The following is a 54868-nucleotide window of genomic DNA, read 5'->3' as shown; positions in this document are numbered from 1 at the left end:
TGCCGCCCTCAAGGCAGCGATGGATTATTACGCCCATCGGCTCAGTGGCCTCCCCCAAACTCAGGAGCTGCTCGACACCAAGGAGGCCTCAGTTGCGGATTCGGAAGCTGCCATCAAATAGAGCAAGGCCATCCGGGTGGGCACGCCATTCCTGACCTGCTCTTCCACAAGGCTGACGCGCGGGTCATCCAGAAGCGAGCCACTCAATTCGACGCCGCGATTGACCGGGCCGGGGTGCAGTACGGGAACGTTCTCTCCGCAGAGCTGCATGCGCTCATGGCTCAGCCCGAAGTCCCGGTGATAGCGCTCCAAGCTGGTGAGCAACTGCTGACCCATCCGTTCCTTCTGAAGCCGCAGGGTCATCACGGCATCGGCGCCCGGCAGCGCATGCTCCAGGCGCCGCACCACGCTGACCTTGCCCCGTTGCGGCACCGGATCCTTCAGCAGACCCGGGGGCGGAGCATCCACGAAGGCCGAAAACTCCTCGGGAACAAGGCTGGGAGGACCGCACAACACCACATCCGCGCCACAGGCCGTCAAAGCCCAGAGATTGGAACGGGCCACCCGCGAGTGAAGGATGTCTCCAACAATCACAATCCGGCGACCTTGCAGCGCTTCCGGCATGGGGTACTGGGGCGAGAAATGCCGGGCAAGAGTGAGCAGATCCAGCAGTCCCTGACTGGGATGACTGTGAAGTCCATCGCCGCCATTGAGCACCACGGTGCGCTCACCCATCTGCTGCAGATCCAGCGCCAGTTGCTGCGGAACACCGGTGGAACGGTGGCGCACCACCAGAACGTCGGCGCCCATGGCCACGTAGGTGCGCGCTGTGTCGAGAACGCTTTCACCTTTGCTGAGTGAGCTGCTGGAGGGTGAAAAGCTCATCACATCTGCCGACAGACGCTTGGCCGCCAACTCAAAACTGCTGCGAGTTCGGGTGCTGGGCTCGAAGAACAGCGTTGCCACCAGACGGCCCTGCAAGGCGGGCAGTTTGCGGGCACCAGTGACGGGCAGCGAACGAAACCGCTGGGCCAGCTCAAGCACCGCAGCAAAGTCTTCCCGCGAAAACGAGGCGAGATCCAGCACGTGTCGATGCGGCCAGCCACTCATGACGACGACTCCAGCGATGGCGCCCAGCACTGTGCCTTGGGTGGCATGCGATCACCCCGAGCTCGTCTGCTGACACTGCGACTGCTCCGCAGGTACCAGCGCCATAGGGTTGCAGCGCCCTGGGAAATGCCGATCCGGGTGGTTGTCACAAGATCCTGGCTGGCAAATGTGTCTGACCTTGGGGCCATCCACACGTCATGTTCGCCCGTCACCGGACGGCTGTCATCACAGCGATCAAGCCCGAAACGTCGTGCCAGCAGGCCGGGCCCTGCAGCAATCCGCTCCGGTTCATCGGGAAGTGCCACGGCACGCAGCAACACGCCGTTGGCCCAATCGGCCCGATCGGTGACCACGTTCACGCAGTGGTGGATGCCATAGCTCACATACACATAAAACCGCCCTGGCTCACCGAACAGGGTTTCGTTTTGCGGTGAACGGCGGCGGTAGCCATGACAGGCGGGATCGTCCTGGGAATAAGCCTCCGTTTCCACGATCACGCCCCAAAGCAAGCTGCCATCCTCTTGGCGTTTCACTAGCCTGCAGCCCACCAGATCGGGGCCCACGATCTGAGCCGGACGGGCAAAAAAATTGAGCGGAAGCGAAACGAAATCGATGACAGGCTGCCGGCTGGCGGCCACTCTTGTTTCAGCTTGAACGTTGCAGGCTGTGGACAGCAACCTCCAGGCACGGCGTGATGGGGTGTTTCTGGTGCTGGCGGGTTTGTTCCTCGGAACCCTCGGCATGCTCAACATCCTGGGCCTGACGCGCTTCCTGCAACTGGGCAGCATCGGCGGCTGGCCGATCGTGGTGGCCGTTGGCGCACTGCCTTACCCGATCACGTTCCTCTGCACTGATCTGATCAGCGAACTCTGGGGAGAACAGAAAGCCAATCAAGTGGTGTGGGTCGGGCTGCTGCTCAACGGCTGGGTGCTGCTGATCCTCTGGCTGGGGGGCGTTCTGCCGGGCATGAGCGGCAGCGATGACACCACCTTTCGCACCATTCAGCAGCTCAGTTTCGGTTCGGTTGGCGCCTCGATGGTGGCTTACCTGACGGCGCAGTTCGTGGACGTGCGGCTGTTCCATTTCTGGAAACAGCTCACCAAAGGCAAGGCGCTCTGGCTGCGCAACAACGGCTCCACCCTGGTGAGCCAGTTGGTGGACACCAGTGCAGTGGTGCTGATCAGCCATTACGGCGCCCATGTGCTGCCTGTGCAGCCGGAACGGTCCGTGCTGCCCCAGCTGATCAGTTTTATTGGCAGCGGGTACCTGTTCAAAGTGCTGGCGGCGTTGACCGACACGCTTCCCTTCATCTGGCTCACGGGATGGCTGCGGGAGTGGCTGGACATTCCTGAACAAGAAGGCGAACTCACAACAGAAGCCCCGTCATCGATGCATGAAGGGCGCATCCACTCCAAACTGAGATGAGTTCAGGCCAGGTGATGGACGCAGCCACCTCCAGCTTCAACCTCGGCACTGTGCTTCTCGCCAGCATCGTGCTGTTCCCCTTGGCCTGCCTGTTCTTCGGAACGCGCGGCGGCTACTACAACACCGATCAGTACGACGGCAACGGCACCGCCCACTGATCGGCGGGAGTTGAGCGATCATCGGGTCACTGGTTCAGCCTGAATGACCGCTGCAACTCCCGGTCCTGTCGACAGCACGGACGCCATTCGCCTCGCCCTGCGCAGTTGGCCTGAAGTGGAGAGCTACCTCCAAGGCTGCAAGGGGGTGATCATCCCCCTGGGATCCACCGAGCAGCACGGTCCCACGGGCGCCATCGGCACAGACGCCCTCACCGCAGAAGCGGTGGCCCTTGAGGTGGGTCGTCGCACCGGCGTTTTGGTCACCCCAGCTCAAGCCTTTGGCATGGCGGAACACCACCTTGGTTTCGCGGGAACGATGAGCCTGCAGCCAGCAACGCTTCTGGCCGTTCTGCACGACCTGGTGTTGTCCCTGGGCCGCCATGGCTTCGAACGGGTGTTCGTGATCAATGGCCATGGCGGCAACATTGCAACGGCCAAAGCCGCCTTTGCCCAGGCCCACGGCACCGCCGCCACCCGCAATCTCCCCGTTGCCCCGCAGCTGCGTTGTCGGCTGGCCAACTGGTTCATGGCCGGCCCCGTGATGCGCCAGGCGCGCGATCTGTATGGCGACAAAGAAGGCCATCACGCCACGCCCAGCGAAATCGCTGTCACCCTCGCCATGGAGCCGAGCCTGCAGAGCAAACAGCGACCGCTGCCCGACCCCGCACCAGCAGGCCCCATCCATGGACCGGACGACTTCCGGCGCCGTCACCCCGATGGACGCATGGGGTCCCACCCCTCCTTGGCCACCGCCCAGCACGGTGAGGCCTTGCTCGAGACAGCCGCCACCGCGTTGAGCGAGGATCTGCGCACGTTCCTCGGCGAGTCATGAGCCAGATTTCCAGCGACGACGTCCGCAAAGTGGCCCAGCTCGCCCGCCTTGATCTGCCCGAGGACAAGATTGCGACCTACACCGGTCAGCTCGAGTCGATCCTCGAGTACGTGGGTCAGCTCCAGCAGGTGGACACCAAAGGCGTTCCGGAAACCACGCGAGCCGTGGAGGTGACCAACGTCACCCGGGCCGATGGCGTGCAGCCGACCCCCGTTCGCGAAGACATTCTCAACCAGGCACCCCAGAGAGAGGGTGACTTCTTCCGGGTTCCGAAAATCCTGGCCGACTGAACCCGGATCAGCGGGACACCAAACGTTTGGGCTCGGTTTTGATCGCGATGCGATCAACAAAACCGAGCCAGTGGCGACGCAGCCCTCGACCTGGCATGAAGCGGGCTGCGCGCCTCATCTTTCCGCTGCGGCGCTTGTGGCTGCGCACTCCCACAAGGATGTCGTAGAGGAAGTTGTAACCATCCCGGCGGGTCTCAAAAATGCCCAACCGTTGGGGAGATCCCTTGGCGTCGAGCAGAGGCTTGGTGGCCTCATAGGCCGGTTTGTATTCGAACCAGGGAATGGATGGCCAGAGGTGATGAACCAAGTGATAGTTCTGCCCCATGATCAGCCAGTTCATCAGCCTGCCTGGGTAGATCCGGGCGTTCGTCCAGCGGTTGCGGGAGGTGAACGGCCGATGCGGGAGATAGTCGAAGAACAAACCCAGCGTCACGCCCACCATCAGGGCAGGGGCAAACCAGCAGTTGAAGATGAACGGCAGGAAGTCAAAGCGTGCCGCCGCCAGCACGATCACCACAAAAATGCTGCGCTCCAGACCCCACTGCATCAACTCCCAGCGGCGCCAGAGGCGACGTTGAAAGAAAAACCACTCGTGATAGAAAAATCTCGGAGCGATCAGCCAGAGCGGCCCGAACGTGCTGACGATGTGGTCCGGGTCGTTCTTCGGGTCATTCACATGGGCGTGATGCTCAAGATGCACCCGCGTGAACACGGGAAAGCTGAACCCGAGCAACAGCGCCGAGCCATGGCCCATGGCCTGGTTGATCCATCGATTGGGATGGGCTGCGTTGTGGCAGGCGTCATGAATCACCGTCCCTTCCAGATGCAGCGCCAGAAAGCCAGTGCACAGCAGCACCGGCAGGGGCAAGGCCGCCACAAACCAGCCCCAGATGGTCAGAGCCGCCAGGGCATAACCGCCTAGGAAGAGGCCAACGGTGGGGTTCCAGAAGGCCGGCGGGTCAACGAATTCGCGCGGAACCGAGCGATAGCCCACTCCGACCGGACGAGGCTGCTGTTGTTGAGCAGTGCTCTGATGCATCCGGAGGTCAGGCAACAAGTCTGTAACGATCCCGAACCACGGTAGGGAAAGGAATGCCCACCGGGGGACTTGAACCCCCACGACCAAAGCCACTGGTACCTAAAACCAGCGCGTCTACCAATTCCGCCAGGTGGGCAACGCCCCGACTTTAGAGATCGCACCAGAATGGGAGCAGACCGCCACACCTCGGATGCTTGCGACCCTAAGCGGCGATCTCTGCCTCCTGCTCGGCCTGGCACTCCTGTTGCTTCCCCTTCTGGCCGTTGAACTCAGTCGTCCCCGCGATGGTGCTTGGGGCGCGGTGGTCTTGCTGCTGGGTCTCGTTCTGGTCACCAGCACTGACCGTCTGCGGGGAGCACCAATGCTGGCGGTTCTCTGCGCCGGCCTGTTGATCGCACGCTTGGGATCCGAGGTCGGACAGGCCCGCTGGAACAGCCTCAGCGAAACCGAGCAGCAGCGGTTCACCTCGCTCGATCATTGGCGCACCAGCCTTCAACAACTGTTGATCACCACGGGCCGAGTGGGCGAAGGCATCAGCGGCATTGCCAAACAACTCAAACCGGCCGGGAAATCAGGAGTTACGGGCAAAAAATGGGTGCGTCCCGAGTCCCCCGAAACCACTGACGCAAGCGACACCGAATCAGCCGAAGCCGCCAAGGTCACATCTCCAGAGGGCGAAGACTGATAATCCCGAGGCCAGAGCAGGGACCCCGTGAGCAAGGAGACGCGCGACGCCGCCGCTGAGGAACGCCCCTCCTACAAACACACCCTCAATCTGCTGCAGACGGGATTCGGCATGCGCGCCAATGCCGTCCAACGCGAACCTGAACTGCAGGGCTTCTGGAAAGACCACGGCATCGACGGCGAGCTGGGCCTGAACAACAGCGGCCCAACCTTCACCCTCCATGACGGCCCGCCCTACGCCAACGGTGCGCTGCACATGGGGCATGCCCTCAACAAGGTGTTGAAGGATGTCATCAACAAATATCAGGTGTTGAACGGGCGGCGAGTGCGCTACGTACCGGGCTGGGACTGCCACGGTCTGCCGATCGAGCTCAAGGTGCTGCAGTCGATGGATCAGGAGCAGCGCAAGGCGCTGACACCGATCAAGCTGCGCAAAAAGGCTGCCGCCTACGCCCGCAAACAGGTGGATGGCCAGATGAAAGGCTTCCAGCGCTGGGGCATCTGGGCGGACTGGGAGCAGCCGTATCTGACTCTGCAAAAGGAGTACGAATCGGCTCAGATTCGGGTGTTTGGCGAGATGGTGCTCAAGGGGCACATCTACCGGGGTCTGAAACCGGTGCACTGGAGCCCAAGTTCACGCACCGCTTTGGCCGAAGCGGAACTGGAGTACCCCGACGGCCACACCAGTCCCAGCGTCTACGCCGCCTTCCCAGCCGTGGAGCTTCCAGCGGCGCTGCGGGATGCACTCAAGGCCGAGGGCCTGGACCTGCCCACGGAGACGGACGCCCTTGGGAAGGCCCTGCAGGTGGCGATCTGGACCACCACCCCCTGGACGCTACCGGCCAATCTGGCGGTGTCGGTGAATGAAAGGCTCGATTACGCCCTGGCCGACGACGGCGAAGGCCGACTGCTGCTGGTGGCTGCCGATCTGATCGAGACGCTGAGCGGCACCCTTGCGCGCCCACTGAGCCGGCGCGCCACCGTCAAAGGCGCTCTGCTCGCCGGGCTGACCTACCGCCACCCGCTGCTGGATCGCACCAGTCCGGTGGTGATCGGGGGCGATTACATCACCACCGAATCAGGCACAGGCCTCGTGCACACCGCACCTGGTCACGGCGTCGACGACTTCCACACCGGCCAGAAGAACGGCCTGCCGGTGCTCTGCCCTGTGGACGAAGCCGGCAACCTCACGGACGAGGCCGGGCCGTTCGCGGGCCTGAATGTGCTCAAGGATGCCAACCCCAAGATCATTGAGGCGCTGGAGTGCGCCGGGGCCCTGCTCAAGCAGGAGGCCTATGGCCACCGCTACCCCTACGACTGGCGCACCAAGAAACCCACCATCTTCCGAGCCACGGAACAGTGGTTTGCCTCCGTGGAAGGGTTCCGTCAACAGGCCCTGGATGCGATCGCCGCCGTGGAGTGGACCCCTGCTTCCGGTCGCAACCGGATCGAATCGATGGTCAAGGAGCGGGGCGACTGGTGCATCTCCCGTCAGCGCACCTGGGGGGTGCCGATTCCCGTCTTTTATCACCGCAGCAACGGCGAGGTGCTGCTGAACGCCGACACCCTGGAGCACATCCAGGCGTTGATCGCCGAGCACGGTGCCGACGTCTGGTGGGAGAAAGACGAAGCGGATCTGCTGCCGCCCGCCTACGCCGACCAGGCCGATCAGTGGCGCAAGGGCACCGACACCATGGACGTGTGGTTCGACTCCGGCTCAAGCTGGGCTGCCGTCGCCAGCCAGCGGGACAACCTGAGCTATCCCGCCGACCTGTACTTGGAAGGGTCCGACCAGCACCGCGGCTGGTTCCAGAGTTCACTGCTCACCTCTGTTGCCGTGAATGGCCACGCTCCCTACAAGCGGGTGCTCACCCATGGCTTCGCCTTGGATGAGAAGGGCCGCAAGATGAGCAAATCCCTCGGCAACGTGGTCGACCCGATGGTGATCATCGAGGGGGGCAAGAACCAGAAACAGGAACCGCCCTACGGCGCCGATGTGCTGCGGCTCTGGGTGAGCTCGGTGGATTACTCCGCCGATGTGCCGATCGGAGCGGGGATTCTGCGCCAGCTGGCCGATGTGTATCGCAAGGTGCGCAACACCAGCCGCTATCTGCTGGGCAACCTGCACGACTTCAATCCGGCAACCGACGCGATCCCGATTGCGGAACTGCCGTTGCTGGACCGCTGGATGCTGCAGCGCACGGCCGAGGTGATGGACGACATCACAGAAGCCTTCGAAAGCTTCGAGTTCTTCCGCTTCTTCCAGCTGCTGCAGAACTTCTGTGTCACCGATCTGTCGAACTTCTACCTCGACATCGCCAAGGACAGGCTCTACGTGAGTGCCCCCGCCGACCAGCGCCGGCGCAGCTGCCAGACCGTGATGGCCCTGATCATCGAACGCCTGGCCGGACTGATCGCCCCTGTGTTGTGCCACATGGCCGAAGACATCTGGCAGAACCTGCCTTACCCCGTGGAGGAGACATCGGTCTTCCACCGCGGCTGGCCGAAGGTCCCAACCGAGTGGCGTGATGCTGCTCTCAGCGCTCCGGTACAAGAGCTGCGGGAGCTCCGCGCCGCCGTCAACAAAGTGCTTGAAGATTGCCGCGGCCGTCAGGAACTTGGCGCATCGCTTGAGGCAGCCGTACGGATTGACGCCCGCCGTCCGGAACTCCAGGCCGCTCTCTCCTGGCTGAGTGAGACGGGGGATCCCGAGGTGGACGGTCTGCGGGACTGGCTGCTGGTCTCACAACTGCAGATTGGCGGCGAGCCCTGGGCCGAAGTGCTGGCCAGCCAGGACGACGAGCTCGCATCGATCGAGGTGAGCCGAGCGCGGGGAACCAAATGCGAGCGCTGCTGGCACTACGAGGGGGATGTGGGTCAGCACCCGGAAAATCCCCACATCTGTGGGCGCTGTGTTGGGGTTCTGGAACGCCGGACTCACCAGTTGGCCTGAACCAGGAGATCGTTCGGCGGCATCGGTCCAGCCAGGACAACCTCCTGACCTGGCGACAAGGGCCCCTGAAGCAGCTCAGCCTGATCGAGGCTGGTTCCCTCAGGGAGAACAGAGGCGTCGGGGTCAAAGGCGGTTGGATGGGTGGTGCTGCTGCTGAACCCACGGAAGATCAGCAACTCAAACGGCTCATCCACGACCTGACCCCTTAGGCGGACAACCCGCTGGGGCTGAACACGCGTTCGCTCCTCCAGGGCCTGAACCAGCGCCTGGTTAGTCATCAGAAATCCCCCGCCACGCGGCCGTAACGGGGCAAACGCACCAACAGCCACTGCAGCAGACCAGCCAGGTAAGCCACCAGGGCGACGTACCCCACAAAGGCAGCAACGGCCTCGGTCCACAAACCACCGAACAGAAAATTGAACACCGTGGCCGCAAGACCATGGATGCCCTGAGGAGCTTCCAGCCAGGTGAGGCATGCCGAGGACTCCAGCTGTTGCATACAGCCCAAACCCGTCACGCTCATGCCCAGGCTGATGAGAGCAAACCCACTGAATGCCCAACGCCACACCTTCACGGCAAGGGGCAGCGGACGCCAGAGCGGCTGGTCGTCCAGCTCCTCATTGATGTCGACCCAGAACCACAGGCTGATCACCATCAACACCGGTGCGACAACCGCCATGGCGTAGCCCAAGGGCCGCTGATCCGTCAGCAGCAACAGGCTGATCGCCATCAGGCTGGCCACTTTCCAATAGATGCCGAGCAGTCGCAGCACCAACGGCTCGCGACGCCAGGACGACCAGATCAACAGGATCAGAGGCACACCAACGGCGAAGGTGGCGGCCAGGCGATAGGTCAGCCACACCAGAGCGCGGTACGTGAGCTCGTTCACTGGGGACTGTCACAGTGCCGCCATTATCAACGTCCCGAGCTGTGCTCCAGGGTTGATAGGGTCCGCTTCATGGCACCGTTCGCACCGTTCAGCTGGTTTCGCTCCGGGGGCGCTGAAGCCAGTTGCCGGACAGGGTTGTCTGGCAAAGCGTCCCTGGATGAAGCCGTAAGGGATGTGGTCGAGCAACTGGGCCGATCCAAGGGCGAAGCCGATCTCGCCCTCGTCTTCACCTCCACGAGTTACGCCACCGACCTGCCGCGGCTGCTGCCGATGCTTCGCGCCCAGATCAGCGCGAAGCATTGGATCGGATGCACCGGTGGCGGCGTGGTGGGCACCCGCGGCGACGGAAGCGCCGCGGAACTGGAGCAGACACCTGCTTTGAGCATGACGCTGCTCTCCCTGCCGGGGGCATCGATCGCCACTCAACACCTGAGCACCGAAGAGCTGCCTGATCTGGATGGAGCCGCCCAGCAATGGCAAGACTGGGTTGGCATCACCCCCGAGGCAGCCCGCAGCCAGATCCTGCTGATCGACCCCACCAGCAGTGGAATCAATGACCTGATCAGCGGGCTGGACTACGCCTATCCGAGTGCCGAAAAGATTGGCGGCATCGCCGCACCCCACAACAGCCCGCACGGATCGTTGCTGCTGGATGACCAGGTCGTCACCGGCGCATTGGTGTGTTCCATCGGGGGAAGCTGGAGGCTCGAAACCGTGGTGGCCCAGGGATGCCGCCCCATCGGCCCGGTCTTCTCAATCGAGCAGGTGCAGCGCAACGTGTTGCTGGAACTCAGTGATGGCAGCACCAAGGCCAGCCCCATCAATTGCCTGCAACGGGTTCTGGCGGACCTCAGCGAACGGGAGCGCGAACTGGTGCGTCACTCGTTGTTCCTCGGTGTGGAACGCAGCAGCCTGCGGCTGAACGCCAACGGAGCAGCCTCGGAAGCGAGTGCCTTCCTGATCCGCAACCTGATCGGAGTCGATCCCAACAATGGCGCCGTGGCCGTTGCAGAGCGGGTGCGCGCCGGCCAAAACGTGCAATTTCACCTGCGCGAAGCAACGGCCTCCCAGGACGAAGCCGTTGCCCTGCTAAAGGCAGCGACAACTGATTCTGACGACACGGTCCACTTCGGACTGCTCATGGCCTGCCTGGGACGGGGCCAGGGGCTGTTTGGTCGAGCCGATGGCGACATCAGCCTGGCGCGTCAACTAATGCCAGACCTGCCTGTGGCGGGAGCGTTCTGCAACGGTGAGATCGGACCCGTCGGCGGGACAACACATCTGCATGGCTACACCGCCTGCTGGGGCTTGCTGCGCCAGGACCCCGACAGCTCCTCCGGCAGTGGCTCTGACAATCTCGATTGAACCGGATCGCACCGCTTCAGAACCTTGCGTCAGCACGTCAATCCCCTCAGCAGCTTCTTCCAGTTGCCGCTGGAATTACCACCACCCGAGCAGCTGTTTCGCGTTCCTGATCAGCCGATCCACCTTGATATCGGCTGCGCCCGTGGCCGCTGCCTGCTGGGCTTGGCCGAGCGTGATCCCCACTGGAACCATCTCGGCGTTGAAATCCGCCGACCGCTGGTGACGTCTGCCGATCAAGACGCGCTCGCCTCGGAGCACGGCAATGTTCGGATCCTGTTCTGCAACGCCAACATCAGCCTGGAAGGCTGGATGAAGGCCCTGAAGCAGGACCGACTGCAGCGGGTCTCGATCCAATTCCCCGATCCCTGGTTCAAACGCAGGCACCACAAGCGCCGTGTCCTGCAACCCGCGCTGCTTCTGGCCATCGCAACGGCACTCCAACCAGGCCGTGAGCTGTTTCTGCAAAGCGATGTTCTGGACGTGATTGAGCCGATGGTGGCTCTCAGCGAACTCAGCGACTGTTTCGACCGCCCCGCCGAGGACCAACGTCCCTGGCGCGCCAGCAACCCGCTTTCGGTTCCCACGGAACGGGAGCGCTACGTGCTTGAGCAAAACCTCCCCGTCTACCGGGTGCTGTATCGCCGGAACCAGAATCCACTTCCTTCCGTGTCAGATCTGGAACAGCGCTGGCAGGAGATCGATAATCCGGCGGAAGCACTCACCACCTGAAGCCCCACGATGGCCTCTGCGGATGCAACCCAGACGGCACGCGGTGGGGCCCTGTTGGTGCGCTGGCAGGGGGTGAGTACTCCGGATCAGGCGGTGCTGAAACGCCTTGAAGGGCTGGCGGGACTCCTGCTGCTGGCCTTGTTCACCGGTCTTCCTTTCTTCACACGGACAGGCCTGGCCCTGGTGATTGCAGCCTGCGGCGTTCTGTGGCTGCTCTGGTGCCTCTGCAGTCCGCCACCTCAGCGCATCGGAACCATCTCGCGCTGGCTGATGCTTTTTCTGGCCATCGCGATTGTGGCCACGGGGTGTTCTCCAGTTCCAATCGCCGCCAGCAAAGGCCTGATCAAACTGCTCAGCTACCTGGGCGTTTATGCCTTGCTCTGCAAGCTGCTGCTGAGCAACAGCCGATGGTGGAACCGGCTGATCGCCGGACTGCTGAGTGGCGGGCTGCTCAGCAGTGTTCTGGCTTTGCGACAGCTGTATGCCTCCAGCGAGGAACTGGCGGGCTGGGCCGATCCGAATTCCATCAGTGCCGGCACCGTTCGGATCTATGGCCCCCTGGGAAACCCCAACCTCCTGGCGGGTTACCTGCTGCCGCTGATTCCCTTCGCAGCGATCGCACTGGTGCGCTGGCGTGGGGTGGGAGCCCAGCTGTTTGCAGGAACCACATTGGTGTTGACATCAACAGCCACGCTGTTCACCTACAGCCGCGGCGGCTGGCTGGGAATGGTTGCTGCCGGTGCCGTGCTGCTGTTGTTGCTGCTGCTGCGCTGGACACGCCACTGGCCTCCGCTTTGGAGACGTCTTGTGCCTCTGGCCGTGCTGCTGGTTGGAGCCGCTTGCCTTGTGGTGGCGGCCACCCAGATCGATCCGATCCGCACGCGCGTCACCAGCCTGCTGGCGGGACGGGGGGATAGTTCCAACAACTTCCGCATCAACGTCTGGATGGCGGCCATCCAGATGGTGCAAGACCGTCCCTGGCTGGGCATCGGCCCTGGCAATACGGCCTTCAACAGCATCTATCCCCTGTATCAGCAACCGAAGTTCAACGCCCTCAGTGCCTACTCCGTTCCCTTGGAAATCCTGGTGGAAACCGGCATTCCCGGGCTGCTGGCCTGCCTGGGATTGCTGGCCAGCAGCCTGAGGCAGGGCCTCAAGCAGCTCAATGCCGATGCTCCAAGCGCTTTGGCATCCATCGCCAGCCTCGCTGCCATCGCTGGCCTGCTGATGCAGGGCAGCACCGACACAATTTTCTTCCGCCCCGAAGTGCAGCTGATCGGCTGGTTTGCTCTGGCCAGCCTGGTGAGTCGACCCAGGGAATCATGAGACTGCTCGCTGGCTTCGATGCCGGACAGACGCACACCCGCTGCCGCCTCAGCGTGGTTCAAAACGGCATGCACCAGCCCGTTGGAGAAGGCGAGGGCCCTGGAGTCAGCCACCTGAATGCCCCCCAGGGTGAAAGTCGTTTCCTCGAGGCGATTAGCACCAGTGCGCAGCAGGCCCTGAAAAATCACCCCGATGGCGTGATCCAGGCGGCCGTTGTGGGAGCCAGCGGCATCGAACACGGAACAGCGTTGCAACAGCGTGCTGAACGTTTGGTGGGGCAAGCCCTGGCCATCGGTGATGACACAGGCTTGACCAAGGTGCTGGTCACTGGAGACGAACGCACCGCCTTGCGAGGTGCGATCCCTGAAGGCGCAGGAATCCTGGCGATCAGCGGCACCGGAATGATCGTGCTGGGCCGAGACGAGAAGGGCCATGAACACCGCTGTGGCGGCTGGGGATGGCTGCTCGATGGAGCCGGCTCGGCCTTTGATCTCGGCCACCAGGGATTGCAGCTGACTCTGCGCATGGCCGATGGACGCCTGCCCGACCATCCACTGCGCCTGCAGATCTGGAATCAGATGGGCTGCGACAGCCACGCCGCAGTGAAAGCCCGGGTGGTGCAGCAGGACTTCGGCACGGCTGACTTTGCAGCCTTGGCTCCACTGGTGGTGGAAGCCGCAGCCAAGGACTGCCCGGGCGCGGAGGAGATCGTTCAGGGATCGGCAGCAGCCCTCTCCCGCTGCATCAGCACCGTGGCCCAGCAGCTTTCCCTTCGATCCCCCCTGGTGGTCTGCCATGGGGGAGCCGTCACCCATCTCCAGGGGTTCCGCACAGCCGTGCAACAGGCCATCCATCAGTCGATTCCCGAAGCCCGATGGGGCAAGGCCAAGGGCGATGCCTGTGATGGCGCCCTCCTGATGGCCGAGGCCTTAAACCTCAGGCCGCGTTGAGATGCTCCTCGGCAACGGCGGCCAGATGCCCCGTCCAATGCTCCACAGCGTCCGACTGCTCGGCTTCCACCATCACCCGCAAGACAGGCTCCGTACCACTGGCCCGTACCAAAATGCGACCGGTCTCGCCCATCAACTGCTCCGCTGAAGCAATGGCGTCGGTGAGAGCAGTACACGCGCTCCAGTTCTTACGGCGCAAACGGTCGATCACCCGCACATTGACCAATTTCTGCGGATAGGCCTGGAAACTGCGGTCCAACCAATCGCTCAGGCTGATGCCCTGGGCATGGCACAGGGTGGCCAACTGAACGGCGGTCAGAACACCATCACCACACAGCCCATGGGAAGCGGAAAGGATGTGGCCGGATTGTTCTCCACCGAGGCCCGCGCCACTGGCCACCATCGCGGCATGGACGTGCTGATCTCCCACCGGCGTGCGATCAAGGGTGCCGCCCCGCTGCTGCCAGGCACGCTCGAAGCCAAGGTTCGACATCACAGTGGCCACCAACCGCTGATCGGGGAGCGCCTGTTGCTCCTGCAGCACGGATCCCCAGAGAAACAGCACGTGGTCGCCGTCGATGATCCGGCCGCGGCCGTCCACCGCCAGCATCCGATCGGCATCACCATCAAAGGCAAAACCCATCGCCGCGCCGCGCTCGATCACAGCCCGTTGCAGCGGTTCCAGATGGGTTGACCCGCAAGCCACGTTGATGCGGGAGCCATCGGGTTCCCCATGGAGCACGGTGAGATCAGCCCCCAGGGCACGGAAGGCATCGGCACCGCACGCCGTCGCGGATCCCCAGCAGAGGTCCAAAACGATGGGAACGCCATCCAGTCGCCGTTCAGCCACCGATTGCTGCAACACCTCTCTGTAGCCATCCAGGAGATCGGCGCTGGATCGCGCCACACCGCAGCGGAATGTTGCTTGCTCAGCCATGGGCGTCTGCCCCTGCAGACCGGCTTCCACCTGGGCTTGACGGGAGGCGCTGAGTTTGGCGCCATCGGCCCCAAACACTTTGATGCCGTTGTCTGCAGGGGGGTTATGGCTGGCGGAGACCATCAGGCCGCCGGCGGCCCCCAGCTGGCGGATCAACAACGGAACCGCCGGCGTCGGACAGAGCCCAAGGGTCCACACATCGCGACCAGCTGCCGTCAAGCCGGCCGTCAGGGCAGCAACCACCATGCTGCCGCTGGTCCGGGAGTCCATCCCGATCAGAACAGGACCTTCCGCCTGCAGAACCCGACCGACCCAATAGCCCACTTGAAGACACAGGGCGGGGGTGAGAACCGTGCCGGCGAGCCCACGGATTCCATCGGTTCCAAACCCTGGCGCAGCGTCACCGAGAGCGGGGCCGATCGGGGAGCACGCCTCTTGAACCATGGGTCTCAATCGTGGACAGCACCATAGGAAGCACCTCTGAGGCTGATTTCCAAGGACGTGACAGGTGCGGCTCTGCCCTCCATGGCCCACAGGCGATCAAAGGCTCGCCAACTCTCTTTGAAGCATCAGAATGAAACGAGTTCAAGGTTGGGTGTGCAGGCAGGGCCGCGAATCGGAACGCTGCTGCTGCTTTCGGTTGCTGGTTTCAGTGGGTTAGCTGCATGGGGCGGGCAGCTGCTTCTGAACAAGCAGCATCAGCGCCTCACGCCTGAGGTCTCGCAGGCAAGGCTCTGGCAGCACTACCGCTGGGCCATCGATCCGCAGACCCGTCGAGAGGCCGCCCTGTTGATGGTGGCGAGGGATGGGTCACCGCAACTGCTCCATGGCCAAGGCTGGGGGCGCGATCCGATGGCGGCCGTGGTGCTCGAACGGGCAGCCCTCACCGCTGCCGCCCAGGGCAAGCCATCGGACGCTGCTGAGACCTGGCAGCGCCTGTTGGATCGCTTTCCCAAAGCACCCGGCTCCGCTTGGGCTCGATTGGCGCTTGGCAACAACAATCCCGTTCTTCATCAGCAGCTGCTCCAACAGCAACCCGCACACCCCGCAGCACTGACCCTGGCGGCTCGGGATGGCTCCGAAGCGCTGGCAAGCCATCAAGGCGCCTTGCACCTGGCCCGTTGGAATGCGCGCCGAGCCGGCGCCCTTGGGCTGATGCGTGACGCCTGCGAGGCCACGGGGGCGCAGGCACCTCAACCCGACCAACGCCAAACCTTGGCGCAAGCACTGGCAAAGCAAGGCCATGCCGACACCGCAGTGACCTGTCTTCAGGAGCTTGAGGCCTCCCCTGAGACCCAGCTGGCCATCGGTCGTTCCCTGCTGCTGCATGGCAACCCTGATGCAGGTACAGCCCGGCTGCTGACCCTGGCGCAGAACCACCCAAACCACCCCGCCAGCCTTGAAGCAGCACAGATCTTGAGTGAACCGCTCGATGCCCAGCCTGGGGTTCTGGATGCGCTTCCGGCTGCCCTTGAGGAGCGCTCAGCCGCTGTTGCAGCAGCTCGCGTGCGACTCGCAGGCGGCGATGGGGCGGATGCCGCCCTGAGCCGCTGGCCCAACGACCCCGACATCTGGCAACTGCAATGGGACCTCGCCCGCGAGGCATTTCTGGCTGGAGATTGGGATCGTGCCCGTGCCCTGCTGGAACGCCCCGATAAAAATGGCCCCCTGCCTCCACCGTTGGAGACGCGGCGGCTGTTCTGGTTGGGGCTTAGCCACAAGCAACTCGGCGAAACGACAAAGGCAGAACGCAGCTGGCGCCGCCTGATCGGGGCCTTCCCCGGGGGCTACTACCGCTGGCGCGCCATGGAGCACCTGGGTGTGGCCGAACCCCTTGCGTTGCGATCCCCAGACCCGCAGCAGGAGCCGCCAGCCTGGCAACCGCTCAACAGCCATCACCGCCTGGTGAACGAGCTTTGGCGCCTGGGCCAGGTGCACGCCGCCTGGGAGGCCTGGCAGGCCCAGGCAGACCCTGCAGTCCCGCCGCCACCTGAAGAACGTCTCGCCGAAGGCAGGCTGCGCCTCGCCATCGGGGACACCTGGATGGGACTGGACCAGCTCTGGTGGCTCAGCCTCCGCTGGCGTAATCCGAGCTGCCATCAATGGACTCTCCTGCATCGCAGCCAATTCCCTCGCCTCTTCGAAGCTGAGATACAGACAGCGGCAGAGCAAGCAGGCGTTCAGGCCAATCTGCTGCGAGCGATCGCCAAACAGGAATCACGCTTTGCTCCCGGTATCGTCTCCCCTGCTGGGGCCGTAGGCGTGATGCAATTGATGCCCTCCACAGCCACAGAGATGGCTGACGCACCAACCAGCACGCTGATGCTGAAGGATCCCGCCGACAACTTCGAACTGGGCGCGCGCTACCTCAACCACTTGCTGGAGCAATGGGAAAGCGACCCATTTCGCAGCATTGCCAGCTACAACGCCGGGCCTGGTGCTGTGGCCTCTTGGGCACAACCCACGGATCAAGACGACGATGCGCTCTGGGTGGAACGCATTCCCTACCCGGAAACACGCTTCTACACCAAGAAAGTGCTGGACAATCTGCTCGGCTACCTAGGCGGCAATCAATCGTTCTGCAAAGAGACTGGCGCTGGGATGGGGCAGAAGCGTGCCGGCGACGATGCCAGCGATCACGACCAAACTCATCAGAAGGAGGCAGATCCCGGCGGCGGGCAGAACACCGATGCGGATGAGATCGAGCCTGGCCAAGAGCACGGCTGAGGCCAGGATCAACACGTCGGTGAGCACATTGAGCTTCAGCAGATAGATGCCACCGGTGATCACCACCAGCAGCGTGACCACCAACGTCATCACCCGGCTCGACGCCATCAGCAACGACACCTGGCGCAACAGCAGATCGGGCATGGTGCAGAAGACGACAACCACCTGCGTCTGCAGCAGCACGAGACACCAGAACCAGGCCGCACTCACGCCATAGAGAGACGTGAAGGAGGGCTGAACAATCTGCCAATGGTTGCCGAGCACAACCGCAACGAGAAATAGCACCGTCAGCAACGGCGCCCGAACCGGAAGGCTCAGCAGTCGCAGAATTGGCATGGCGTCAAGGTAGCGGCGGCCTTTCGAAGGAGCTGCCAGAGTGATCGCTGCGGTTGACGTGCGATGACAGGCACCCCGGAGTCTTCACCCCTGGGCACAGCGCAGCGATGGGTGCTGGTGCTGATTGCGGTAGCTCTGGCCATGGGCCTGGTTGTCCTACGCGGAGGCATTCAGAGCGAAAGTCCGATGGAGCAGCTGGCGAGACGATCCCTCGACCCACAAACAGCGTTAACCAACGGACGCCCAACGCTGATCGAGTTCTACGCCGATTGGTGCCAGGTCTGCAGAGAGATGGCACCTTCGATGCTGGCTTTGGAGAAGCAATCGCGCGATCGACTCGATGTTGTTCTGGTCAACGTCGACAACCCCCGTTGGCAAGATCTAGTTGATCGCTACGACGTCAACGGCATTCCCCAGTTGAACCTCTTCAACGCCGAGGGGGAAGCCAAGGGGCGATCCCTCGGCTTGCGCAGCGCTGAGGAACTCCAGCTGCTCACCACAGCACTGCTTGAAAATCAGCCGTTGCCGGCCTTGCCTGGCGTCGGCAACATCAGCCAGCTGCTGACGCCCCCCTCTGCGAACAACGCGATGGCAGGGGCCTCAAGCCCAGCCAACGCGGGGCCCCGCAGCCATGGTTGACACGCCTCGCCATGATCACCACAACTCGTCACTCTGACGCTCCCATGGACCGCTTTCGGGTCGATCTGATCGCAGCTACGCCGAACCCGCAGCAATGCGTGTACGCCGCCATGCATCAGGACTACAGCGAAGGATTCGTGGCCGGAGATCGTGCCAACTGGCCTGATGAGCAGCGGGCTGGAGAGATCTGTGTGAAACGCCTGCTGTCTGGAGAGCGCGGCCACTACGGCCCGATGGAGCATGCACAGATCGTGCTGAACGTGGGCTGGTTCCCGCACTCGGTGATGCAGCAGGCCCGCACCCACCGGGTTGGGGTGAGCTTCGATGTTCAGTCGATGCGTTACACAGGTGAACGCATCTGCCGTGCAGCGGATGGAGCCCTGGACCTGGAAGAGGTGTTCTATCTGAGGCCCATCGGCGAGTACAGCGATCGGCAGGGCAAGAAATACGCCTACACCGAAGCACTCCGCCAACAGGATCTTGATCTCTGCCGTAGCGCCGCCGAGCGCTACAGGGATCTGCTCAGGGAGGGCTTCGCCGAGGAGCACGCCCGCGGCATCCTTCCCTTCGACTACCGCCAGCATTTTGTGGTGAGCTTCAGCCTGCGGGCGTTCCTGCACTTCATGGACCTGCGTGCCAAGCTCGATGCCCAGCTGGAGATCCGCCAGCTCTGTGATCTGATGTGGCCCCACATGGTGGAGTGGGCCCCTGAATTTGCAGCCTGGTACGAGAAGAGCAGGCTGCACCGAGCGCGTTTGGCCCCCTAATCAGAGAGAACTAGACCTTGGCCAGCGTCACCCGTTCCGGTTGGTGCTGGTACTTGCCTTGTCGATCGCTGTAGGTGGTCGAGCAGGGATCACCCTCAAAAAACAGCAGCTGACAGATGCCCTCATCGGCATAGATGCGGCAGTCAGCACCAGAACTGTTGCTGAATTCAAGGGTGAGGTGACCCTCCCAGCTCGCTTCTGCCGGGGTGGTGTTCACGATGATTCCAAGGCGGGCATAGGTGCTCTTGCCCAAACAGATCACGGTGATGTTGGGGGGAACCCTCAACTTCTCTAAGGCCACACCGAGGCCATAGGAATGGGCCGGGAGAATGAAATATCGCCCGTCTTCATCCTCATGAAGGGGAGTGGGTTCGAGGTTGGCCGGGTTGAACCGCTTGGGGTTCATTACCGTGCCTGGAACATGCCGGAAGATCAGAAATTCCTGGGGAGAAAGGCGTAGGTCGTAGCCGTAGGAGGAGCAACCAAAACTCAGCACTGGCCGCAGCTTCTGCTCCGGCTCCAGGTGACGGACCAAACCGCTCTGGAATGGCTCGATCATTCCCTGCCCGGCCTGTTCAGTGATCCAGCGATCGCACTTGAGCATCAGAAACCTCGGCGCAACTCCGTGACTTGATCTGCCATCTCCACCACACCGGCGGGGATTGCAGGTCCAGTGATGATCACATCCATCGAAGCGGGCCGCTGCTCAAGGGCTGCAATCACGTCCGCTTCATCCAGGTATCCGAAGGCCACGGCAAGGCCGAGTTCATCCAACACCAGCTGGTCGAGATCTCCCTGGATCAGATGCTGACGGCAGATGGACCAAACCTCAGCCACCGCCTCCGCACCACCGGGATGCCCCGGCGAGGAAAGGCAGAGGGGCACATCCGGCCGCAGCCAGACGAGGCCTCCGCAGAGCTGCACCCGGCCGGCCGGTCCCTGCTGCACGCCCCCTTTGAGGAACTGACTGATCAGAACACGACTGCCCAAGCCGGCAGCTCGCATGGCCTGGCTGAGAACACTGGCGAAACTGCCTCGATAAGGCGCCGTATGCACTTGAAGCTGCCCTTCGGGAGCCACCAGATGTAGGGGTGGCGGATCAGAGACGGCAGGCAAGGGCCTCAGGCCTGCCCGTTGCAAGGCCTGCTGATCCCGATCCAGGGAATTTTGGAAGGATTGGGGGTCGGCGAGGCTTGTGGTCATCACGGAAGCATCTGTCCGGGCGACCCCGGCAAGACCTTGAATGTAGCGGCGAGATCACATTCCACAAGGGGATTGACACCACCCATGGTGTTTGGACAGGGCGAGAACCAACCGCCTGCGAGGCTTGACAAACTGCACACCACCGATGAGCCAATCCCCTGAACAACGCACTGATGACCGTCGCCCGCAGCAGTTGCGACCGTTCTCGGTGACCTGGAATCCCATGGGGTTTGCCTTGAGCTCCCTTGTGGTTCACACCGGCCGAACCGCTGTTCTCTGCAGCGTTTGCTTGGAGGACAAGGTTCCCCGCTGGCGCAAGGGAGAAGGATTGGGATGGCTCAGCGCCGAATACCGGTTGCTGCCCGGATCCACCCCACAGCGGCAATCACGGGAGCTGATGAAACTCTCGGGTCGCACCCAGGAAATTCAGCGGCTGATCGGCCGAAGCCTGCGCGCCGTGATCGACATGGAGCGTCTAGGGGAGCGCACCTTGCTGATCGACTGCGACGTGATCCAAGCGGACGCCGGCACCCGGACGGCCTCGATCACCGGGGCTTGGCTCGCCCTGGACCAAGCCTGCCGATCCCTGGTGGACCAGGGAGTGCTGGAGCAATCGCCCCTGATCGATCAGGTGGCGGCTGTATCCGTTGGCTTGGTTGATGGCCAGGCCTTGCTGGATCTGGACTACAGCGAAGACAGCCGAGCCGAGGTGGACCTGAACGTTGTGCAGTCCGGCGATGGCCGTCTGCTGGAAATCCAGGGAACTGCGGAGGGTGCGCCCTTCAGTCGCAGCCAACTCAATGAGCTGCTGGATTTAGCAGAGCCGGGATTGACATCCCTGATGCAGGCGCAACGCCAGGCCTTCAACGAGCACAGCAGCGTTACGTAATAACCGCTACACGGCGGCCACCGCCGGCTCCGTAACTTCGCCACACCAGGGGGTTGTCATGACCAGTAGCCGAGGTTTCAGCCGATACGCCCCGAAGATGGTGGCTCCAGCTCCCAGCACAGAGCCCGCCAACCGTTCTCTGCTGGAGATCATCCGGGATCTCGATGGCGCCAGCAGTGAACTGGTGGATCGCAACAAGACCATCTTTTTCCCTGGAGATCCCGCAGAACGGGTGTATCTGATCCGCCGGGGGGCCGTTCGTCTGTCCCGCGTCTACGAATCGGGAGAAGAGATCACCGTGGCCCTGCTCCGCGAGAACAGCCTCTTCGGGGTGCTGTCACTGCTGACAGGCCAACGGTCCGACCGCTTCTATCACGCTGTGGCCTTCACCCGGGTCGAAATGGTGACGGCACCAGCGACCTCCGTGAAGGCCGCAATCGAAGCAGACACCAGCGTTGGCCTGCGCTTGCTTCAGGGTCTCTCCAGCCGGATTCTGCAGACCGAGACGATGATTGAAACCCTCACCCATCGGGACATGTCATCCCGACTGGTGAGCTTCCTGCTGGTGCTTTGCAGGGACTTCGGCGTGGCAGATGAGCTGGGCATCACCATCGACCTGCGCCTGTCCCATCAGGCCATCGCTGAAGCAATTGGCTCAACACGCGTCACAATCACGCGTCTGCTGGGAGACTTGCGTCAATCCGGTCTGGTTCAGATTGACCGCAAGAAAATCACCGTTCTGGATCCGATCGCGCTGGCCAAACGCTTCAGCTAGGCCTGCCATCGCCCGACTTGTGCAGCGATGAGCGGCTGGGCACTGATTCTGGTTCTGTTGGTGCTCGGGGGCGTGCTGTCGACCCTGGGCGACCGCTTGGGCAGCCGCGTCGGCAAAGCGCGACTGAGTTTGTTCAGCATGCGCCCACGGCGCACCGCCGTTTTGATCACGGTGTTGACCGGCAGCCTGATCAGCGCACTCTCACTTGGCCTGATGCTTCTGGTGAGCCGGCAGTTGCGGGTGGGCCTGTTTGAACTGGATGCCCTGCAGGAGAAACTCCAAGACAGCCGTCAGCAGCTGAAGGCAGCCGAGCGGGAACGGGACAAGACCCAAACGGAAACCAAACGGATCGCCATTGAGCTCGAGCAATCACAGCAACGGGCCAACACCCTGCGCCTCGAACTGGCTCCTCTTCAGAAGGAGCTGGCCCAACTCGAAGCCGAACGTGAACGTCTAAGCCAGGACATCGCCTCCCGCGATGCGGACATCCAGCGCACGGAAGCCGAACTCAACAGCGTTCGCAGCCGCATCCGTGCCGGTGAGCAGGAACTCAAAGAACTGGAACGCAATCTGGTCGCCTTGCGGCGTGGATCGGTGGTGATCAGCAGCGGACAGACCTTGGCAAGAGCAACGGTTCGACTCGATGCTCCGGACCAGGCCAAACAGGCTGTCGACAGGCTGTTGCAGGAGGCCAATCTCAACGCCTACGGGAAAGTGCGACCTGGCGAAGCACCAGAACGCCAGTTAATCCGCGTTCCGCGCAGCGATGTGGAACGCCTGCAAAGCATCATCCGCAAACCGGAGACCTGGGTGATCTCGCTGCGCTCAGCCACCAATGTGCTGCGGGGTGAAACAGCGGTGTATGCCTTCCCAGAAGTGCGTCCGAACCGACCGGTGACCCAACGCGGAGATGTGCTGGCCACCACCACACTCCAACCGAATGAACGCACTCCAGAGGGCATTCGCACACGGCTGAACCTTCTCTTGGCCTCGGCCTATGCCGAGGTGCAGCGGCGGGGGTCCCTGACCGAGGGCCTTCAATTCGATGGATCAGCCCTCTCCCAACTGGCCCAGACCCTGATGGAAGGACCGAGCCAAAGCGTGGTCTTGGACGTGATTTCCGCAGGGGTCAGCGACAGTGCCGATCCCGTCGTCGTCTCCATTCAGGCCTCCCCATGAAACGGGTGGCCGTCCTCGATCCAGGCCGCTGCAAATGTGGTCTTGTGCTGGCCGATCTTCAGCTCGGCCTGGTGCGCGAAGGGCATGTGCTGGCCCCGGAGGCCGTCGAACCCTGGTTGGAGCACTGGAGTCAAGACCAAGCTCTCGATCGCATCCTGATCGGCGATGGCACGGGAAGCCGAGCCTGGATCCAGCGACTGGAACGGCTGGGCCATCTCACCGTGGTTCCGGAGCAGGGAACAACCCTGAGGGCGAGACAGCGTTACTGGGCGCTATGGCCGGCTCGAGGTTGGCGACGGATGCTGCCGGCAGGACTGCGCATTCCACCGGTGGATCTGGATGCTGTTGCAGCTTTGGTGATGCTTGAGGAGCACCTGCAATGCCGCCTGAGATGGCCTGAGCCTGCTCCGACGTTCTCGCTCAGAACCTGGCCCGGACCATGAAGGTGTAATCACCCCCCGGTTCCAGCCTGTAATCAGAACGCACCAGAAACCGCCGCAGGGCATCCTCGATAAGGGCACGTCCAAGGGAAGGCTCCACCACCAGTTCACCGCGATCAAAGGCCCAGGAAAACTGCCACTCAAAGCCTCCAGCAGAGACTTCACCCTCCACGCACTTGGCTTGAAAGCACTGGCGGAGCACTCGCAAATGGGCCGTTGTCGCCGGAAGTGCCGGCATCAGTCGACCGACTCCAGGTCATAGCGGAAGCCGTTGATCCAGGTTCCAGCGCGCTCAAAGCTCTGGTGCTGAAGACGTTGAATCCCATCCAGAACAGCATCGAGAACAGCGCCGACACAGGGTTGCTCCGCTTTGCTGAACGGACCAAGAACATGGGACACCGTTCGGGCGCGGCGTTCGGCAGGGTTCTCAGCCGGCGCACCAATGCCGATCCGCAGCCTGGGAAACGCCTGGGTCCCGAGGTGCTGAATGGTGCTGCGCAAACCGTTGTGCCCGCCGGCACTGCCCTGGGCCCGCAACCGCAAACGACCCAGCGGAAGATCCATGTCGTCCACCAGCACCAGCAATTGGTGAGGCTCCAGGCCGAACCAATCGAGAGCCGCACGAATGGCACGACCGCTGTCATTCATGTAGGTCTGAGGCATCAGCAAGCGCAGCCGCTGCTCGCCAACCCCTGTATCGGCTGCAAGACCGTGCAACTTGGCTTGCTGACGAAAACTGAACCCAGAGCGCTCACCCAAAAGCTCGAGGGCCATGAAGCCGATGTTGTGACGGGTGCCGGCGTATTTCGCACCCGGATTTCCCAAACCCACCACCAGCTTGAGATCAGTGGTCATACCGCTGGAACGACTCAGTCGCTGGGGGGAAGTTCTTCAACCGGCTTCGCAGCCTCACCGGAAACTTCCGGTTCAGCCATGGCTTTGTTGATCTCGCGTTCGAATTCCTTGGACGCGGATTGGAAGCCCTTCAGGGTTTTACCAAGAGTCCGACCAAGCTCAGGCAGGCGTTTCGGCCCGAAAACCAGCAAGGCAACGGCGCCGATAACCGCCATTTCGGGGAGACCGACGCCAAAGATGTTCATGGGTGCAGATCAGCCGAGGCCGTTCCAGTTCACGTTGATGCCCTCGAGGATGAGGGACTTGTTGTACAGCTGAAGAATCACCAGCAGAAACACCAGGAACAGCACCATGAAGATGCCCATCACGGGAGTGGTGCCCCATCCGGGAACCACCTTGCCGTACTCGGAGTTCAGTGGGCGGAGAAGGTCTCCCAGACGGGTGCGTTGTGCCATGGCGACGCCGGGTCTCGGGTGGTTTGAAGTCTCGATACTGTAGGGGCCAACTCCGGTTCGGGGTTGATCCTGTCGAGAGATGTGATGGAAACGTCGTCCCCAGCTCTGTCCGTCGCCATTGGCGTGCTCGCCGTTTTGTTCGGACTCACCGGATTTGGCGTGTATCAGGCCTTTGGCCCTCCATCAAAAGCACTCGACGACCCGTTCGACGATCACGAGGACTGATCCACCACCAGGGAGACGAGTTCTCCTGGGGTGATCACCACGGCAGAAGCGGCCATTAAGTCGGCTTCCCTGCGGACCCTCCACCCCGCTCCGGGAGTCCAGCGACAGCGCGCTGATCCCGAATTGAGCAGCTTCAGCACGCAACCATCGGCATGGCGCTCCAACCCCACCGGCGTGAGAGGAAGCGGCAGCGATGGAAACCATTGACGCTGCTCCGCCGGCAAGTCCGCACACCACCCGGGCTCACGAAAGGCAATGGCCGCCTGAGACACACCGGCATCGCTCCATGAGCCGGCGAACGGCATGAGGGCCAAGCGCTGGCGATGCCACCCCTGATCAGCGCTGGGATCTGGCCAGGTCGGGCCCCGCAGCAGCGAAATGCCAAGTCGGTCTGAAGACCAATCCACACCCTGGGGGCCGTCCAGCAACACAGCCATCCCGCCTCCGGGAGCCGCCGACTGCGAGGCGAACCAGGAGATCACAGGCACTTCCCAACGGGCTTGCTCCCGAGCTGTCATCGGTGCAGCCGGCCGTTCGATCACCCCTCCACTGGTGTCGGCAGCGATGCGGACGGCGGGGGTCGCCAGCGGCAGCTCAAGACGCAGCAACTCATGGGTCTGGCGCCAGTCGATACCGCAGATCAGCTCCAGCCAGGGCGTATCGGCCTTCAGCCGCAGGTCCAGACGCATGCAACTGGCACCGAGCTGGCGCCGCAGCACCAGATGCGCCACCAGAGGGCCCTGATCGAGCCACTCCAGGGAATCCGTACAGAGCACACCCAGGGGCTGAGATCGGTAGTCCGCCGCAAGATCCCAGGCATCCCAGAATTCGTCCCGGTCCCGATAGCGCTCCAACTGCAGGGAAGACGACAACTGATCCCGTCCATCGCGATCCCGCAAAGCCAGCAGTCCGGCCGAGGAGACATCGAGCTCGATCAGACCATTACCCACACGCCAAGCTCCCGCCCCCAGCGGCGTGATGACCACAGCCTGACGGGGCTCAGCCGCGCAGGACGTCCAGCCTGGTTCACGCCGGAGCGGCACCGAACAAATCCCGTGCTGACGCGGTAGCTGCACCCAGGTACCACCAGCAGCGGCGTTTTGCTGCGGCAGTGAAACGGCGTCCGCTGACCACGATCCCGCAGGAAGGCGAACCAGAGGCGACCAGGACGCTAAGGGCTGCAGACCCCACCAACTCCACACCGCTGCTGTGTCCTCCGGACGCGGCAGCCTTGCCAGCCGCCGGTCGCGTTCCTGGCGGACCTGGCGCCGGGCCGAGCGCCAGACCGGTTCCGCCTGGTCAAACACCTCCGGGATCGAGGTACCCGGAAGGATGTCGTGAAACTGCTGGAACAACAGCGGACGCCAATCGCTGCTGCCGCTGTCGCGACCTGCGATCGCCAACAGGGCTGAGACTGCATCAGCCTCCCGCAAAAGCCGCTCGAGCGTCCGGTTGTGGCGCTTCTGATCGGGACGGCTGGTGGCGCAACCGCGGTGCAACTCCAGGAAGAGTTCATCTCGCCACACCGGCAAGGCCTGATCGCCCTGCTCCAGCTCGGTCAAGAACTCCCTCACCGTGCCGGCACGGGTGGGCAAGGCGGCCGCTTGCCCTTCCCAGAGCTCGATCTGCTCCAGCAACTCCTCGGTAGGACCACCACCGTGATCACCAACGCCTGGAATCCAGAGCGCCGCCTCCAGCCCCGTGGCCTGATGCCAGGCCCGCTGCTCGTCCAGCATCTCCAAAGGATCGGCGCGGCGCCCGATCGGCGGCAGCATCAGGCTGTGTAGTTCCGACCGTCCCCGTGCGCGCCAGCGGAACAAGCGGTGGGGGAAAGGGTTGTCAGCATTCCAGGCCAGCTTGTGGGTGCAGAACCAGCGCACACCGGTGGCTGACGCCACGGCAGGCAGGCCAGCAGCGAAGCCAAAGCTGTCCGGCAACCAGGCCAGTTCATGGGTCCATTCCGGGAAGCGGCGGCGGCTGTCGTCCTGACCGAGCGCGAACTGATTCCACAACGACGCCGTGCTGACCAACACACAGTCGGTCTCCACCCAGGGGCCATTGATCGGTTCCCAGCGGCCGGCCCGACTGGCCGCCTGGATCTCCGCAGAAAGAGCTGGCCGATGTTGCTCCACCCAGGCGTAAAGCGCCGGCGTGGAATGGGCAAAGCGCAGCTCGGGCCAGCGACGCATCAACGCCAGCGCTGATCGGAAGGTGCGTTCAGCGGCCTGCCAGGTGTCGGCGACCGGCCAAAGCCAGGCCAGATCGAGATGGGCATGACCCAGCCAATGCAACGACCCTCGCGGCGGTTCTGCCTGATGCAGGTGCGTTGCAACAGCAGCCTGCGCGTCAACACTGCTGGGATCCAGATCAGCCCAATGCGAGGGCAGGTCTCCATCCGCCGCCAGATGCAGCTCCAGGGCCGCAGGCAACAGCAAGCCCTCGGGGTCGGAGCCTGCAGACTGCGGCTCTAGCTCGAGATGACTGCTGATCAGGGCTCCATCGTCATGCAAGGGACTGCAGAGCTCCAGAACAAAATCCAGGGCAGCCCCCTGACGACAACGCCCAGGCAGAGGCCAGCGACAGGCGGTATCGAACAGATCACCCTCATGCACCAACACGCCATCCACCCAGAGACGCATCTGCTCAGCCCACCAGCTCAGCACCAGCCGGGCACGGCAGGAATCACGGTTACTCCAACCATCAGGCCAGCTCAATCGCTGCTCAAGACGCAACCATTGGCGTCCCCTGGGCCAGATCAGCAGACCGCGCTTGGCCCAGTCCGGCCGGTGCGTTGATCCCCAGCTTTCATCGAGAAAAAACCCAGCCTGGGCGGAGCCTGAGCGGCGCCACCCGGCACGCAGATCACAACGCGAGCGACTGCGAAACGTTTCAATCCACTCCGATCGACCGACTTGATCAGGGTCCATTCCCCTGCTGACGCTGTCATGCCCCATAGGATGATGCTCTTGTCACAGACGCCGGTCGGTCTCCATGCTCGCCCTCAAGATCTCCGTTTACTCGGTCGTCTTCTTCTTCCTCGGCATCTTCGTGTTCGGGTTCCTTGCGAGCGATCCAAGCCGCACCCCTAGCCGCAAAGACCTGGAAGATTGATGCCGTCTCCCGATCAGACCGCGCCACACACTGGTCTTATCGGAGCATGATTTCTGAAATGAGCTGTCAAGCTCATGAGCCGCAGCAGTATTGCCTTGGCGGCCCTCCGCCTTTTTTTTGCATTGACCGGAACCCTGATCACAGGGTCAGTATCCGTATTGCCCGCAGCGGCCGGTTCGGCTGAATCAACGCCAGAGAAAGTTGCAACGTCAGCGGCGAGCCTCAACGTTCGCGCTGACCGTCAATACGCCGACACCAAGTCGAAAGCCAACGTCGCCGAGGGCAACGTTTCAGTTCAACTCGGGAACGCCGAACTGCACGCCGATCGGGTCGAATTTGATGCGGCTTACCGCACGCTCTACGCACGCGGCGCTGTCCGCTTCAGGCGCGGCAGTCAATATTTTCAAGCGTCAAGCTTCCGCTACAACCTCGTTCAACAGGAAGGACTGCTCAATGATGTTTACGGGGTCATCGACCTCGAGGAGCCCCTCACTAATCCATTAACTAGCTCTCAAGCAACATCAGCCCCACCGGAGTCACCCACATCAGCCGGCCGTCAAGACATGCCGACCGTGGCCTGTCCACCACTGCTTCCTCCGGTCCCCGACTGGCATCCCCATCCCTGGGCAGTAACGGCCTGGGGCGGGCAGATGATTGATGCAGACTTCGGCCCGACTTTCCTTTTCGACGGTCGAATGCGTCCCGAAGGCCTGCTGGGCGTCGGCTTACAGAAGCGAATCAAGCGAGCAGGCCCGCTTGCCATTGAACTTGAGGCTGACCTGTTCAGCCACATCGCAGACCAACAACAAGGTGGCGCTTACAACCAAAGCCAGCCCAATGCTGATCTCCCGTCCCAAAGCTTTGGGGAAGGGATTTTGGGGATCGGAGCACGCTTGTGGGTGCAGCCTTGGCTGAGTTTCAGCGTCGTTGAGGGCATCAGTTTTTACACCGATGTCAGCCTCTATGAGAAAACTTTCCGGGAGAAAAGCAGCCAGCTTCTGAACTATCTCGGCTTCGAAGTGGAAGCCGCTGTATCTCCCGACTTGTCACTCGTTGGTCGGATTCACCACCGCTCAGGAGCTTTTGGCCTCTTTAACGGAGTCTCAGGGGGGAGCAATGGCTACTTGCTCGGGCTCCGCTACCGCTGGGGGCAAGATACACACCAGGTAGAGCGCACCTTGATGCCTCCACTGCCGGAGTGTGAAGCACCGGATCGCAACAAGCACGTCAAGCCCTCCTCCCTTTCAGAACGACTCGAATCGATTGCCCTCGGAGATGGAGGTGAGCCGCAAGGCAATGTCTCGGGTTATGGCAAACCTACAGAAGAAACAATTCCGCCAGGCCAGCAGCAAGCCATGCGGGCGAACGCAATATCCAACATCGATCAGCGCATCTCGCAAATCGCTTTAAAAGGCAGCTTCATCATCGAACCACGCGTTGGAAGCCTGACCCAACGCTCGAATTCCTCGATCAGGAATGAAAATCGCTTCGGAGCAATTCGACCTACTCAACTCAAAAACCTAGAGAAAACACAACTTCTCAGTGGCAGAGTTAGCCGCTGGAGAGTTCAGGCATCAGAGGTCTTAATCAAAAACAATGGATGGGAGGCCGACCGTATGGGCTTCAGCAACGACCCTTTCACACCGACACATACAAGGATCGATGCAGAGGACGTGGTCGCACGGGAACAAGCCAATGGCGACATGATTATCTCTGCGCGGCGAAACCGCCTAATCCTCGAAGAGCGATTGCCCATCCCATTAACGCGTCGACAACTTATAAAAGGAGAGGAAGATGTGGAAAACCGTTGGATCCTTGGGTTCGACGACAGGGATCGTGACGGCTTCTTCATTGGTCGAAATCTCAAGCCAATTGAACTGACCCGCGATTTCACCCTGAGACTGGAACCCCAATTGATGGTGCAACGCGCCAACAACGGCGAAACCAGTAGCTATCCGGCAGAGGGTGAATCAGCCGATAGTGAAGATGTCGACCAGCCCACCACAGCAGCAGATTTATTAGGCCTTAAAGCCGAACTCAAGGGCCAGATCTGGGATTGGGACATCACCCTGAACGCCGACATCAGCAGTTTCAAGCCGCAAAACTTTGCTAATGGCAGCCGCTACTGGGGCTCTATTAAAAATGATATTGAGCTGCCATGGTTAGGCGACGTCACCGCTCGATTATTTGGCGCATACCGCTACAGATCTTGGAATGGCTCCCTGGGCGAAACCAATGTTTACTCAGCGCTGGGTGGATTCATCGAACAGAGAAAATCCTTCGACTTGGGCGAGCTGAGTAACTCCTACATCTGGCGAATCGGAGTGGGCAACTACCAGGCGGACAGTCATACCAACACCAATCTCACCGAAAAGCTTCGTGCCAACTTCTACGGCTCCATCAACAGCTCTTATCCGATCTGGCGCGGGGAATCAGCCGCTTTGAACCCTGAAGACGCCTACCGCTACTCACCGGTAGCCATAGTTCCAGGTCTACGGTTCAACACCAATATCAACACCCTCCTGTCGTCCTATGGCGATGGCACCAGTCAAAGCACGCTCAGCTTGTCCGTGGGGCCAACCCTCACCCTGGGAACCTTCAGCAAAGCCTTCCTGGACTACACAAAACTGACGATCAGCGGTAGTGCCACACTCAAAAATGGTTCAAGCCCCTTTGATTTCGACCAGGCTATCGACTTGGGCACCCTTGGCATTGGCATCACCCAGCAGATCGCTGGTCCCTTAGTCCTAGATGCCGGCATTGGAGTCAATGTGGATCCAGCTTCCGAGTACTACGGCAATGTCATTAATTCCAATATCGAACTTAGATGGCAACGACGTAGCTATGACGTCGGGTTCTACGTCAATCCCTACGAAGGCATCGGCGGTTTCCGATTCAGACTCCACGACTTTGACTTCAAGGGCACAGGCGTGCCGTTTGTGCCCTACATCCCAACGAACTGGATGAAAACCACCAACGTGGATCGACCCTTCTGATCAATCACCGCCCCCGATGATCAGATCGCTACCAAACAGTGAAGCTCCGGCATAGCGCATGCCGGAGGTCCGCACGTTCGGGGCATAGGCGTTGATCACCTGAGCCTCCCGTAGATCGGCATTGCGCAGATCCACGCCTGACAGCTCGGCATTGGTGAGGTTGGCTCCCCGCAGGTCAGCACCTTCGAGCAACGCTCCGGTCAGGTCCGCCCCTTCCAGATTCGCGTCCCGCAGATCAGCACCGCGCAGATCACTGCCCCGAAAATCAGCGCCGATCAGATGGGCCTGACGGAAATCCACCTCGCGGAGGTCACAGCCTGGACAGCTGCGGTCCAACGGATCATGGGGATCAACCTGAAGTGGAACGGCACCAACGGGAGCCACACCGGCAACGACCAACAGGGGCACAAACGGCAGCAACAACCGCGAAAGCAAATGGGCCATTGAGATCCAACCTCCGAATGCAAACTCCTATCTCTTTCATAGACACAGGAGTCGCGCTTGGCTGTTACTTTGCGGCGAACTGGTCGATGTAGGGCAGTGTTTGCATCAATTCCGCAACCTGAGGGCCATGGCCCAGGAGCTGGGACGTTGCATCCCAACGACCGCTGCGCAGCATGTCCAGAGGACCAGGATCGATCGAGACAGGCCAACTGGAGTCGGCTGAGGTCAGTTGCAAACTGGCAAGATCGAGACTCCAGGAGCGTCCCGGATCGCCATCCACCTGCGCCTGAATGGCTTTGATCTGCTCGGGGGCCGCCGTTGCACAGGGAATGCCAAGGGCGAGGCAGTTGCCGTAGAAGATCTCGGCAAAACTCACCCCAACCACCGCACGAATTCCCCAGCGCATCAACGCCTGAGGTGCATGTTCACGGCTGGAACCACAGCCGAAATTGCCGTTCACCACCAGTATCGAGGCCCCCTGATAACGGACCTGATCAAAGGGATGCTCACCGGAGAGTTCAAGGCGATCGTCGGCAAACACCTGGTCACCCAGCGCCTCGAAACTCACGCATTTGAGGAACCGTGCCGGAATGATCCGATCCGTGTCGATGTCTTCACCGGGGACGGCGATAGCCGTTCCACTCACCTGTTGAATCGGACCAGTGGGGAAAAGAGCCATCACGATGCGGACGGAGAAATCAAAGTACGGACATCGGTTACACGACCGTGAACAGCAGCGGCCGCCACCATGGCTGGACTCATCAACAACGTCCGGCCACTGGCCGATCCCTGCCGACCCTTGAAATTGCGGTTGCTGGAGCTGGCGCTGATCTGACGCCCCTCCAGCCGATCCGGATTCATCGCCAGACACATCGAGCAGCCGGGCTCTCGCCACTCAAAGCCCGCGGCACGGAACACCGCATCCAGCCCTTCCGCTTCAGCAGCTTTCGCCACCTGCTCTGAACCGGGGACCACAAACGCCTTGATGCCTTCAGCCACCTGGCGCCCCCGGGCCACATCGGCAGCGGCACGCAGATCGCTAAGACGACCATTGGTACAGCTGCCGATGAAACAGACATCCACAGGGACCCCTGCAATCGCCGTTCCCGGCTGGAGATCCATATAGCGGTAGGCCTCCTCAGCAATCGGACGCTCGCCTGGATCCAGCTGATCCAGGCTTGGCACCGTTTCATCGATCCCCAGTCCCTGGCCCGGGGTAATGCCCCAGGTCACCGTGGGTGGAATCGCAGCGGCATCAAACACCACCTCGTCGTCGACCGTTGCGTTGGCATCAGTGGCCAGGGAGCTCCACCAGGCGACAGCTCGGTTCCAGGCCTCACCCTCGGGGGCATGGGGGCGACCTTTCAGATAGTCAAAGGTGACCTGATCGGGATTGACGTAACCGCATCGGGCGCCCCCCTCAATCGCCATGTTGCAGAGGGTCATCCGCTCTTCCATCGACAACGCCTCGATGGCAGAGCCAGCGAACTCATAGGCGTAGCCAACGCCGCCCTTCACACCCAGGTGGCGAATCACATGCAGGATCAGGTCCTTCGCCGACACGCCCTCGGCGAGACGGCCATTCACCTGAATCCGGCGCACCTTGAGCTTGTTCATGGCCAGGCTCTGGCTGGCCAACACATCGCGCACCTGACTGGTGCCGATCCCGAAGGCAATCGCCCCGAAGGCGCCGTGCGTGGAGGTGTGAGAATCACCGCAGGCCACCGTCATGCCTGGCTGAGTCAGGCCCAGCTCGGGGGCAATCACATGAACGATGCCCTGCCGTCCACTGCCGATGTTGTTGAGAGGGATGCCGTGCTCCTGGCAGTTCCGCTCCAAGGTGCTGAGCATCTCCTCCGCCAACGGATCGGCGAACGGCCGTTGCTGAGACGTGGTCGGCACGATGTGGTCCACCGTGGCCACCGTGCGCTCAGGACAGCGCACCGTCAGCCCCTTGTCCTTCAACGCCGAGAAGGCCTGAGGACTGGTGACCTCATGGATCAGATGCAGACCGACAAACAGTTGGGTGGATCCGCCGGGGAGCTCCGCCACCCGATGCAGGTCCCACACCTTGTCGTAGAGGGTGCCGGCACTCAACAGTTCAGCCGCAAGAACCGTCGACCCTAAACCTGAGCGAGCAAGCGAAGGCGCAGACGGTCCAAGCCGCGGATCACACTCATCCTCTGAATGGCCTCCCGACCTCGCCGCTCACCGAAATGCTGGACCCAGGCCTCACAGCCATCGGGACCAGCCAAGGCCAGGTGCACCAGACCCACCGGCTTCTCAGCACTGCCACCACCAGGTCCGGCGATGCCGCTGACGGCAATCGCCCAATCGCAATTGAGGTTCTCCCGGGCTGCCCGAGCCATCGCCTCGACCACAGGCTGTGAAACAGCGCCATGGGCAGTGAGCAGATCCGGAGACACCCCCAGCAATGCCTGTTTAACGGCATTGCTGTAGGCAACGACGCCACCCTGAAAAACCGACGAAGAGCCTGGAACAGCCGTCAGGGCTGCCGCCAATCCACCACCGGTGCAGGACTCCGCTACCGCCAGCGTGTGGTGCCGTTGCTTGAGCAGGTCGATCACCACCGACGCCAGGCTGTCCGCATCGACGCCGTAGCAGTGGTTGCCCGTGCGACGGCGCAGCTCAGCTTCCAGCGGCACCAACAGCTGAGCGGCGGTATCGGCACTAGGTGCACAGGCCGTGAGCCGCAATTTCACATCGCCGAGGGAGGCATAGGGAGCCACTGTTGGGTTGGTCGACGCCAACAAATCAGCAACGCGCTGAGCCAGATCGGATTCACCAATGCCGGTGAAGCGGAGCTGACGGCTCACGAACACACCGGAAGTTCCACCATTGGCTTGTAGCCAGGGGGCGGCTGTTTCCGCCCACATCGCCCGCATCTCCGCAGGCACACCCGGGAAGGTGAGGATCGTGAAATCAGGCCGGGGAGACCAAATCATCCCTGGTGCCGACCCCTTTGAATTGGGGAGAACCTCCGCTCCACGGGGCAGATAAGCCTGGCTGCGGTTGCTGGGAGCAACCGGCCGGCCACCGGCCGATAACTTCCGCTGGATCTCCCGCCAGAGCTCGGGCCGCTCCTCCAAGGGAGTCTCGAAAGCAGCGGCCAGGGCCTCGGTGGTGAGGTCATCGGGGGTTGGGCCCAAACCCCCTGTCGTCACCAGAACCCTGCAGCGCTGCGATGCTTCGCGTACGGCAGAGATCAAACGCTCTTTGTTGTCGCCAACTACGGTTTGGCGGTAATGCGGCAGACCCAGGCCGGCCAACTGTTCGGCAATCCATCGAGCATTGCCGTTGAGGATGTCCCCCAACAACAGCTCTGTGCCCACGCACAGGATTTCAACACCCGATTCAGCCACGCGGTTCGCCAAGGGCCGCAGGATCAACAGGGGTGGAGCAGGGGTTGGTGTTTAACAGAGCTCGCTCATGCTGCAGCTGGCGACGGCTGATCACCACCGTGGCCACGAGGATGGCCGTGGCCAAAGCCAGCCAGAGGAAGCGCATCTCGGCATTGGCCACCACAAGGGCAAGGGCAGCAAGCCACTGGGTGAAGACGTAGATCAACAGCACCGTGCGCCGATGACTGAACCCCGCGCGTAACAGGCGGTGATGGAGGTGACGGCGGTCGGGATAGAAGGGGGAACGGCCTTCCCGCAGACGGCCCATGATCACGGCCGACATGTCGGCCAGAGGAAGCGAGAGAATCAGCAACGGCAACAGCAGGCTCACCGTAGTGAGCCCCTTGGCGGGTCCCACGATGCTCACGGCGGCGAGGGTGAAACCGAGGAAGTAAGAGCCCCCATCCCCCATGAAGATGCGGGCGGGGTTGAAGTTGTGGCGTAGGAAGCCGAGGCAGCAGCCCGCCAGCGCTGCGGCAAGGAATCCGGCAGCCACCTGATGCAGCGAAAAGCTGACGGAAACCAACCCAACAGCGGCAATGCCAGCCACTCCCGCAGCAAGACCATCAAGGCCATCCAGCCAGTTGATGGCATTGGTGATCCCTACCAGCCAAACCACAGTGGCCAGCAGGCTGAGGCTGTCAGGCAGAGCAATCGGACCGGCTGAAGCGGTGAACCAGGGGAGATCGATTGCCCCGATCCGAACCCCCTGGCTCCACACCGCACAAGCCACGGCAACCTGTCCAGCAAGCCGCGGCCAGGGCGAGAGAGCGAAGAGGTCGTCGGCCAGGCCGATCAGAAAAAGACAGAGCGAACCGGCCAGGGTGCCCCAGATCAGCTGATCCTTGGCCGGCGCCAGCAGGCCGAAGCCCCCCATAGACCAGACCGTTGCCAAAGCCAGGGCAAAACCCAGCACCATGGCAATGCCCCCCAACCTCACCATGGGGGTGATGTGCTGCTTGCGCTCATCCGGTTGATCAGTCCACCCAAAGCGCAAACCCAGCCGGCGCACTTGGGGCACCAGCACCATAGTGGTCACCGCAGCCAGAAGAAAGCTGACCGAGGCGACCGCAATAGGGCTGGCCAAGAGGTTCACGCAGGCTCCAGGAAAGAGACGATCCCCCGGTCAGAAGGAGTCAATCCAATCCTAGGGAGCTCGCAACCGTTCAACCAGGCAGTGCCTCGGCCCATTCGAGAGCCAAGGCCAAGCCTTAGGCCAGAACCGGCTGCTTGCTGTCGGCGTAGAGGGGAAAGCGCTCACAGAGGGCGGCCACCCGATCTAGGCAACGCTGGCGAATCGCATCATCCTCAGGATTGAGAAGACGGTCGGCAATCACATCTGCGACCTCCCGGAAGGCCTGCGCATCAAAACCACGGGTAGTAAGGGCAGCTGTTCCCAGCCGCAGGCCGCTGGTGACGAAGGGCGATTCGGGGTCGAAGGGAACGGTGTTCTTATTCGCAGTGATGTGCACATCACTGACCAACAGATCAGCCACCTTTCCAGTAATGCCGATGCCACGCAGATCCAGCAGCACCACATGATTGTCGGTACCGCCGCTGACGACATCGATGCCGCGGGCGATCAGCTGTTCAGCGAGGGCTGCCGCATTGGCAACCACCTGCTGGCTGTAGGCCTTGAACGAAGGCTGCAGCGCTTCCCCGAAGGCCACAGCCTTGGCAGCGATCACATGCTCCAGAGGGCCACCCTGGCTGCCAGGGAACACAGCCTTATCGAACTTTTTGGCGAACTCGGCGTCGCGGCAGAGGATCAGGCCGCCGCGGGGGCCGCGCAGGGTCTTGTGGGTGGTGGTGGTCACCACATCGCAATGGGGGACCGGGCTGGGGTGCGCACCAGCGGCCACGAGGCCAGCGATGTGAGCCATGTCGGCCAGCAGATACGCACCCACTTCATCAGCGATGGCACGGAATGCGGCGAAATCGATGGTGCGTGGATAAGCGGAATAGCCGCAAACGATCAGCTTCGGCTTGTGCTCCAAAGCCAGCTGGCGGATCGCCTCCATATCAAGGCGTTGGGTCTCCTTGTCGACGCCGTACTGAACAACGTTGAACCACTTGCCGCTGACGTTGACCGGGGAACCATGGGTGAGGTGGCCGCCATGGGACAAGTCCAGCCCCATGATCGTGTCACCGGGCTGCAGCAGGGCGAGGAAAACAGCGAAGTTGGCCTGGGCACCGCTGTGGGGCTGGACATTGGCCCAGGCGGCACCAAACAACTGCTTGGCCCGCTCGATGGCCAGCTCCTCAATGGCATCAACGTGCTCACAACCGCCGTAATACCGCTTGCTGGGCAACCCCTCGGCGTACTTGTTGGTGAGCACAGACCCCTGGGCCTGCATCACCGCACGGGAGGCAAAGTTCTCCGATGCGATCAGCTCCAGGTGGGTTTCCTGACGCTGACGTTCTTGATTGATGAAAGCGGCGATATCCGGATCCGACTGAGCCAGATCAGCGTCGATGGCGCGTCCAGAAATCTGGCCCATGAAATGTCAGTAAAGCTTTGACCGATCGTAAGAAACCGCAGCGATCAGCCCGAGCGATCAACCAAAAAAAAACTGCCCGCCTGGGGCAGTTGAAACGCGCCTGGAGAGATTCGAACTCCCGACCCTCTGATCCGTAGTCAGATGCTCTAATCCGCTGAGCTACAAGCGCTTGCGCCAAACCATCAGACCCCATCGAGGGTCCGCTCGTCAACTGGGTGCGGACCGCGTCAAGATTCAGGTGTTTCTGAGCCTGAGCAATGCCGATCCGCTGGTATGGCCCCGCTAACCCTGAGGATCCGACCTACCGGCATTTCGAACGCATCGTGAACCTGTGCCTGCATGGCGGCGTGTTCGCCGCGGTGAACAGCGGCGTCTGGTTTCTGCAGGAGATGCGCCACCCCTTTCCCGAAGGGAGCCTGACCTGGGTCACCAGCCTCTGGGCAAGCCTGTGGCTGGGCCAATTGATCTGGGTGATTCTTCAGCGCCCCAAGCCGGAGGAATAAAGCCAGCATGGATGCAATCCCCTCCTCGATCCTTCCGGGCTGATGTCCCTCTCCGCCAGTGACCTGCAGGACCTTCAGAGTGCTTTGGCTGACCGCCTCTACGTGCAGATCAGCGGCTGGCATCTTTACCTCGGCGATGCCGACCTGGCCTCAGCCCTGGCGATTGAATGCAGTGCCCGCGTCAATCAAGGTGCTGAAGTAGCGGCCCGGCAGGCCCTCGACGCGGTCAAGGTGCCCCTGGCAGGAGGCGCCAGTCAGCTCCCGCTCTCCAAGCTGATTCCCCCCGCCCAGCTGAGGGATCTTGAAGAGATCCTCGAGCAGTACTGCAGATAAGGTTGCAGTCCATCCGCAGCGGTTGGTGTGCTGATCATTGAAGTCACCAACTCCAGAGATTTGGTGCGCCAACGCATCGGCCGCCTTGGTGAACGGCTGATTGGTCGGGTCGTGGACGCGGAGGCTCAGGTTGAAAAAGCCCTGATCCAGGAACTGGAAACCGCCTTTAAAGAATTTGGGATCGAGGCACGGATCGTGTCTGTTCAGGGCCCGCAACTCGTGGGTCGCGAGCAACTGGAACTTCCGATTCAGGTGCGTGAAGAGCTGGATGTTCGTCTCAGCGAGCCCTGAACCGGCCCACCACCAACTGCGTGACCTCACGCACCTCCGGCACCTTGAGTTGTGCACCGATTAAGGCAAACAAGGCCAAACCCAGCAGGCCAGGAGCAGACACCTGCAGCACTAGGCCCAGCAACCCTGCCGGCCAAGGCACAACGGTCACCAGGATTCCCGCACCCCCCGCTGCCAGAACTCCGGCGATGGCGAGCCGCATCAGGTCCATCCCCCAGCGCCGCAGCGGCAGGCCTCCAACCTGTTGCTGCAGACCCACCAACAGCGCGAGGCAGGTGAGCAGGTTGATGGCAACCGTGGCGAGCACCAACCCTGGCGCACCGAAATTGAACGGCGACTGATTCCCCCAAGGGGTCGGACCACCCACCAGCAGCCAGTCAAAAACCACGTTCAGACCGATCCCCGCCAGCGAGAGCCGAAAAGGCGTCGTTCCATCGCCAAGGGCATAAAAGACGCGCACCAGCACATCCCTGCCGAGGTAAGCCGGCATGCCGAGGCCATAGGCCATCAACAGGCCCGTCACCAGCTGTGCGGCTGATGCATCGAAGGCACCACGCTCGTACACCAAGGCGACGATGGGGCCACCCAAAGCAATGAACAGTCCCCCCAGGGGGATCATCGATGCCGCAGACAACATCAACCCCTGTCGGATCCGATCGATCAGCTGTGGACGATCCTCAGGAGCCGTGAGCCTGGAAAAAGTGGGCAGCAAGGGCACCAGCAGTGCATTCGAGATCAGGCCCAGAGGGGTTTGCACCAGCAAATTGGCGTACCCCAGACCCGCCGCCGCACCGACGATACCGGAGGCGAAAAACAGATCCGTGAACACATTGATCTGAAGCATTCCGGACGACAACGTCGCCGGCCCCATCACACGCCACACCTCCCGCACTCCCGGGTGCCGCCAGTCCCAGACCAGTTGGAAACGGGCCAACCCCTGCCGGATCAACGCCGGCAGCTGGATCAACCACTGCAGCAAGGCCCCCACCAACGTGGCCAAGGCCAGCACCACACCACCTGTCATGGCGGCGGACGGCAAGGCGATATCAGCGCCGAGCTGCCACCAGAGCAGTCCCACCCCCAGGATCAAGGCCCCGCTGGACATCAGCGGTGAAATCGCAGGGATGCAGAATTCGTAAGCGGCGTTGAGGGACCCGAAGCCGAGCCCGATCAGCCCCGCCAGCAGCGCCATCGGCGCCATCACCTGCAGCTGGACCCGTGCGATGGCGTGAAGCTCGGGGGCAAGGCCAGGGCCCACAAGGGTGATCAGAGGATCCGCCGCCAGCACCAGAACGATGGTGACCAGGAGCAACAGAGCACTGACGCTGGTGTTGAGCGCCGCAAGGATGTGCGCCCCTTCAGCCCGGGGGCGCCGGCTCAGCACGCTCACCATGGCGCTGTGGAAGGGGCCATTGATCCCCCCGAGCAGGATCAGCAGAAATCCAGGCAGTACATAGGCGTAGTTGTAGGCGTCATAGGCCGCGCCCACCCCGAAGGCCGCTGCGATCACCAGCTGCCGAATCAGGCCACCCACCTTGCTCAGCAAGGTGCCGAGGGTCACCACCAGTGCGATCCCCTTCAGTGAACGCGCCATTCGGCCCCCAGCATTGGGCGCATTGTGGAGGCACCAGACGAGACCATGGGCCAATCTCGGCTGCTGCCATGACTGGCCTTCCCTCTCCGGGCGATGCCCTGCTGCGCTTTGAACCCCTAACGGAGGGTGTGCTGCTGAAGCGCTACAAACGCTTCCTGGCCGATGTGGAGCTGAGCAGCGGTGAGACCGTTACCGCCCATTGCGCCAACACCGGCCCGATGACAGGAGTCTTGATCCCTGGCCAACGGGTGCGTCTGCGCTACGCCCCCTCCCCCAAACGCAAGCTGGCCTGGACCTGGGAGCAAGCCGAGGTGCCAGGCGCCGATGGCCAACCTTGCTGGGTGGGCATCAACACGGCCCTGCCCAACCGACTGATTCGTGCCACGGTCGAAACGGGGTGCCTGGAGGCCCAGCTCGGGGGCATTGAGGGGATCCGCGCTGAAGTGGCCTACGGCACTAACAAACGCAGCCGGATCGACCTCCTGCTGACGCCATCCGCGCAGAACCCTGATCAACGACCGATCTACCTGGAGGTGAAGAACACCACCTGGACCGACGGCAGCACGGCCCTGTTCCCCGACACGGTGACCGAACGGGGGCAGAAGCATCTGATTGAGCTGATGGGGCTCCTTCCGGACGCGCGTGCGGTGCTGGTGCCCTGCCTCAGCCGGCCGGACGTGACTGCCTTTGCTCCCGGTGACAGCGCCGATCCGCGCTACGGGGAGCTGTTTCGTCAGGCCACCAACAGCGGAGTGGAAGTTCTGCCGTGCTGCTTCAGCTTCAGCGCCGATGCGGTGCACTGGCAGGGGACACGCCTAGTACACCTAGATTGATTTTGGTAGCAGATCGAACAAAGAAAGACTTTCTTGAGGTGCAGCGTGGGTTGGTTCGCCTAGTTACAACTGGGCGTGTCACGCAGCTCTGCACTCTCGTTCATGACAACTGCATTCCACGCGCCACCTCAAACGCGGCGCAAAACCCTTCAGGAGGCCAGCCTCCTGGAAGGCCCGATGCTGCTCCTGAAGAGCATTCGGGGCTTCAGCTCCAACCGTGCCATGACCTGGCTCGCCTGTGCGCCCCTGGCGCTCATGGGCCTTGGCATCTTCACCCTGTCAGCCAAAGCGGAAGAGCTGCCTGAGCTCAACGCCGCTTTCCTGGCCAACAACCTCTGGCTTCTGGTCGCCACCATCCTGGTGATCTTCATGAATGCCGGCTTCGCCATGGTCGAAGCAGGCATGTGCCGGCAAAAGAATGCCGTCAATATCCTTGCCAAGAACCTGTTCGTGTTCGCCCTCGCGGTGACCGCCTATTGGTTCGTGGGCTACTCCTTGATGTACGGCGACTCCGTCATTGGCGGCTGGCTGTATTTCGGGGGCCTCTTCTTCGATCCGACCGTCACCGCTGAGACCATCAGCGAAGCCGGCCTGGTTCCCACCGTTGATTTCCTGTTCCAGGCAGCCTTCGCCGGAACCGCAGCCACGATCGTTTCCGGTCTTGTGGCTGAGCGGATCAAGTTCGGTGAATTCGTGATCTTCGCCCTGGTGCTCACCGCAGTCATCTACCCGATTGCCGGTAGCTGGCAGTGGAACGGTGGTTGGCTCAGCGAAATGGGCTTCATCGATTTCGCTGGCTCCTCGATCGTTCACTCCGTTGGCGCCTGGGCCGGCCTCGTCGGCGCCATGCTGCTTGGACCCCGCATCGGCAAGTACGTCGACGGCAAGGTTCAGGCCATCCCTGGCCACAACATGTCCATCGCCACCCTTGGCGCCCTGATCCTCTGGATCGGCTGGTACGGCTTCAACCCCGGTTCCCAGCTGGCCATGGACCAGTGGGTTCCCTACGTGGCCGTCACCACCACCCTCGGTGCTGCTGGTGGTGCCATCGGCGCCACGGTGATCTCCACGATCACCTCCAAGAAGCCCGACCTCACCATGATCATCAACGGCATCCTGGCCGGCCTGGTGAGCGTGACTGCCGGTTGCGGCAACCTCACCCTGACGGGTTCCTGGGTGGCTGGTGTAGTGGGCGGCATCATCGTCGTCTTCTCCGTGGCCGCTCTCGATGCCGCAGGCATTGACGACCCCGTCGGCGCCTTCTCCGTGCACGGTGTGTGCGGCGTGTGGGGCACGATCGTGATCGGTCTCTGGGGCTACGACGTCCAGGGCGACGGCTCCGGCCTTGGCCTTCTGGTTGGCGGCGGCATCGACCAGCTCGGCATCCAGGCTCTGGGTGCTGCTGCCTATGCCATCTGGACCGTAGTCACCTGCTTCATCGCCTGGCAGATCATCGGCTCCCTCTTCGGCGGCATCCGCGTCACCGAACAGGAAGAGTCCGAAGGTCTGGACATCGGCGAACACGGCATGGAGGCCTACGCCGGTTTCTCCACCACCAACAACTGATTCCGCGTCGAATCTGTTGCTGTTCTCAAGCCCGGCCATTTGGCCGGGCTTTTTTACTGCCTGAGCAGCGCTTCAGGCCACATAGAGTTGCCTCACTCCAGCGCCCTCCATGGACACCCACGCCTTCAAGCGCTCCCTCCACCATTCCGAGCGTTACAACCGGCGAGGCTTCGGGCGCGCCGAGGAAGTGGCGGAGAGCCTTGAGCAGGCCTACCAGAGCGGCCTGATCGGCACGATCCGGGACAACGGCTACCGACTGGAACACGGCCGGCTCAACGTCCGGTTGGCGGAAGCCTTCGGCTTCTGCTGGGGTGTTGAACGGGCTGTGGCGATGGCCTACGAGACCCGCAAGCACTACCCCAGCGAGCGTCTCTGGATCACGAACGAGATCATTCACAACCCTTCCGTGAATGATCACCTCAGGGAGATGGATGTGCAGTTCATCCCTGTTGAACAGGGAGTGAAGGATTTCTCAGGTGTCACCTCCGGTGATGTGGTGATCCTGCCGGCCTTTGGTGCCACCGTTCAGGAAATGCAGCTGCTGAATGAACGGGGCTGCCACATCGTTGACACGACCTGTCCCTGGGTCTCCAAGGTTTGGAACACCGTGGAGAAACACAAGAAGCACACCTTCACCTCGATCATTCACGGCAAGGTGAAGCACGAGGAAACACTGGCCACCAGCTCCTTTGCCGGCACCTATCTGGTGGTGCTCGATCTGGATGAAGCCCAGTACGTCGCGGATTACATCCTCGGCAACGGGGACCGAGATGACTTCATTCAAAGGTTTGCCAAAGCCTGCTCTCCGGGTTTCGATCCCGACCGGGACCTCGAACGTCTGGGCGTGGCCAACCAGACCACGATGCTGAAGAGCGAAACGGAAGAAATCGGGCGTTTGTTTGAACGCACGATGTTGAGCAAATACGGTCCAACCCAGCTCAACGACCACTTCCTGGCCTTCAACACCATTTGCGACGCCACCCAGGAGCGTCAGGACGCCATGTTCTCCCTGGTGGATGAACCCTTGGACCTGATGGTGGTGATCGGTGGTTTCAACTCGTCCAACACCACTCACCTGCAGGAGATTGCCGTCAGCCGCGGCATTCGCTCGTTCCACATCGACACGCCCGAGCGCATCGACGTCGGCAGCAATTCGATCGAGCACAAACCACTGGCGGCCGAACTCTGTCGTGAGGGTGATTTCCTGCCTGAGGGCCCCGTGCGGGTGGGAATCACCTCCGGCGCCTCAACCCCGGATCGGGCGGTGGAAGAGGTAATCGAAAAACTGATGCAATTGAGCGAAAACTGAATCGCAAGCAGCTTTACATTGGTTCATCTTTAATTCGCCCTCCGCCGGCAGCTTCCCATCCGTGACGGTCTTGTCGCCCACTGAAACCGACAATCAGCTTCACGGTTCCGACCCGCAAGTGCGCTGCTACAGCAGCCATTTTGAGGATTCGATGCAGATGCTGGCGCCCCAAACAGTGGTTGCCCGCTATCTGGATCACCATCAGAGCTGGTTCGAACGCTGCGCCAGTCCGATGCAGGTCGAAGCCATCGATCGTCAGTCCTACAGCCTGACCCTGGGGCGGTTCGGCAACTTCGGCTTCGAGGTGGAGCCCACGATCGCTCTGCGACTGCTGCCACAGCAGGAAGGGATCTACCGAATCGAAACCGTTCGAACCGTGCCGCAGTCGCTCGCCCTGCGCCATCACTACGACGTCGACTTCCGCGCGGGGATGCGCCTGATCCCGGAACAGGAGCACACCTCTGTCCAGTGGGATCTGGATCTCAAGGTCTGGATCCGGCTGCCCAAGGTGATCACCATGCTCCCGGATCAGTTGGTGCAGAGCAGTGGTGATCATCTGCTCAAGCAGATTGTCCGCCAGATTTCACGACGGCTCACCTGGAAGGTCCAGGAGGATTTCCATGCCAGCCATGATCTGAGCTGCCCACCGCGTCAGCGGGCAGCCTTCTGAAGAATCTTCAGCGGTTGGTCCAGATCTTGTTGACGATCTCCATGCCGCTGACGGCCTGCCAGAGGAACAGCGTGAGCATGCCCATGTTCAGGCCCACATGAGCCTTTCGCGCAATCAGGTTGCCCCGCTGCATCAGGGGTGAGAGCGACGCGGCAACGGCGATCATCCCTGTCATGGCCAGACCCACCAGCAGGTGCGGACCGACAAACAACTTGCCGTTGTTCAGATAGGTGACGGCCATGCCACCCAGCGTGCCGAGGGTCATCACGGCCAACAGGATGCTGCCCCAGAGGTAGTGGCGCTGGGCAAACTTTTTCGGCACCAATTCCTTGCGCTGTTCTGGCGTGCCGGTGCGGGTTTTCTTGGCCTTGATCCCCAGGTAAAGAGCCCAACCACCGAGGGCGAGCAAGCCCCACTCCGTGAGGGGGTGAGCGAAATTGAGGCTGAAGGGAAGGGTGGCAAGCATTGAAGTGGACTCTTCAGTGACGCGAGGCTAGGGGGCCGGCGCCCCCCATCAGCCTCAGTGCAGGAAATGGCGGCGCCCCGTGAGCTGCATCGCCAGACCCAGCTCATCGCAGGCTTTGATCGAATCGGCATCGCGCATGCTCCCGCCGGGATGAATCACAGCGGTGATGCCGTGGCTGGCAGCCAGACGCACCGTGTCGTCAAACGGGAAGAAACCATCACTGGCCAGAACAGCCCCCTGGGCTTTCTCACCGGCCGCCTCCAGGGCAATCCGCGCTGAGCCCACGCGATTCATCTGGCCAGCCCCCACACCAAGGCTCTGGCCATCCTTGGCCACAACGATGGCGTTGGAGCGAACGTGACGCACCAAGCGCCAGGCAAATTCCAGGTCCTGCTTTTCCTGCGGTGTGGGCGGGCGCTGGCTGGCCACGGTCCAGTCGGCCGGCGTGATCGCCTGGTCATCGAGGTCCTGAACCAGGAGACCACCCAGGATGCTGCGCACGTGATCGGGGCCGGCCGCATCGATGGCCTGCGGAGCCAGTTCCAACAGACGCAGATTGGCTTTGGCCGCCAGCACCTCCCGCGCCTCGGGCGTGAAGCCCGGTGCCACGACACATTCCAGGAACAGGCTGGTGAGCTCACGGGCCGCCGTGGCTTCCACCACCCCATTAATGGCGATGATGCCGCCGAAGGCACTCACCCGATCGGCATCCAGGGCCCGCGTCAGTGCAGCAGGAATGGAAGCTCCGATCGCCACACCGCAGGGGTTGGTGTGCTTAACGACCACGGCGGCAGGCTGCAAGGCCGGAGCGGAACCGTCTGCTCCGTAGCCGAACTCCCGCACCGTGGCGAGGGCCGCCTCGAGATCCAACAGGTTGTTGGTGCTCAGCTCCTTGCCCTGCAGCTGAATGGCCCCGCCCCAACCCTGTTTGGGATGGCTGAACCAACGCGCTTTCTGGTGGGGATTTTCGCCGTACCGAAGGGTCTGCCGCAGCGGCACCGCCTCCAGCCAGGGGCTGTCTTCTGCGGCGGTTTGGTCGGCCATCCAGCGGCTGATCGCCGTGTCGTACGACGCCGTGTGCTGAAACGCTTCCAGGGCCAGTTGGCGCCGCAGCTCCGAAGGCACGCTCCCGCCCGACTCCGCCATGGCGGTCAACAGCCGGTCGTATTGGTCAGGGCTGGTGAGAACAGCCACATCAGCATGGTTTTTGGCGGCCGCCCGAACCATGGCGGGGCCACCGATATCGATGTTCTCGATCGCCTGATCCCAGGTGACGTCAGGCCGAGCAATCGTTTCGCGGAAGGGATAGAGGTTGACCACCACCACATCGATGGGGGCGATGTTCTGCTGCTCAAGATCGGCCTGGTGGGACGCGTCACCCCGCTTGGCCAGAATCCCGCCATGCACCCTTGGATGGAGCGTTTTCACACGACCGCCAAGAATTTCTGGAGCCCCGGTGTGCTCCGACACACGGGTCACCGGAAGGCCGGCCTGCTCGAGCACCTTGGCCGTGCCCCCACTGGAGAGCAGATGATAGCCATGGGTCCGATGCAGGGCCTCCGCCAGGGGCACCAGCCCGGACTTATCGGAAACACTCAGCAGAGCGACAGGAGCCATCGAAGGGTCGTGACTGGGTCGTGAGCCAACCTACGCAGCAGTGATGCTCATGCCCCATGGATGGCCGGCTGGTGCTGCTCCACGGCTGGGGAGCCAATGGAGAGGATCTCAAACCCCTGGGCGATCGCCTGGCGGGCGAGTGTTCCAAGACCCTTGATGTGGTGTGCCTGGAGGCTCCTGAGCTCCATCCCGACCAACCGGGAGGGCGTCAGTGGTACGGCCTGTTCCCAGCCCAGTGGGATGCCGTGCCCGCGGCCGTTGAGCGCCTCAAGACTCAACTTCAGAGCCTGAGCAGCTCAGGCCTTGGACTCGAACGAACGGTGGTGTTCGGCTTTTCCCAGGGGGGAGCCATGGCCCTGGAAGGCGGCTGCGCCCTGCCGATCGCAGGGCTGATCAGCTGCAGCGGCTATCCACACCCCAATTGGGCTCCGCCCCAGCAACATCCCCCCGTATTGCTGATGCATGGTTCAGACGATCCCGTGGTGCCGTTCCAGGCCATGCAGTCGATCGCTACGCAGTTGCAGCCCGATCAATGTCAGACAGTTCCATTCAAAAACGGCCACACCATCCCTGATGAGACGGTGCAGCCGATCCTGATGTTTATCGAGCGTGTTCTGGAGAACTCCTGATCAAACGAAGGCGTATTCGTACTCCTCCATTTCCTCCCAATCATCAGCGCCAAGCTCGAGCCCCTCGAAGAGCTTGTCTTCACCGATGGAATCAACAATTGTGCGCAATGAGGGGAAGAGGAAATGGTTCTCTTCGGCGTATTGAGCGCTGAACAGACCTTTCTCACCCCAGAAGAAGCGGTCGGTGGTGTGCTCATTGCGGCGCACATTCAGCAACGCCGGAGGCACCAGTCCGCCCTCAGCGATGTAACGACGAGCGGCCGTCACGGGTTTGTACTCACCGGTTTCGAGGTGATGGGTTGGCACATGGGCCAAGACCCGCTGACCTGCCAGGCGACGACGGCTAATGCGCTTGCGCTTCTTGGACATGGGAGGGCTCCGGTACGAAAGGAAGAACGGGGTGGATCGTCAGAACAAACAGGTGCCGTCGGCGCGAAAACGCCAGACGCAAGGGAAGCGTCGGGGCAATTGCAGACACACCACAATCACCGGCAGGACACCAACACCCAAGCGGGAACCAGCGGAGGACACTGCAACCTCTGCTGTAGCTTTGGTTGCGAAGCAATTGCAACCGTTGCGAGAGCTGGCGGGCGTCTGTTCATGGTGAACAGCGCCTCGGTCGATAAGAGGATCTTAAGACTTTTCCCAGATTTTTCAAGTCCCCCTGGCGCAGGCTTGCCCAAGCACCTGAATTGATCGTCCGGAACTGATGCAGCTCACCGATCGATTCTTCGATTTCACCGATCAACAGCTGGCTGATCTAACCGCCAAAGAAGGCATCCAGCATCTGGGGCTGTACGTCAGTGCGCCACCCAATCAGCAAGGTCCGCCACTGCTGCTGATCCGGCAATGGTCAGCCAATGAACGATCGCTTCCCCCTGCCGACGCAGACCCGAACCTGCGCCTGCCGCACGAGAGTCGGCGCTGGTACCCCCTCCAGGATGCCGGTCTGATCCTGGGAGCCCTGCGCGCGGACCTGGATCCGCAGCGGAGCTGGACGCTGACCCTGGACCAACGGATGCGGCGCAGTGCCGCCGCCATCAGCCACGCCCTGGGGCGTGACCTGGAATGCCTGCAACTTCGCCAGGAACTCAGCCAACAAAACGAGCAGCTGCGCACCCTCGTGCATCAGCTGCGCAATCCACTGGCTGCCCTCCGCACCTACGCCCAACTGCTGCTGCGGCGGCTCGAAGCCGACAGCTCCCACCGTCCACTCGTGGAGGGAATGCTCTCGGAACAACGCCAACTCGGCCAGTACATCGACATGCTCGATGGCCTCGGACAACAACGTCTCCCCGAACAGGACCCCCTTGGCCCCACCCTGTTGCCCCCCGGGCCTGCCGAAGGTGAGGCCACCATGCAAACCCTGCTGATGCCTCTGCTGGAGCGGGCGGAAGCGACGGCAAGCCTGCAGGGCCGACCCTGGCGGGGACCAGACCTGTGGCCCCAGTGGATTGATCAACCGTCCCAGGACGGAACGATCGCGGAGATCGTCGCCAACCTCCTTGAGAATGCCTTCCGTTACAGCCCAGCGGGCTGCAGCGTGGGGCTGTGCCTGTTACCCGATGGGCTCTGCGTCTGGGACAACGGGCCGCCGATCCCCCTGGAGGAGCGCGACCTGATTTTCGAGCGGGGAGCACGGGGGTCCACCGGACAGGACCGGGCGGGCACCGGCCTTGGGCTCGCCCTTGCACGCTCCCTGGCGGAGCAGCAGGGCCGCAAGCTCACGCTCTGCGTGGCGCCTTCCACGATCGCTCCGGATCTGCCCGCTCAGGGCAATGCATTCGTCCTCAGCTGGCCGGCAGGAGCAAGGCCAGACCCAACAACGTAACCATCTCTGTGAGCACAAGAGCTGCTCCATAGCTGTCACCGGTGTGCCCCCCCAATCGTCGCCCAAGGCTCTGGGCGACAAAGATCGCCACCACGCCCCCCAGGAGAAGGGGCATGGCCCCCACCCAACCGGCCAAGAGAACCACCACCAGAAGTGAGGGCAGGGCATCCCAGAGCGGCCTGCCGTGCTCGCGATGAAACGCTGCGGTTCCATCAGCGCGGAGGTAGTCGAAACGTGCCATGGCCCAGAGCGGTGCCACCCGGGCCCAGAACGCAGCCAGGCAGAGCCCGAGCGGGGCATGCCCCCCCAGCTGGATCAATGCCGCAACCTGTAGCAGCAGCACCATCACGAGAGCCAGCACACCACTGGCGCCCACCCGGCTGTCCTCCATCGCCTCGAGCCGCCGCTCCGCTGGCGCCCCGAGGCCATCCGCCGTGTCGATCAGGCCGTCGTGGTGCAAGCCACCACTGAGCTGGATGCCGAGAGCCACCACGCAAAGCGCACAGGCCGCCGGAGGCCAGGAGAGCCTGGACAGACCAATCCAGAGCAGCCCCTGCAACGCACCGATCAGGAGCCCCATCCAGGGGGCGAAGCGGGCAATGCGCTGAAACGAGGGCTGCGGCCAAGGCCATGCGGGCAGCACCGTGTAGAAGATCCAGGCTCCCGCCAGATCGGAAAGCCAGGGCGGAACGATCCTGGGAATGGCGCGATGGATGCAATCGGCCCTCACCGTAGGGTCAATACAGGGGCGGATCAGTCGTGTTCGGCTTCGAAATCAACGCGCATTGCGCCAACACATCAGCACGGTGCGGCACCTTTGAGACCCCCCATGGGCCGGTGCACACACCACGTTTCATGCCCGTGGGAACCCTGGCCACCGTCAAGGGCATCAGCACGGAGCAACTGGGGCGCACGGGAGCCCAGATGGTGCTCTCGAACACCTACCACCTGCACTTGCAACCGGGCGAGGAGATCGTGGCGGCGGCCGGTGGCCTGCACCGGTTCATGGGCTGGAACGGCCCGATGCTCACCGACTCCGGCGGCTTTCAGGTGTTCAGCCTTGGGGACCTCAACAAAATCGATGATCGCGGCGTGGTGTTCCGAAACCCCCGCGATGGACGCACCATCGACATGACCCCGGAACATGCCACCCAAATCCAGATGGCCCTCGGGGCGGATGTGGCCATGGCCTTCGACCAGTGCCCGCCCTATCCGGCGACGGAGAACGACGTCATCGATGCCTGTCGCCGCACCCATGCCTGGCTCGAGCGCTGCGTCACAGCCCACACCCGCGAGGATCAGGCGCTGTTCGGCATCGTTCAGGGCGGCTGTTTCCCCCATCTGCGGCGGGAGAGCGCCATGGCCGTCGCCTCCTTTGATCTGCCTGGCATTGCCGTCGGTGGCGTCAGCGTTGGTGAGCCCGCTGAGGAGATGCATCGCATCGTGCGCGATGTCACGCCCCTGCTTCCCTCACACAAACCGCGCTATTTGATGGGCATCGGCACCCTGCGCGAGATGGCCATTGCCGTGGCCAACGGGATCGACCTGTTCGACTGCGTCTTGCCCACCCGACTCGGCCGTCATGGCACCGCCCTGGTGGGCGGTGAACGTTGGAACCTGCGCAATGCACGCTTCCGCCACGACCACACCCCCCTGGATCCGAGCTGCTCCTGTGTGGCCTGCACCGGTCACACCCGGGCCTACCTGCATCACCTGATTCGCAGCGAGGAGCTTCTGGGCCTCACCTTGTTGAGCATTCACAACATCACCCATCTGGTGCGTTTCACCTCGGCCATGGCACAAGCCATCCGCGACGGCTGTTTTTCAGAGGATTTCGCTCCCTGGGAGCCAGACTCGCCAGCCCATCACACGTGGTAGCGTCCAGCCCAACGCCTTTTTGATGCAAGGGATGGCCGCCTTCACCCTCGACCTGCTGGCACAGCTGCCCGAGGCCTATCAGGCCTTCTCTCCGCTGATCGACATTCTTCCGTTGATCCCGGTCTTCTTCCTGCTGCTGGCCTTCGTTTGGCAGGCCTCTGTGGGCTTCCGCTGAAGCCTCAGCCCATCCGGATCACCTTCAGAGCAAACGCCGGCAGCGACAGCATGCGTCGCCAGCGTGATGGCTCCTGCATGAGCCGATACAGCCATTCAAGTTGCATCCGGCACATCCAGCCGGGGGCACGTTTTTTGATGCCGGCCCAGACGTCAAAACTGCCGCCGACACCCATCCACAGTCCTGGCTGCCCGGTGCCCACGCGTTGCGACCAAGTTTCCTGGCGCGGCACCCCCAGAGCCACCAGCACGAGATCCGGCTTCAACGCCTTGAGCTGAGCCTCAACACCCGGCCAGGCCTCAGGAGCTTGATAACCGTCCACCGCGAGCGCCAGGTTGAGACCGCTGATCCGTTGCGGCAACTCCGCACGCAGCGTTGCCATCACCTCAGGTGATGCGCCCACCAGCGCCACGCGCCATCGATGGGCTGCGGCGTACTCCAGCAAGGTCCAGGCCAGTTCGATGCCCGCCGTTTTGACAACCCGGATCTGCTGACGGCCCAGGGCCCAGACCACTCCCGCACCATCGGGAATCACCAGATCAGCCGTTCCAATCGCCTGACCCAGGGCGGCATCGGCCCGAGCCGACATCGTCATCTCAGCGTTGAGGGTGACGATGCGTCCGCCGCCCCGGGCATGCAGACCGAGTGCAGCAGCACAGACATCACGGCAGGCATCCACAGGCACGCCGAGCACCTGGCAGCGGCGACGGTCATCGGGGGCGGTGCTGACAGAGTCCATGGCCATGGGCTGCGTTGGAGAATTTAGGGGCGGTAATGGATGAGGGCATGGTTGTGACGACGACGGAAACCCTTCCGCAGAACCACGCCACGACCCTTCAGCGTCTGGATCAATCCATCCAACGGGTGGTTCTCGATCGGCAGGACCCGATCAGCGGCCTGCTCCCCGCCAGCACCGCGCACACCATCCATGGCAACTACGGCGATGCCTGGGTGCGGGACTGCGTCTATTCGGTGCAGTGCGTCTGGGGACTGGCCCTGGCCCACCGCCGTGAGCAGGGGCAGAACAGCCTGCGCGCCTGGGAGCTGGAGCAGCGGGTGGTGGCCCTCATGCGCGGCCTGATGCGCTCGATGATGCGGCAGGCCGAGAAGGTGGAGCGCTTCAAAGAGAGCCTTAACCCCCTCGACGCCCTTCACGCCAAATACGACAGCTGCACCGGCGAGCCGGTGGTGGCTGACGACGCCTGGGGACATCTCCAACTCGATGCCACCTCCCTGTTTCTGCTGCAACTGGCGCAGTTGACCAAGGGCGACTGCGCGGTGGTGCAAAGCCGTGATGAAGTGGATTTCCTTCAAAACCTGGTGCACTACATCGCCAGGGCCTACCGCACCCCCGACTACGGGATCTGGGAACGGGGCGACAAAGGCAACCATGGTTTGCCGGAGCGCAATGCCAGCTCCATCGGCATGGCCAAAGCCGCCCTGGAGGCCCTGGATGGAGTTGACCTCTACGGCCCCCATGGCGACGGCAGCTGCATCCTGCTGATTCCTCAGGGGGCTATCGCACGGCTCCGGCGGGCCTTGCAAGGGCTCCTGCCGCGGGAATCCGCCAGCAAGGAAGCAGACAGTGCCTGCCTCTCGGTGATTGGTTATCCAGCCTGGGCCGTGGAGGATGCCGCCCTGGTGGAGCGCACCGGCCGGCGGATTCGACGGGAACTCGGCGGGGCTTATGGCTACAAACGCTTCCTCCGGGATGGTCACCAGACGGCGGTGGAAGACGTCAACCGCCTGCACTACGAACCGGAGGAGCTCGCCGCCTTTGAAGGGATCGAGTCGGAATGGCCGTTGTTTCTGGCCTTCGAACTGGTCACCGCCTGCTGCGAAAGGCGCTGGGACGAGGCCCGGCAACTGCACAGCCAGCTCAAGACGCTGGCCGTTGAACAGGACGGCGAACGTCTCTACCCCGAGCTCTATCAGGTGCCGGCCAGTGCCGTCGATCTGGAACGGCTCAATCCAGGCAGCCAAGAGCGGGTGGCCAACACCAACCTGCCGCTGATCTGGACCCAGAGCCTGGTGTGGCTCGGGGAAATGCTGCTGGACGATCTGATCCGTCCCGAGGACATTGACCCCTGTAGCCGCAGGGAGCCGCAGCCGCTCGGCGCCGAGACTGTTCTGGTGGCGATGGCTGCGGAGACGGATGACGTGCGCCAGGCGCTGCTGGCTGCAGAGGTACCGATCGACCCAACCTCAGTGATTTCCGTGCAGTCGTCCGACGAGCTGAAGCAACGGTTGAAAGCCGCCGGCACCAATCCGCGGCTTGAGCTCACTGGGCGCCCCGGGCACCGGGTGGAAACCGAGGACACGGCTCGGGTCTACCGCCAGGACGGCGCCATCAGTGTGTTCACCCCGTCCGTGCTGGAAGACGTCAGCAGCTATCTGGCCGATGACCCGGAGGAGCTGGTTGAAACCGTTGTGGACGAGCTGCATCTGCTGCAACGACACTGGCGCGGCATGGGACATCCCCTTCTGGTGATCCCCATTCGCGACGCAGCCCTGCAGCAGCACCGCGACGTCATCCTCAAACTGGCCCGGCAACTCGGCAGCGGCGTCATTGAAAGCATCCCTGTCCGCTTGGGCTGCCTCAGTGAACTGGTGGATCAGGCGCAGGAGGTGCAGCTGCCGCCGCTTCAACAGAAACCGGTTCCATGCTCGGAGCCAGCCAAGCCGCTCCTGCGCGACGCCACCGATCTACGGGATCTGACCGCCGCAGAGGAGCAGGAGCTGGATGACACACCGATCGAACAATTGAGCCAGCGCCTCTGGAACAGTGCGCTGCTGCATGAACAGGCGGAAGTGCTCGAGTTGCTGCAACGGCGTCTCGGCCCCCAGGGGATTCAACACAGCCCTGAGGGCCATCCGGTGGCCCTGCGCACCCTGCTTGAGGAGGTCTATCAACGGGGATTGCGTTGTGAAGACTGGAATGTGGTGCGGCGCTGTGCTGGCGCCATGGGGATGGTGCATCCCCAACTCGAAGATGCCCTCACCGATCTCCTCGTGCGCCAGAAACAGGTGGTGGTGGGGCGCAACTACACCGGCGACTCCCGGCTGCGTCAGCCGATGGACAGTGCCGCCATCGCCGAACGGATTGAAACCACCAGCGGAATCGACGGCCGTGAACGCATGCTCGAACAGGAACTCCTGCTCGCCCTCGACAGCGTGGCGCGGCGGGAGCCAGCGCTGCTGAAGGGGAGCCTCACCCTGCAGCTGGGGCAGCTGATGCTGCTGCTGATATCAGAGCTGGCTATGGAGAAAACGCTCAGTCAGGACGAAGCCTTTGAAGCCCTCTGCAGCGAAGCACCCCATGCGATTCGCAAGCGCTTGCGCGCCGTGCTCTCCGATGTGGACCATGCCAGAGCAGCCCTGCAACGCGGCGAACAGCTGCACGTGAGCGGCCGGGTGCAGTGGTCAGTGCCTGACCCCTTGGAGGAAACACCGGGGGGTGGGGACTGGCTTCAACACCGCATCCGCCTGGGTTCCTTCCAGAAAGTTCCCCGCGATTTCTAT

The 54868-nt window shown here is 62.4% G+C and carries 57 protein-coding genes, 2 tRNA genes and 2 pseudogenes (2 of these 61 only partly in view); 33 read left to right on the top strand and 28 right to left on the bottom strand.

Annotated elements, in window-relative coordinates:
* A pseudogene (locus DXY33_RS02790) lies at positions 1 to 121 on the top strand (NAD(P)/FAD-dependent oxidoreductase); its annotated part reaches 125 nt to the left of the window's first position; the annotation flags it as partial.
* Here the strand turns inward: DXY33_RS02790 and DXY33_RS02785 are convergent.
* Positions 61 to 1110 carry an aspartate carbamoyltransferase catalytic subunit gene (locus DXY33_RS02785; protein WP_115131627.1) on the bottom strand — a complete coding sequence of 350 codons (1050 nt, stop codon included), beginning with the start codon at positions 1108 to 1110 and terminating at the stop codon, positions 61 to 63. The pseudogene DXY33_RS02790 and the gene DXY33_RS02785 overlap by 61 nt on opposite strands.
* Complete coding sequence (locus DXY33_RS02780) at positions 1107 to 1748, bottom strand: DNA-3-methyladenine glycosylase (RefSeq protein ID WP_115131626.1); 642 nt, start codon at positions 1746 to 1748, stop codon at positions 1107 to 1109. Before DXY33_RS02780 ends, DXY33_RS02785 begins: the two co-directional genes overlap by 4 nt.
* A gap of 28 nt (positions 1749 to 1776) precedes the next feature.
* Here DXY33_RS02780 and DXY33_RS02775 point away from each other — a divergent pair, with 28 nt between their 5' ends.
* The 4 genes from DXY33_RS02775 to gatC are packed head-to-tail and all read left to right on the top strand — an operon-like array spanning position 1777 to position 3815.
* The gene (locus DXY33_RS02775; protein WP_170950918.1) at positions 1777 to 2535 is read left to right on the top strand and encodes a queuosine precursor transporter; all 759 of its coding nucleotides are present in this window, start codon (positions 1777 to 1779) and stop codon (positions 2533 to 2535) included.
* A 14-nt stretch (positions 2536 to 2549) separates the two neighbouring features.
* Entirely contained in the window at positions 2550 to 2693 is a 144-nt protein-coding gene (locus DXY33_RS12155) for a hypothetical protein (RefSeq protein ID WP_170950905.1), read from the top strand.
* A gap of 43 nt (positions 2694 to 2736) precedes the next feature.
* On the top strand, positions 2737 to 3525 hold the full coding sequence (locus DXY33_RS02770) for a creatininase family protein (protein ID WP_115081579.1): 789 nt from the start codon (positions 2737 to 2739) through the stop codon (positions 3523 to 3525).
* Positions 3522 to 3815 (top strand): Asp-tRNA(Asn)/Glu-tRNA(Gln) amidotransferase subunit GatC, encoded by a 294-nt coding sequence (gatC, locus tag DXY33_RS02765; protein WP_115131625.1) that lies wholly within the window; start codon positions 3522 to 3524, stop codon positions 3813 to 3815. Before DXY33_RS02770 ends, gatC begins: the two co-directional genes overlap by 4 nt.
* Before the next feature lie 7 nt (positions 3816 to 3822).
* Here the strand turns inward: gatC and crtR are convergent, their stop codons facing one another.
* Both crtR and DXY33_RS02755 read right to left on the bottom strand, forming a co-directional pair.
* The gene (crtR, locus tag DXY33_RS02760; RefSeq protein ID WP_115131624.1) at positions 3823 to 4854 is read right to left on the bottom strand and encodes a beta-carotene hydroxylase; all 1032 of its coding nucleotides are present in this window, start codon (positions 4852 to 4854) and stop codon (positions 3823 to 3825) included.
* A 54-nt stretch (positions 4855 to 4908) separates the two neighbouring features.
* Positions 4909 to 4990, bottom strand: a tRNA-Leu gene (locus tag DXY33_RS02755).
* A gap of 54 nt (positions 4991 to 5044) precedes the next feature.
* Here DXY33_RS02755 and DXY33_RS02750 point away from each other — a divergent pair.
* Both DXY33_RS02750 and ileS read left to right on the top strand, forming a co-directional pair.
* The gene (locus tag DXY33_RS02750) at positions 5045 to 5539 is read left to right on the top strand and encodes a Ycf66 family protein (protein WP_115131623.1); all 495 of its coding nucleotides are present in this window, start codon (positions 5045 to 5047) and stop codon (positions 5537 to 5539) included.
* Between the two features lie 27 nt (positions 5540 to 5566).
* On the top strand, positions 5567 to 8491 hold the full coding sequence (gene ileS / locus DXY33_RS02745) for an isoleucine--tRNA ligase (protein WP_115131622.1): 2925 nt from the start codon (positions 5567 to 5569) through the stop codon (positions 8489 to 8491).
* On the opposite strand, the gene DXY33_RS02740 is transcribed toward ileS, so the two are convergent.
* Positions 8476 to 8769: a hypothetical protein gene (locus DXY33_RS02740; protein WP_115131621.1), complete on the bottom strand. Its 294-nt coding sequence runs from the start codon at positions 8767 to 8769 to the stop codon at positions 8476 to 8478. The genes ileS and DXY33_RS02740 overlap by 16 nt on opposite strands.
* The gene (locus tag DXY33_RS02735; RefSeq protein ID WP_115131620.1) at positions 8769 to 9380 is read right to left on the bottom strand and encodes a DUF3177 family protein; all 612 of its coding nucleotides are present in this window, start codon (positions 9378 to 9380) and stop codon (positions 8769 to 8771) included. The genes DXY33_RS02740 and DXY33_RS02735 overlap by 1 nt, the downstream gene beginning before the upstream one ends.
* A gap of 69 nt (positions 9381 to 9449) precedes the next feature.
* Here DXY33_RS02735 and DXY33_RS02730 point away from each other — a divergent pair, with 69 nt between their 5' ends.
* From DXY33_RS02730 to DXY33_RS02715, 4 genes are read left to right on the top strand one after another with little or no spacing between them, the layout of a single operon-like run.
* Complete coding sequence (locus tag DXY33_RS02730; RefSeq protein ID WP_115131619.1) at positions 9450 to 10745, top strand: FIST N-terminal domain-containing protein; 1296 nt, start codon at positions 9450 to 9452, stop codon at positions 10743 to 10745.
* A gap of 24 nt (positions 10746 to 10769) precedes the next feature.
* The gene (gene trmB / locus DXY33_RS02725) at positions 10770 to 11474 is read left to right on the top strand and encodes a tRNA (guanosine(46)-N7)-methyltransferase TrmB (RefSeq protein ID WP_115131618.1); all 705 of its coding nucleotides are present in this window, start codon (positions 10770 to 10772) and stop codon (positions 11472 to 11474) included.
* A 9-nt stretch (positions 11475 to 11483) separates the two neighbouring features.
* On the top strand, positions 11484 to 12800 hold the full coding sequence (locus tag DXY33_RS02720) for an IctB family putative bicarbonate transporter (protein WP_115131617.1): 1317 nt from the start codon (positions 11484 to 11486) through the stop codon (positions 12798 to 12800).
* A complete protein-coding gene (locus DXY33_RS02715) occupies positions 12797 to 13750 on the top strand; it encodes a BadF/BadG/BcrA/BcrD ATPase family protein (protein WP_115131616.1) in 954 nt (317 codons plus the stop codon). Before DXY33_RS02720 ends, DXY33_RS02715 begins: the two co-directional genes overlap by 4 nt.
* Here the strand turns inward: DXY33_RS02715 and glmM are convergent.
* Positions 13737 to 15131 (bottom strand): phosphoglucosamine mutase, encoded by a 1395-nt coding sequence (glmM, locus tag DXY33_RS02710; RefSeq protein WP_115131615.1) that lies wholly within the window; start codon positions 15129 to 15131, stop codon positions 13737 to 13739. The genes DXY33_RS02715 and glmM overlap by 14 nt on opposite strands.
* An 81-nt stretch (positions 15132 to 15212) precedes the next feature.
* Between glmM and DXY33_RS12800 the strand changes: the two are divergent.
* Positions 15213 to 17159, top strand: a pseudogene (locus DXY33_RS12800) (transglycosylase SLT domain-containing protein); the annotation flags it as partial.
* 87 nt (positions 17160 to 17246) lie between these two features.
* On the opposite strand, the gene DXY33_RS12640 reads toward DXY33_RS12800, so the two are convergent.
* Complete coding sequence (locus DXY33_RS12640) at positions 17247 to 17750, bottom strand: hypothetical protein (protein WP_244275827.1); 504 nt, start codon at positions 17748 to 17750, stop codon at positions 17247 to 17249.
* A 63-nt stretch (positions 17751 to 17813) separates the two neighbouring features.
* On the opposite strand from DXY33_RS12640, the gene DXY33_RS02695 reads away from it, so the two are divergent.
* Complete coding sequence (locus DXY33_RS02695) at positions 17814 to 18389, top strand: thioredoxin domain-containing protein (RefSeq protein WP_114988140.1); 576 nt, start codon at positions 17814 to 17816, stop codon at positions 18387 to 18389.
* A 44-nt stretch (positions 18390 to 18433) separates the two neighbouring features.
* Positions 18434 to 19156, top strand: coding sequence for an FAD-dependent thymidylate synthase (gene thyX / locus DXY33_RS02690; RefSeq protein ID WP_115131614.1), 723 nt, complete (start codon positions 18434 to 18436; stop codon positions 19154 to 19156).
* 10 nt (positions 19157 to 19166) lie between these two features.
* Here thyX and dcd read toward each other — a convergent pair whose 3' ends face one another.
* Entirely contained in the window at positions 19167 to 19760 is a 594-nt protein-coding gene (gene dcd, locus DXY33_RS02685; RefSeq protein ID WP_006849961.1) for a dCTP deaminase, read from the bottom strand.
* Positions 19760 to 20359, bottom strand: coding sequence for a cob(I)yrinic acid a,c-diamide adenosyltransferase (locus tag DXY33_RS02680; RefSeq protein ID WP_115131675.1), 600 nt, complete (start codon positions 20357 to 20359; stop codon positions 19760 to 19762). Before DXY33_RS02680 ends, dcd begins: the two co-directional genes overlap by 1 nt.
* A gap of 145 nt (positions 20360 to 20504) precedes the next feature.
* On the opposite strand from DXY33_RS02680, the gene rph reads away from it, so the two are divergent.
* The 4 genes from rph to DXY33_RS02660 are packed head-to-tail and all read left to right on the top strand — an operon-like array spanning position 20505 to position 23645.
* A complete protein-coding gene (gene rph, locus DXY33_RS02675) occupies positions 20505 to 21248 on the top strand; it encodes a ribonuclease PH (protein ID WP_115131613.1) in 744 nt (247 codons plus the stop codon).
* A gap of 58 nt (positions 21249 to 21306) precedes the next feature.
* Positions 21307 to 22023 carry a global nitrogen regulator NtcA gene (gene ntcA / locus DXY33_RS02670; RefSeq protein ID WP_115131612.1) on the top strand — a complete coding sequence of 239 codons (717 nt, stop codon included), beginning with the start codon at positions 21307 to 21309 and terminating at the stop codon, positions 22021 to 22023.
* A 27-nt stretch (positions 22024 to 22050) separates the two neighbouring features.
* Entirely contained in the window at positions 22051 to 23202 is a 1152-nt protein-coding gene (locus DXY33_RS02665) for a DUF3084 domain-containing protein (protein WP_115131611.1), read from the top strand.
* Entirely contained in the window at positions 23199 to 23645 is a 447-nt protein-coding gene (locus DXY33_RS02660; protein ID WP_115131610.1) for a resolvase, read from the top strand. The genes DXY33_RS02665 and DXY33_RS02660 overlap by 4 nt, the downstream gene beginning before the upstream one ends.
* On the opposite strand, the gene DXY33_RS02655 is transcribed toward DXY33_RS02660, so the two are convergent.
* Genes DXY33_RS02655 through psbH form a run of 4 tightly spaced genes read right to left on the bottom strand, consistent with a single transcriptional unit; the run spans position 23623 to position 24952 of the window.
* On the bottom strand, positions 23623 to 23880 hold the full coding sequence (locus DXY33_RS02655; protein WP_011363294.1) for a DUF3146 family protein: 258 nt from the start codon (positions 23878 to 23880) through the stop codon (positions 23623 to 23625). The genes DXY33_RS02660 and DXY33_RS02655 overlap by 23 nt on opposite strands.
* Positions 23880 to 24497: an aminoacyl-tRNA hydrolase gene (gene pth, locus DXY33_RS02650; RefSeq protein ID WP_114988134.1), complete on the bottom strand. Its 618-nt coding sequence runs from the start codon at positions 24495 to 24497 to the stop codon at positions 23880 to 23882. Before pth ends, DXY33_RS02655 begins: the two co-directional genes overlap by 1 nt.
* Positions 24498 to 24511: 14 nt before the next feature.
* Positions 24512 to 24742 carry a TatA/E family twin arginine-targeting protein translocase gene (locus DXY33_RS02645; protein WP_115131609.1) on the bottom strand — a complete coding sequence of 77 codons (231 nt, stop codon included), beginning with the start codon at positions 24740 to 24742 and terminating at the stop codon, positions 24512 to 24514.
* 9 nt (positions 24743 to 24751) lie between these two features.
* On the bottom strand, positions 24752 to 24952 hold the full coding sequence (psbH, locus tag DXY33_RS02640) for a photosystem II reaction center phosphoprotein PsbH (RefSeq protein WP_006849996.1): 201 nt from the start codon (positions 24950 to 24952) through the stop codon (positions 24752 to 24754).
* An 84-nt stretch (positions 24953 to 25036) separates the two neighbouring features.
* Here psbH and psbN point away from each other — a divergent pair, with 84 nt between their 5' ends.
* A complete protein-coding gene (gene psbN, locus DXY33_RS02635) occupies positions 25037 to 25177 on the top strand; it encodes a photosystem II reaction center protein PsbN (protein ID WP_011363291.1) in 141 nt (46 codons plus the stop codon).
* Here the strand turns inward: psbN and DXY33_RS02630 are convergent.
* Positions 25165 to 28104, bottom strand: a complete 2940-nt coding sequence (locus DXY33_RS02630) for a glycoside hydrolase family 38 C-terminal domain-containing protein (protein ID WP_115131608.1) — start codon at positions 28102 to 28104, stop codon at positions 25165 to 25167. The two genes, psbN and DXY33_RS02630, sit on opposite strands and share 13 nt — an antisense overlap.
* A 64-nt stretch (positions 28105 to 28168) precedes the next feature.
* Between DXY33_RS02630 and DXY33_RS02625 the strand changes: the two genes are divergently transcribed.
* Positions 28169 to 28288, top strand: coding sequence for a photosystem II reaction center protein I (locus DXY33_RS02625; RefSeq protein ID WP_006042333.1), 120 nt, complete (start codon positions 28169 to 28171; stop codon positions 28286 to 28288).
* Positions 28289 to 28362: 74 nt separating this feature from the next.
* Positions 28363 to 31284, top strand: a complete 2922-nt coding sequence (locus DXY33_RS02620; protein WP_115131607.1) for a DUF3769 domain-containing protein — start codon at positions 28363 to 28365, stop codon at positions 31282 to 31284.
* Here the strand turns inward: DXY33_RS02620 and DXY33_RS02615 are convergent, their stop codons facing one another.
* The 7 genes from DXY33_RS02615 to DXY33_RS02585 all read right to left on the bottom strand — a co-directional run bounded on the left by DXY33_RS02615 (position 31285) and on the right by DXY33_RS02585 (position 37820).
* Positions 31285 to 31728 (bottom strand): pentapeptide repeat-containing protein, encoded by a 444-nt coding sequence (locus tag DXY33_RS02615; protein ID WP_115131606.1) that lies wholly within the window; start codon positions 31726 to 31728, stop codon positions 31285 to 31287.
* A gap of 64 nt (positions 31729 to 31792) precedes the next feature.
* Positions 31793 to 32407, bottom strand: coding sequence for a 3-isopropylmalate dehydratase small subunit (gene leuD, locus DXY33_RS02610; protein ID WP_115131605.1), 615 nt, complete (start codon positions 32405 to 32407; stop codon positions 31793 to 31795).
* A complete protein-coding gene (gene leuC / locus DXY33_RS02605) occupies positions 32407 to 33825 on the bottom strand; it encodes a 3-isopropylmalate dehydratase large subunit (protein ID WP_115131604.1) in 1419 nt (472 codons plus the stop codon). The genes leuD and leuC overlap by 1 nt, the downstream gene beginning before the upstream one ends.
* 26 nt (positions 33826 to 33851) lie before the next feature.
* Positions 33852 to 35111 (bottom strand): competence/damage-inducible protein A, encoded by a 1260-nt coding sequence (locus DXY33_RS02600; RefSeq protein ID WP_115131674.1) that lies wholly within the window; start codon positions 35109 to 35111, stop codon positions 33852 to 33854.
* A complete protein-coding gene (locus tag DXY33_RS02595) occupies positions 35104 to 36246 on the bottom strand; it encodes a glycosyltransferase family 4 protein (protein ID WP_115131603.1) in 1143 nt (380 codons plus the stop codon). Before DXY33_RS02595 ends, DXY33_RS02600 begins: the two co-directional genes overlap by 8 nt.
* A gap of 115 nt (positions 36247 to 36361) precedes the next feature.
* Positions 36362 to 37651 (bottom strand): serine hydroxymethyltransferase, encoded by a 1290-nt coding sequence (gene glyA, locus DXY33_RS02590; protein WP_115131602.1) that lies wholly within the window; start codon positions 37649 to 37651, stop codon positions 36362 to 36364.
* A 95-nt stretch (positions 37652 to 37746) separates the two neighbouring features.
* Positions 37747 to 37820, bottom strand: a tRNA-Arg gene (locus tag DXY33_RS02585).
* Positions 37821 to 37908: 88 nt separating this feature from the next.
* On the opposite strand from DXY33_RS02585, the gene DXY33_RS02580 reads away from it, so the two are divergent.
* Genes DXY33_RS02580 through DXY33_RS02570 form a run of 3 tightly spaced genes read left to right on the top strand, consistent with a single transcriptional unit; the run spans position 37909 to position 38778 of the window.
* The gene (locus DXY33_RS02580) at positions 37909 to 38154 is read left to right on the top strand and encodes a hypothetical protein (RefSeq protein ID WP_115131601.1); all 246 of its coding nucleotides are present in this window, start codon (positions 37909 to 37911) and stop codon (positions 38152 to 38154) included.
* 42 nt (positions 38155 to 38196) lie between these two features.
* Complete coding sequence (locus DXY33_RS02575; RefSeq protein ID WP_115131600.1) at positions 38197 to 38487, top strand: DUF3181 family protein; 291 nt, start codon at positions 38197 to 38199, stop codon at positions 38485 to 38487.
* Positions 38488 to 38514: 27 nt separating this feature from the next.
* On the top strand, positions 38515 to 38778 hold the full coding sequence (locus tag DXY33_RS02570) for a cytochrome-c oxidase (protein WP_114988123.1): 264 nt from the start codon (positions 38515 to 38517) through the stop codon (positions 38776 to 38778).
* Here DXY33_RS02570 and murJ read toward each other — a convergent pair.
* The gene (murJ, locus tag DXY33_RS02565; RefSeq protein ID WP_115131599.1) at positions 38765 to 40372 is read right to left on the bottom strand and encodes a murein biosynthesis integral membrane protein MurJ; all 1608 of its coding nucleotides are present in this window, start codon (positions 40370 to 40372) and stop codon (positions 38765 to 38767) included. The two genes, DXY33_RS02570 and murJ, sit on opposite strands and share 14 nt — an antisense overlap.
* A 68-nt stretch (positions 40373 to 40440) precedes the next feature.
* Between murJ and sfsA the strand changes: the two genes are divergently transcribed.
* The 4 genes from sfsA to DXY33_RS02545 all read left to right on the top strand — a co-directional run bounded on the left by sfsA (position 40441) and on the right by DXY33_RS02545 (position 44750).
* Positions 40441 to 41205 (top strand): DNA/RNA nuclease SfsA, encoded by a 765-nt coding sequence (gene sfsA, locus DXY33_RS02560; RefSeq protein WP_115131598.1) that lies wholly within the window; start codon positions 40441 to 40443, stop codon positions 41203 to 41205.
* Between the two features lie 102 nt (positions 41206 to 41307).
* Complete coding sequence (locus tag DXY33_RS02555) at positions 41308 to 42771, top strand: ammonium transporter (RefSeq protein WP_115131597.1); 1464 nt, start codon at positions 41308 to 41310, stop codon at positions 42769 to 42771.
* Positions 42772 to 42880: 109 nt separating this feature from the next.
* Positions 42881 to 44080, top strand: coding sequence for a 4-hydroxy-3-methylbut-2-enyl diphosphate reductase (locus DXY33_RS02550; RefSeq protein ID WP_115131596.1), 1200 nt, complete (start codon positions 42881 to 42883; stop codon positions 44078 to 44080).
* Between the two features lie 61 nt (positions 44081 to 44141).
* Positions 44142 to 44750: a DUF1997 domain-containing protein gene (locus tag DXY33_RS02545; RefSeq protein ID WP_115131595.1), complete on the top strand. Its 609-nt coding sequence runs from the start codon at positions 44142 to 44144 to the stop codon at positions 44748 to 44750.
* A gap of 7 nt (positions 44751 to 44757) precedes the next feature.
* On the opposite strand, the gene DXY33_RS02540 is transcribed toward DXY33_RS02545, so the two are convergent.
* Together DXY33_RS02540 and purH are read right to left on the bottom strand one after the other, a co-directional pair.
* A complete protein-coding gene (locus tag DXY33_RS02540) occupies positions 44758 to 45216 on the bottom strand; it encodes a DUF4079 domain-containing protein (RefSeq protein WP_115131594.1) in 459 nt (152 codons plus the stop codon).
* 54 nt (positions 45217 to 45270) lie between these two features.
* Positions 45271 to 46833: a bifunctional phosphoribosylaminoimidazolecarboxamide formyltransferase/IMP cyclohydrolase gene (gene purH / locus DXY33_RS02535; RefSeq protein ID WP_115131593.1), complete on the bottom strand. Its 1563-nt coding sequence runs from the start codon at positions 46831 to 46833 to the stop codon at positions 45271 to 45273.
* A gap of 56 nt (positions 46834 to 46889) precedes the next feature.
* Between purH and DXY33_RS02530 the strand changes: the two genes are divergently transcribed.
* The gene (locus tag DXY33_RS02530) at positions 46890 to 47462 is read left to right on the top strand and encodes an alpha/beta hydrolase (RefSeq protein WP_115131592.1); all 573 of its coding nucleotides are present in this window, start codon (positions 46890 to 46892) and stop codon (positions 47460 to 47462) included.
* Here DXY33_RS02530 and DXY33_RS02525 read toward each other — a convergent pair whose 3' ends face one another.
* Positions 47463 to 47831: a DUF3155 domain-containing protein gene (locus DXY33_RS02525; RefSeq protein ID WP_011363271.1), complete on the bottom strand. Its 369-nt coding sequence runs from the start codon at positions 47829 to 47831 to the stop codon at positions 47463 to 47465.
* 340 nt (positions 47832 to 48171) lie between these two features.
* Between DXY33_RS02525 and DXY33_RS02520 the strand changes: the two genes are divergently transcribed.
* Complete coding sequence (locus tag DXY33_RS02520; RefSeq protein WP_115131591.1) at positions 48172 to 49293, top strand: sensor histidine kinase KdpD; 1122 nt, start codon at positions 48172 to 48174, stop codon at positions 49291 to 49293.
* On the opposite strand, the gene cobS is transcribed toward DXY33_RS02520, so the two are convergent.
* The gene (cobS, locus tag DXY33_RS02515; RefSeq protein ID WP_115131590.1) at positions 49253 to 50023 is read right to left on the bottom strand and encodes an adenosylcobinamide-GDP ribazoletransferase; all 771 of its coding nucleotides are present in this window, start codon (positions 50021 to 50023) and stop codon (positions 49253 to 49255) included. The genes DXY33_RS02520 and cobS overlap by 41 nt on opposite strands.
* Before the next feature lie 29 nt (positions 50024 to 50052).
* Here cobS and tgt point away from each other — a divergent pair, with 29 nt between their 5' ends.
* The gene (gene tgt / locus DXY33_RS02510) at positions 50053 to 51171 is read left to right on the top strand and encodes a tRNA guanosine(34) transglycosylase Tgt (protein ID WP_115081545.1); all 1119 of its coding nucleotides are present in this window, start codon (positions 50053 to 50055) and stop codon (positions 51169 to 51171) included.
* Positions 51172 to 51202: 31 nt separating this feature from the next.
* Positions 51203 to 51346 (top strand): photosystem II reaction center protein K, encoded by a 144-nt coding sequence (locus DXY33_RS02505; RefSeq protein ID WP_025362038.1) that lies wholly within the window; start codon positions 51203 to 51205, stop codon positions 51344 to 51346.
* 4 nt (positions 51347 to 51350) lie between these two features.
* On the opposite strand, the gene DXY33_RS02500 is transcribed toward DXY33_RS02505, so the two are convergent.
* Positions 51351 to 52085 carry a WecB/TagA/CpsF family glycosyltransferase gene (locus DXY33_RS02500; RefSeq protein WP_115131673.1) on the bottom strand — a complete coding sequence of 245 codons (735 nt, stop codon included), beginning with the start codon at positions 52083 to 52085 and terminating at the stop codon, positions 51351 to 51353.
* 47 nt (positions 52086 to 52132) lie between these two features.
* On the opposite strand from DXY33_RS02500, the gene DXY33_RS02495 reads away from it, so the two are divergent.
* Positions 52133 to 54868, top strand: partial view of a glycoside hydrolase family 15 protein gene (locus DXY33_RS02495; RefSeq protein ID WP_170950904.1) — the 5' portion only. It continues 441 nt past the right edge of the window; 2736 of the gene's 3177 nt are visible here — the first part of the coding sequence; it begins with the start codon at positions 52133 to 52135; its stop codon lies beyond the right edge, outside the window.

The sequence above is a fragment of the Synechococcus sp. N26 genome (genome assembly GCF_900473975.1).
GTDB lineage: Bacteria > Cyanobacteriota > Cyanobacteriia > PCC-6307 > Cyanobiaceae > Parasynechococcus.
The sequence above is the reverse complement of the archived record's forward strand: the minus strand, read 5'-3'. Positions and strand labels throughout refer to the sequence as shown.

Bases quoted from the DNA above. Each gene is read 5' to 3' on its own strand.
- DXY33_RS02740 (WP_115131621.1), bottom strand. From the start codon at position 8,769: ATGACTAACCAGGCGCTGGTTCAGGCCCTGGAGGAGCGAACGCGTGTT.
- DXY33_RS02720 (WP_115131617.1), top strand. From the start codon at position 11,484: ATGGCCTCTGCGGATGCAACCCAGACGGCACGCGGTGGGGCCCTGTTG.
- DXY33_RS02520 (WP_115131591.1), top strand. From the start codon at position 48,172: ATGCAGCTCACCGATCGATTCTTCGATTTCACCGATCAACAGCTGGCT.
- thyX (WP_115131614.1), top strand. From the start codon at position 18,434: ATGGACCGCTTTCGGGTCGATCTGATCGCAGCTACGCCGAACCCGCAG.
- DXY33_RS02785 (WP_115131627.1), bottom strand. From the start codon at position 1,110: ATGAGTGGCTGGCCGCATCGACACGTGCTGGATCTCGCCTCGTTTTCG.
- DXY33_RS02770 (WP_115081579.1), top strand. From the start codon at position 2,737: ATGACCGCTGCAACTCCCGGTCCTGTCGACAGCACGGACGCCATTCGC.
- dcd (WP_006849961.1), bottom strand. From the start codon at position 19,760: ATGCTCAAGTGCGATCGCTGGATCACTGAACAGGCCGGGCAGGGAATG.
- DXY33_RS02695 (WP_114988140.1), top strand. From the start codon at position 17,814: ATGACAGGCACCCCGGAGTCTTCACCCCTGGGCACAGCGCAGCGATGG.
- DXY33_RS02530 (WP_115131592.1), top strand. From the start codon at position 46,890: ATGGATGGCCGGCTGGTGCTGCTCCACGGCTGGGGAGCCAATGGAGAG.
- psbH (WP_006849996.1), bottom strand. From the start codon at position 24,952: ATGGCACAACGCACCCGTCTGGGAGACCTTCTCCGCCCACTGAACTCC.
- DXY33_RS02500 (WP_115131673.1), bottom strand. From the start codon at position 52,085: ATGGACTCTGTCAGCACCGCCCCCGATGACCGTCGCCGCTGCCAGGTG.
- DXY33_RS12640 (WP_244275827.1), bottom strand. From the start codon at position 17,750: ATGCCAATTCTGCGACTGCTGAGCCTTCCGGTTCGGGCGCCGTTGCTG.
- rph (WP_115131613.1), top strand. From the start codon at position 20,505: ATGAGCCAATCCCCTGAACAACGCACTGATGACCGTCGCCCGCAGCAG.
- sfsA (WP_115131598.1), top strand. From the start codon at position 40,441: ATGACTGGCCTTCCCTCTCCGGGCGATGCCCTGCTGCGCTTTGAACCC.
- glmM (WP_115131615.1), bottom strand. From the start codon at position 15,131: ATGGTTCAAGAGGCGTGCTCCCCGATCGGCCCCGCTCTCGGTGACGCT.
- DXY33_RS02665 (WP_115131611.1), top strand. From the start codon at position 22,051: ATGAGCGGCTGGGCACTGATTCTGGTTCTGTTGGTGCTCGGGGGCGTG.
- DXY33_RS02645 (WP_115131609.1), bottom strand. From the start codon at position 24,742: ATGAACATCTTTGGCGTCGGTCTCCCCGAAATGGCGGTTATCGGCGCC.
- DXY33_RS02580 (WP_115131601.1), top strand. From the start codon at position 37,909: ATGCCGATCCGCTGGTATGGCCCCGCTAACCCTGAGGATCCGACCTAC.
- DXY33_RS02615 (WP_115131606.1), bottom strand. From the start codon at position 31,728: ATGGCCCATTTGCTTTCGCGGTTGTTGCTGCCGTTTGTGCCCCTGTTG.
- DXY33_RS12155 (WP_170950905.1), top strand. From the start codon at position 2,550: ATGGACGCAGCCACCTCCAGCTTCAACCTCGGCACTGTGCTTCTCGCC.
- ntcA (WP_115131612.1), top strand. From the start codon at position 21,307: ATGACCAGTAGCCGAGGTTTCAGCCGATACGCCCCGAAGATGGTGGCT.
- leuD (WP_115131605.1), bottom strand. From the start codon at position 32,407: ATGGCTCTTTTCCCCACTGGTCCGATTCAACAGGTGAGTGGAACGGCT.
- DXY33_RS02660 (WP_115131610.1), top strand. From the start codon at position 23,199: ATGAAACGGGTGGCCGTCCTCGATCCAGGCCGCTGCAAATGTGGTCTT.
- pth (WP_114988134.1), bottom strand. From the start codon at position 24,497: ATGACCACTGATCTCAAGCTGGTGGTGGGTTTGGGAAATCCGGGTGCG.
- DXY33_RS02540 (WP_115131594.1), bottom strand. From the start codon at position 45,216: ATGCTTGCCACCCTTCCCTTCAGCCTCAATTTCGCTCACCCCCTCACG.
- DXY33_RS02575 (WP_115131600.1), top strand. From the start codon at position 38,197: ATGTCCCTCTCCGCCAGTGACCTGCAGGACCTTCAGAGTGCTTTGGCT.
- DXY33_RS02630 (WP_115131608.1), bottom strand. From the start codon at position 28,104: ATGGACCCTGATCAAGTCGGTCGATCGGAGTGGATTGAAACGTTTCGC.
- DXY33_RS02730 (WP_115131619.1), top strand. From the start codon at position 9,450: ATGGCACCGTTCGCACCGTTCAGCTGGTTTCGCTCCGGGGGCGCTGAA.
- DXY33_RS02555 (WP_115131597.1), top strand. From the start codon at position 41,308: ATGACAACTGCATTCCACGCGCCACCTCAAACGCGGCGCAAAACCCTT.
- DXY33_RS02750 (WP_115131623.1), top strand. From the start codon at position 5,045: ATGCTTGCGACCCTAAGCGGCGATCTCTGCCTCCTGCTCGGCCTGGCA.
- psbN (WP_011363291.1), top strand. From the start codon at position 25,037: ATGGAAACGTCGTCCCCAGCTCTGTCCGTCGCCATTGGCGTGCTCGCC.
- DXY33_RS02550 (WP_115131596.1), top strand. From the start codon at position 42,881: ATGGACACCCACGCCTTCAAGCGCTCCCTCCACCATTCCGAGCGTTAC.
- purH (WP_115131593.1), bottom strand. From the start codon at position 46,833: ATGGCTCCTGTCGCTCTGCTGAGTGTTTCCGATAAGTCCGGGCTGGTG.
- DXY33_RS02525 (WP_011363271.1), bottom strand. From the start codon at position 47,831: ATGTCCAAGAAGCGCAAGCGCATTAGCCGTCGTCGCCTGGCAGGTCAG.
- crtR (WP_115131624.1), bottom strand. From the start codon at position 4,854: ATGCATCAGAGCACTGCTCAACAACAGCAGCCTCGTCCGGTCGGAGTG.
- DXY33_RS02625 (WP_006042333.1), top strand. From the start codon at position 28,169: ATGCTCGCCCTCAAGATCTCCGTTTACTCGGTCGTCTTCTTCTTCCTC.
- DXY33_RS02715 (WP_115131616.1), top strand. From the start codon at position 12,797: ATGAGACTGCTCGCTGGCTTCGATGCCGGACAGACGCACACCCGCTGC.
- glyA (WP_115131602.1), bottom strand. From the start codon at position 37,651: ATGGGCCAGATTTCTGGACGCGCCATCGACGCTGATCTGGCTCAGTCG.
- DXY33_RS02505 (WP_025362038.1), top strand. From the start codon at position 51,203: ATGGCCGCCTTCACCCTCGACCTGCTGGCACAGCTGCCCGAGGCCTAT.
- DXY33_RS02655 (WP_011363294.1), bottom strand. From the start codon at position 23,880: ATGCCGGCACTTCCGGCGACAACGGCCCATTTGCGAGTGCTCCGCCAG.
- DXY33_RS02620 (WP_115131607.1), top strand. From the start codon at position 28,363: ATGAGCCGCAGCAGTATTGCCTTGGCGGCCCTCCGCCTTTTTTTTGCA.
- murJ (WP_115131599.1), bottom strand. From the start codon at position 40,372: ATGGCGCGTTCACTGAAGGGGATCGCACTGGTGGTGACCCTCGGCACC.
- DXY33_RS02680 (WP_115131675.1), bottom strand. From the start codon at position 20,359: ATGACCACAAGCCTCGCCGACCCCCAATCCTTCCAAAATTCCCTGGAT.
- gatC (WP_115131625.1), top strand. From the start codon at position 3,522: ATGAGCCAGATTTCCAGCGACGACGTCCGCAAAGTGGCCCAGCTCGCC.